Origin of the sequence: Asticcacaulis sp. (genome assembly GCF_035497195.1) — a bacterium.
Classification (GTDB): Bacteria; Pseudomonadota; Alphaproteobacteria; order Caulobacterales; family Caulobacteraceae; genus Asticcacaulis.
In genome coordinates this window covers 57,672-115,342 of sequence record NZ_DATJDZ010000004.1, presented here as the reverse complement: position 1 = coordinate 115,342, position 57,671 = coordinate 57,672, and the positions used below count along the sequence as shown (strand labels likewise).

Below are 57,671 nucleotides of genomic sequence, written 5' to 3'. Positions count from 1 at the left end.
TTGGTCGGTTCGTCGAGGAACAACAGGTCGGGTTCTTCGGCGAAGGCCTTGGCCAGCGCGGCGCGGCGCTTTTCCCCGCCGGACATCGAGGTGGTCGGGCCGTTCGGGTCGATCTCGAAGGCGTAAAGTTCGGCCTCGGCGGTATAGTGTTCGGCGCCGCCGGAACAGGCCCAGTCGAGGATGGTGTCGCCGGTCGGTTCCGGTTCCTGCAGGACGAAGGCGTAGCGGACGCCGGAATTGACGACGCGCTCGCCTGAGTCAGCCTCGATCAGGCCGCACATCAGGCGCATCAGGGTGGACTTGCCGGCGCCGTTCTTGCCGACGAGACAGGCGCGCACGCCGCGCTCCAGCGCGATATCGACGCCGTCGAACAGGGGGTTCATGCCGTCCATCAGGCGGACGTCTTTGAGCGCGAGCAGCGGCGCCTTGGGGGAGGGGTTTTTGGCCATGACGGGGATGTAGTGCGTGACGGCCTATTTTACAAAGGAAATTTGGAGGATTGTCGTATTTGAATGCGATCGAGGTAATATGCCGAAAAACCGCTTTTGTCTCTTTTGGATATATATACCCGTAAGCCGATTTGTGTTTTAAATTTGAAAATCATAAAGACGTTGATGGCTTGCTCTGTTCTCAACATACTTCAACAATTGGCGTAAGTTTAAAATTTACAGCGCAAAAGGGGTGAGCATTGTCAGCTAATCCGAAATATTTTATTCGCAGTTTCGGAATTGAACAGACTGAATTGTGGAGACGCAATGCTTTAAGTTGGGAGAAACCTTTCACAACTGCGTCTGACGTAACGAATTACGGTAAGAAGGCCATTTGGACAATCAATGGAAATGCAGGATGGTCGAAGAAGGAGTTCAAGGAGATAAGCGTCCCTCCAGGTAAATATTATCCTCGAATGTGGCGTCCAAATTACGCGCCGTTCGGCGGCCCCTATGAAAGAGCATTGACCAAAGCAGAAAAAATCTATGTCGCAGATGCAAAAGCACAGCTCGCAGTATTTTGCCGGGAATTAGATCACATTTGCAGGTCGGTGCATCCAGATAAATCTACCTTAAGTGTGTACGGACATAATGTGCGGAACCTTCTGATTTCGGCTTGCACTGAGGCGGAAATGCATTGGACGGGGGTTTTGAGAGCAAATAATCGATCTAAGACCAGCAGTACCACTGATTATGTACTTTTAGCTGCGCCACTCAAATTGAAAGATTTTCAGGTTCATTTTTGGAAGTATCCTCAGCTTGGTCTTTTCAAACCATTTGCACGCTGGCGAGTTGGGGGGAAGCCTACTCAGGATTTACCGTGGTATCAGGCATACAACCTCACAAAGCATGATCGAGAAATCAATTTTGCTAAGGCCACTCTTGCACATGCTTTTCAAGCAGTTGCGGCATGTGCAGTAATGCTTGTGGCACAGTTTGGTCTGCAAAATGCGATTGGGATAGCGACTGAACTCAGTGGCCACTTTTATTTCGAGGTGGTGCCTGAATGGGGTCCGCAAGATCAATATGTCGCCTTGTTCGAGCACCCTCAGACCGATTGGGAGCCGTTGAATTTTCCTTGGTGATTTCTAATGAGCATAAAGGCCATTTAGCGACTGGTTGGTGGAATTCAATAGGACTTGCGCTTTTCGTTGTTAGCGCTATCAATTGTCATATAAAAACAATTGAAGGGAAGAGATCATGGGTCACGAGATGTCGCGCCGGTCGCTGTCGGCACTGATGTTGCTGGGGATGGCGGCGCCGTCGGCGGGGTTCGCCAAAAGTAGCAAAACCCGTCAGGTGGCGCTCGATGTGGCGCAGGCATTGCTGCCGCTGGACCGGTTCTTTGACCTATCGGTCGGGTCGGATTTTCCCGGTACGCTGATCCGTGATGACAGTCAGGCGCAGTTGAAAACCACGGTCAATGAACTGGGTTTTCGCTATATCCGTTTCCACGACATTTTCCATGATGTGCTGGGCACGGTGAAAAGTGTCGACGGCAAGATCGTCTATGACTGGACGAAGATCGACTATCTCTACGACGCCCTGCTGGCCAAGAAGATCAAGCCGTTTGTCGAACTGGGCTTCACGCCGGAGGCGTTAAAGACCTCCGACCAGACCATCTTCTACTGGAAGGGCAATACCTCGCATCCGCGCTTCGATCTGTGGGCGCATCTGATCGACGCCTTCGCCCGCCATATCATCGCGCGTTACGGCATTGACGAGGTGCGGACCTGGTTCTTCGAGGTGTGGAACGAGCCGAACCTCGACGGTTTCTTCCAGTATGCCGACCAGCAGGCCTATTTCGCGCTCTATGGCCTGACGGCGCGGACCCTGAAAGCGGTCGATGCCGGTTTGCGCGTCGGCGGGCCTTCGACGGCCGGCGCGGCGTGGGTGCCGGAATTCCTGGCCTTCACCAAGGCGACCAATGCGCCGGTCGATTTCGTCACCACCCATACCTATGGCGTGCAGGGCGGTTTCCTCGATGAGCAGGGCAAACAGGACACCAAGCTTGATCCGTCACCGGACGCGATTGTCGGCGATGTGAAGCGTGTGCGCGCCGAGATCGAGGCCTCCGCCTATCCCGGCCTGCCGCTCTATTTCACCGAATGGAGCACCAGCTATACGCCGCGCGACCTGGTCCACGATTCCTATATTTCGGCGCCCTATATCCTCAGCAAGCTCAAGGCCAGTCAGGGGTTGCTGCAAGGGATGAGTTACTGGGTCTATACTGATCTCTTTGAGGAGCCCGGTCCGCCGCCGACGCCTTTCCACGGTGGTTTCGGTTTGCAGACCCGCGAGGGCATCCGCAAACCGGCCTGGTTCGCCTATAAGTACCTCAACGCTTTGCAGGGTAAGGCCCTGCCGTCATCCGATGCGCAGGTTTGGGCGGCGGCCGATGGGAATAGCGTGGCGGCCATGGTCTGGGATTTCCAGCAGCCGGTGCAAACCGTCAGCAACAAGCCGTTTTACAGCCGGATCGTGGCCAATGCGCCGTCAGCGCCGGTGGATATGCGCGTGGCCGGGCTGAAACCGGGCGTCTATGCGCTGGAAATCCGCCGCACCGGTTTCCGCAAAAATGACGCCTATTCGGCCTATATCGACATGAAGGCGCCAGAGTCGCTTAACCCCGCTCAACTGGCGCAGTTGCAGGCCCTGACGACGGATAAGCCAGAGGTGCGCAAGGTGACGGTCGGGGTCAATGGCAAGGCGTCTGTCAGCCTGCCGATGTCGAGCAATGATATCGTTCTGGTGACGCTTAAGCCGGTTTAGGCAATATCATGGGTGCAAAATCGGGCGCGGGGGATTATAAGCCCGCAAATGACCGATAATGCTGTACAAAACCGTTTCTGGGAAACCAAGACTCTCGCCGAAATGAACCCGCAGGAATGGGAATCCCTGTGCGATGGCTGCGGGCTGTGCTGCCTGGTGCGGTTCGAGGACGAGGACACGCTGGAGGTCGTCCCGACGCGGGTGCACTGCAAGCTGTTCGATCCGGGTAAGTGTACGTGCTCGGATTACGCCAACCGCAAGAAGCATGTGCCGGACTGTATCAAGCTGACGCCGGGCAATATCCAGGCGCTGGAATGGATGCCGCTGAGTTGCGCCTATCGCCGGCTGAATGAGGGCAAGACCTTGCCGGAATGGCATCATCTGATCACCGGCGACCGCGAGACGGTGCATCGCGCCGGCGTATCTATCCGCGGCCAGACGATTTCGGAACTGTCGTTGGGATATCCGGAAGAGGCGCTCGATTTCGCCGCCTGGGACCTGAATGAAGACCGCTCGGATTGGCCGGCGGAGGATATTGATGCAGTGGAGGACCGGTGAGCGAGGGGTTGACGCAGGTCGAGGCCGGTTTGATCGCCGCGTGCCTGGCGCCCTACTGGCAGACGGCCTGGGGCAGTCTGGCGCCGCAGGTTCTGTCACGCGAATATACGCCCGGTGGCGGCTATCTGCACTTCATCCTCAGCGATGACGAGGCCTTGCAAAACCTGCTCGATGTCCTGACCGATCACAAGGCGGATTATCCTTTTGGCGTCAACTTCTCGATGGCCGATTATCAACTGGGCGGCGGCGCTTTGCTGTGGTTTCCCAATGCGGCGGAAGACTTCTTTTCGCTGGAGGTCTATGGCTACGAAGACCACGACTGGCCGGCGGTGATGGCCGGCCGCTTCGACGATTTTGAAATTCACGAGGACTGATGATGAGCCATTTGATGGAAATGCCGGAAGAATTCGTGAAACTGGTCAGCGATATGGCTGATCCGGCAGTGGACAAGGTGGCCAGTAACCTTGGCATGGATGTTGGCGACTATTTTCTCGATTACGGCCTGACCGATGTGAAGGCGCAGAAGCGGCTTGGCGCCTATCTCGACTATATCCTGGCGCACAAGGACAGCAAGGACAGGACGAGCGCTCTGTGGGTCGAACTGGACAAGGCCGGGACATTCGGCGGCGTGACGCGCGAACTGAAGTTCTTCGCCCGGATGCGTGATGCAATCCGCAAACGGCAGACGGCGAAGCCGCAGAAGCCGCAGAGACGGTAAAGCGCTTACAATATCCTTGCGATATGGCGGTCATTCCGGCTTTCGCGCTTAGCGGATAAGATGCGTAAATCGGACGGCGGGGGCTGTCAGAAAGGCATCGCTATGACGCATCCTGTTTCCAGACGATCCTTGTTATTCGCGGCTGTTTCCGGTGCGGCGGTGGGCCTTAGCGCCTGTGCCGATTATTATGGCGCCGGTGTCGGCTATGGCAATAACGATTACGACGACCTCTATTATGACAACTATTACGGTCCGGTGAGCGAAGGCTACTGGGATGCCGACGGCTGGTACTATTACCGCGATCGCACGACCCGCCGCTACCGCCGTGACGAAGGCCGTCATTTCCGCCGGGAGGCTTCGGACGGTTATCAGTCTTCACGGATGCGCCGCGGACGTGACAACAATCATGGCAACCGGCGGAATGACCGGCATGACCATGATCGGGGGCGCAATCACGACTGACAATTTGAGAGCGCTTTCAATTTGAGTGCGATGAAGACTTGTGTCATTCGCCGACAGGCCGCATAAAGCGGTCATAATTCATGGCGAGTGAGACTTCCTTTTGAGTGCCGGTAAACTGAAGACCACAAGTAAACCGACGATTGATGACGTAGCGGCGCTGTCAGGCGTGGCGCGGGCCACTGTGTCGCGTGTGCTTAATGGCGGACCAAATGTGCGCGAGGAAGTGCGCCAGCGCGTGCTCAAGGCCGTCGACAAGCTGCAATACAAGGTCAATATGCAGGCGCGGTTCCTGGCCGGCGGCAAGACGCAGGTGCTGGGCCTGGTCTATGCCTCCGATCTCGATTCGGAACCCAATTCCTTCTATCATTCGGGCCTGGAGCTGGGGGCCTTGCGGGCCTGCGCCGAGGCTGGTTTCCAGTTGCTGATGCACACGGTCAACCAGCATTCGCTCGGCAAGACGACGAAGATCATCGAACTGGTCGATTCGCGCCGCTGCGACGGGCTGATTTTGACGCCGCCCTTTTCCGACGACTGCGACCTGCTGCGCGAACTGGAAAAGCGCAACTGCCCGGTGGTGTGCATTTCACCGGGACTGGAAGCGCAGAAGGTGGCCTCCGGCGTCGGGATCGACGACGAGGTGGCGGGCTATGAAATGACCCGCTACATGCTGTCGCTCGGTCATAAAAAGTTCGGCTTTATCAAAGGCCTGGAAGGGCACTTGTCGGCCGAGGAACGCTATTCAGGCTTCCGCCGGGCCATCGCCGAAGCGGGGGTCGAGGAACGCGATGTCATGGTCATGCGCGGCAATTTCACCTTCCGGTCGGGGGTCGAAACAACGGCGGCGATCCTGAATAATGGGCATCGGCCGAGCGCGCTGATCTGCGCCAATGATGACATGGCCGTCGGCGCGCTGTTTTCGGCGCACAAGATCGGCCTGAATATTCCGCAGGATCTGTCGATCGTCGGGTTCGATGATACGCCGGTGTCGGAGATCATCTGGCCGCCGCTGACAACCGTCAATCAGCCGCTGAAAACCATCGGTTACCGCGCCGTGGAAATGATTGTCGAGCGGATCAAGGCCGGCAAGACGGCCAGCGGCCCCCTGCCGGTGCGCTTCGATGTGGTGGCGCATAAGGTGGTCATGCGCGAAAGCGCCAGCGCGCCGCAGGCGTAGTAGGAATAAGAAAGCCAGATACCCCACCCCCACGCCTCAAGAGAGGCGGGGTCCCCCTCCCTGACAGGCGGGGAGGCGCAGGTTTATGGGAGCGCTCCCATGCGGCGATGTATCTTCGTTTCAAGGTTAACTTTGTGTCATATTGAACACATTTCGCTTCTGATCTGGCAAAATATGGCGGGAAACAGGCTCCTGCGTGGTCTAGTGCTTGACAGAAGCGTATCGTGCGGAGCAGAAATTGAGAGCGCTTCCAATGGCGGGGTCAACCCGCCGCTAAACAGCACATAACCCGATCTGGGGAGGAACATGATGAAATCTGTCACGCGACGCGGCCATTCTGCGTCCATTAAAGCGGTTCTGATGGGGACGGCCGCCTGCGCGGTCGCGCTCGGTGGCCTGGTGACCGCCGCCTATGCACAGGATACAGCCGCCGCTGCTGCCCCGGCCGAAGATACAACCACCATTGTGGTGACCGGTATCCGCAAGGGTTTGCAGGATTCGCTGGCCATCAAGAAACGGAACACCTCGATCGTCGAAGCGGTTTCGGCCGAAGATATCGGCAAGCTGCCGGATGCCTCGATCGCCGAATCGCTGGCGCGCCTGCCGGGCCTGGCGGCGCAGCGCGTCGGGGGCCGCTCGCAGACCATCTCCATTCGCGGCCTCTCCGGCGATTTCTCGACCACGCTGCTGAATGGCCGGATGCAGGTCTCTTCCGGTGACAACCGCGCCGCCGAATTCGACCAGTATCCGTCGGAAATGGTCTCCTCGGCTATTGTTTACAAGACGCCGGACGCCGGCATTACCGGCCAGGGGCTTTCCGGTACGGTGGTGCTGAATACGGTGCGTCCGCTCGATTATAACAAGCGCGTCATCTCGGTGAACCTGCGCGGTTCGGTCAATACCAATGGCGAGGTCGTTCCCGGTTACAGCCCCAATGGTAACCGTATCAGCCTGGCCTATATCGACCAGTTCTTCGATGGCAAGCTGGGCGTCGCGCTCTCCTATGCGCACCTCGATGATCCGTCGGAACTGGAACATTCTAAGAGCTGGTGGTGGGACAAGCAAGGCAATCTGCCGAAAGCTAATCCAACCGATCCGGATGTGCCGCGCCTGGGCGCTGGCAATGCGGACGTGTTCGGCCTGCACGGCGTTGAAATCTGGTCGACGGCCCGCCGGCAGACGCGCGACGGCTATATGGCCGTGTTCGATTTCAAACCGAGCGAAAATTTCCGCAGCGTGAATGATTTCTACTATTCGGTCTTCGACCAGAATGAAGTGACGCACGGGGCGCAGTGGTATCAGACGCAATGGACGGATGATATCCGTTTCTCGAACGTCGTGGTGTCCGATCACGGCGGCACGCCGGTGGTGCAGAAGGCGACGATCAGCGGCATCGCGCCGATCATCCGCAATGATAACAACCTGCGCCGCGACGAGATGTTCGCTTTCGGCTCGAACAACCGATTCAACATCGGCGCCTGGCGGTCGGTGATTGATTTCGGCTATTCGCGCTCGGTCCGTAAGGAAAGCATCGCCGAAACCTATGCCGGCTATGGCACCAATCCGACGCCGGTCAGCCGGACCTTCGATACGATTGACGAGAATATCGCCTTTGGTGATTTCCCGCAGCTTCATCCGGGTTTCGATTATGCCGATGCCGATAATGTCTATCTCGGCGATGCGGCGCCCTGGGGCGGTTGGGGTCATGACGGCGCCATCCGCACGCCGAAAGTCACCGACCAGTTGGCGACGGCGCGCTTTAGCGGCGTGCACGATATCGACTGGGCTGGTTTCAAGAGCGTTGAACTGGGCGTCGATTATTCGCATCGCACCAAGAACAAGGGCGTACAGGAATGGGATCTGTGCCTCAAGGGCTGGGACCAGGCCGCCAATAACTGCCACGGTACCCGTGTGGCGGTTGACGCCGCCGACTTGCAGGCGCCGACCAATCTCGATTTCGCCGGTTTTGGCGGGGTGCTTTCGTATGATCTGGGCGATGTGATCAACAAGTATTACGACAAGAAGCCGCTGCTCAACGACGACAACCTCAACAAATACTGGCAGGTTGATGAGGAACTGGTGACCCTGTTCGCCAAGTTCAATATCGATACGACCATGGGCGGACATGGCCTGCGTGGTAACCTGGGCCTGCAATATGTCAGCGCCAAGCAGACCGCCGGTGGTTATGACATCTATCAGCACTCGACTGCCACCACGCCTTCGCTGGGAAACTGGGTTGAAGGCACTGAAAAATACGGTGATTTCCTTCCTAGCCTGAACCTGATCTACGATATCGACGACAGCTCGGTCTTCCGCTTTGCGCTGAGCCGCGCCATGGCCCGTCCGCGCATGGACGACATGCGTGGCACCCGCAACGCCAGCGTGCCGCTTCCCGGCAGCGGCGGCACCTATGAGCCGCACTGGAGCGGTTCCGGCGGCAATCCGAACCTCAAGCCGTGGATCGCCGATGGCGTCGATTTCTCGTATGAACGCTACTTCAACAAGACCAGCTATATCGGCGTCGCCACCTTCCAGAAGGTTCTGCGTACCTATATCCGCAATGTCACTGACGACTATTTCGACTTCGACGCCAATGGTTTTGTCAACTACACCGGCGCTACGCCGATCGCCTGGCCCAAAAGCCTGACCTATGAGAATGGCGCACCGGCCAATATTGGTCCGTTCACCCAGCCGCAAAATGGCCATGGCGGCAATGTCAGTGGTCTGGAACTGAGCGGCGCGATCGATGGTCAGTTGATCTGGGACAAGCTGGATGGTTTCGGCCTGATCGGCAGTGTGTCGCGCGGCTGGACGAATATCCAGTCGGGCAGTGATGTTGATCCGAGCAAGCTGCCGGGCTTCTCCGGCGACGTGGCCAATGTCACCGGCTATTACGAGCATGGCGGCTTCTCGGCGCGCCTGAGCTATCGCTATCGTTCGGCCTTCCTGGGTGAAGCCTATGCGCTTTACGCCAACCGAGCGGTGACGCGTATCCTGGCGGACAAGCAGGTCGATGCACAGGTCAGTTACCAGATGCAGGATGGCCCGCTCAAGGGCGTCACCTTCCTGTTGCAGGGCTATAACCTGGCCAATTCGAACTACCAGACGCAGTTGAAGGTAGGCGAAAACCGGGCGGCGGACGGCTCGTCCTATCCCGAAAACTACGAGGAATATGGCCAGACGATCCTCTTCGGCGTCAGCTACAAGTTCCAGTAGGCCCTGAGACGTCTTCCGCTGTAGTGGCGGAAGGCGACGGTTATCCGGGGAGGGCTCCTCCCGGTCTTCCCCGGATACTTTTTTTGAATTTGATTGAAGTAAGAAACCCCACCACCAAAGCGCAAGCGCGCTTCGGTCCCCCTCCCCACCGGAGGTGGGGAGGTATAGGAAATTCCCATGTCCAAGTTGTCTTTCCGCCGGGCGCTGCTCGGATCGATCTCGCTGTGTCTGCTGTTTGCGCCGATGGGTTATGCGCAGGCACTGACCGACTGGCCGCATATTGAATCGGCCATCAAGCCGGATGCGGCGATGGAAGCGAAGATCGCGCAGATTGTGGCTGGCATGACGTTGCGGCAGAAGATCGGCCAGATGACTCAGGCCGAGATCAAGGCGGTGACGCCGGAGGATATCCGCAAGTCCTATATCGGTTCGGTGCTCAATGGTGGCGGCTCATGGCCCTATATGATGAAGCACGCCACGCTGAAGGGCTGGGTGGATATGTCGGACGGCTTCTATGACGCGTCGATGAAAACCGACATGAAGACGAAGATTCCGCTGCTGTGGGGTACGGATGCGGTGCATGGCCACGGCAATGTCATCGGGGCGACGCTCTTTCCGCACAATATCGGTCTGGGCGCGGCGCATGATCCGGAACTGATCGGCGAGATCGGTGCGGCGACAGCGAAGGCGGTGCGCGCCACCGGCATCAACTGGGTCTTCGCGCCGACGCTTGCCGTGGTTGAGGACCAGCGCTGGGGCCGGACCTATGAGGGCTTTTCGTCCGATCCACTGGAGGTGAAGGCCTATGCTTCGGCCTATGTCACCGGGATGCAGGGCGATTTCTCGAAAGCCGGCAATGTGGTGGCGACCGCCAAGCATTATATCGGCGATGGTGGCACGCTGAACGGCAAGGACCAGGGCGTCAATATGTCGTCGGAATCGGATCTGATGAATATTCATGGCCAGGGCTATTATGGCGCGCTGGGCGCCGGCGTGCAGACGGTGATGGCCTCCTATTCATCATGGACCGATGGGGCGACAGGTAAAGACTACGGCAAGATGCACGGCGACGAATACTTGCTGACCGACGTGCTGAAAAACAAGATGGGCTTTGACGGATTTGTCGTCTCCGACTGGAACGCTGTGGGGCAGTTGCCGGGGTGCCTGAATTATCATTGCCCGCAGGCGATCAATGCCGGAATCGACATGATGATGGTGCCGCTGGAGTGGGACAAATTCATTGAGGCGACCGTGGCCGATGTCGAGAGCGGGGCCATTCCGGTGGCGCGCATTGATGACGCCGTGACGCGGATTTTACGCGTGAAGATGCGCGCGGGGATTTTTGGTCAGCGGCCTTCGGGCAATCCCTATGCCGGCAAGATGTCGGCGATCCAGGCGCCTGATCTGGCGCGGCGGGCGGTATCCGAGTCGCTGGTGCTGCTGAAGAATGAGAGGAGCGCGCTGCCATTGAAAAAGGGCGCGAAAATCCTGGTGGTCGGCAAGAGCGCCGACAGTCTCGGCAACCAGACCGGCGGCTGGAGCGTCACCTGGCAGGGCACGGACAATGCCAATACGGACTTCCCGAATGCGGACAGCATTTTGGTGGGGGTAAAGGCCGAGGCGGGGGATGTGACCTATAGCGCGGATGCGTCGGGCATAGATGTCAGCCAGTATGATGCGGTGATCGCGGTGGTGGGTGAGACGCCCTATGCCGAGACGGCGGGGGATATCAGCAACCTGTCGCATTCGGCGCGCTATCCGGAAGATGTGAAGGTGTTGCAGGCGGTATCCGGCAAGGGCAAACCGGTGATCACCGTGTTTGAATCGGGCCGGACGGCCTATGCCAACGACCTGATCAATCTGTCGGATGCCTTTGTGGCGGCGTGGCTGCCGGGGACCGAAGGCAAGGGCGTGACGGATGTGCTGTTCGGGACGAAAGACTTCCGAGGCACCCTGTCGTTTGACTGGCCGTCGGCGGGTTGTCCGGCAGGGGCGGCGCCGCTGTTCGCCTTGGGATACGGGCTGAGCTATGCTAAAACCGGAGAGGTGGGCGCATTGCCTGTGGCCGCACCGGTGGAATGTAAATGACGCTGAACGATCCCGCTTTTTCTTGTACCTCCCCATCTCTGATGGAGTTTGGCGCTGGCGAAAATATAGCTTTCGCAAGCCATGCGACCGCGCCTCTCTTGAGGCGTGGTGGTGGGGTATCTTGCTTACTTCACTTAATGGACGGAAGAGAAAAAGAAAGCAAGAAACCCCACCACCACGCGCCATTCCTTGCGTGTCTTCTGAATAGCCGGCGCGCGGTCCCCCTCACCGGCGGAGCCGGGAAGGTACGGATAAATGCCGTGGGTATCCGGGCATGACTCCTCTGAAGAAAGTGGTGATTGTTGGTGGCGGGACGGCGGGCTGGATGGCCGCCGCCTTGCTGGCGAAACTGGCGCGAAAAGGGCTTGAGATCGAGCTGGTGGAGTCGGAAGACATCGGCACCATTGGCGTCGGCGAGGCGACGATTCCGGCGATCAAGCGCTTCAATCATCTGCTGGAGCTGGACGAGACCGACTTCATCAAATCGACGAAAGCGACCTTCAAGCTGGGGGTCGAATTCACCGACTGGGGCCATGTCGGGAATACCTATATCCACGGCTTCGGCAAGATCGGCCAGGACCTCGGCTGGCTCAGGATGCACCAGTACTGGCTTAAATATCGCGGCACCGGTCAGGTGTCGGATGTGTTTGCCGACTACTCGATCAATACGGCGGCGGCCTATCAAAACCGCTTCATGCGGGCGCGGCCGGACATGAAGGCGTCGCCGCTCAATGATATCGCCTATGCCTATCATTTTGACGCCGGACTCTATGCGCAATACCTGCGAAAATATTCTGAAGCATTGGGGGTAAAGCGGACGGAAGGGAAGATCGTCACCGTCAACCAGCGGGCGGCGGATGGTTTTATCGAAGGCGTGGTGCTGGAGAACGGCGCGGTGATCGCAGGCGAACTGTTTATCGATTGTTCGGGGATGCGGGCGCTGCTGATCGAGCAGACCCTGGGTGCCGGCTTCGAGGACTGGGCGCACTGGCTGCCGTGTGATCGCGCGGTGGCGGTGGGGTGTGTATCGACGGGGGAACCGTTGCCCTATACGCGCTCGATCGCGCGGACGGCGGGCTGGCAATGGCGGATACCGTTGCAGCATCGGATGGGCAATGGCCATGTGTTTTCATCGCGCTTTATGAGCGAGGATGAGGCAACGGCCGTGCTGATGGCGAACCTGCCGGGTGAGGCGCTGGCGGAGCCGCGGGTGATCCGCTTCAAGACGGGCAAGCGGCGCAAGGTATGGCTGAAGAATGTCGTGGCGATGGGGCTGGCCGGCGGGTTCATGGAGCCGCTGGAATCGACCTCGATCCAGATGGTGCAGAGCGCGATTTTGCGGTTGGTGGCGCTGTTTCCCGACAGCGGTTTCGATCCGGTGCAGCGCGACGCCTTCAATGATCAGTCGGATTTTGAATATAGCCGCATCCGCGATTTCCTGATCGCGCACTATAAGCTGACCACGCGCGACGATACGGCGATGTGGCGGTATTGCCGGGATATGGAGATACCGGAAGGGCTGGCCGAACGGCTGAAACTGTGGTCGGCGGCGGGACGTTTCTTCAAGGACGGCGAGGAGCTTTTCGCCGATGAGAGCTGGATACAGGTGCTGATCGGACAGGGCGCGATTCCGGCCGGTTACGATCCGTTCGTTGATCTGCGACCGGAGGCGGAGGTTCTCAAATATCTCAACGATATCAGCCGGGTGATCGGCAAATGCGTGGCCGCCATGCCGAGCCATGCGCAATATATAGAGGCCAATTGCCAAGCAAATTAGGCAAGGCCCAATAGGAGGACAGGATGCGGATTTTCCAGGTGGCGGTATTGGCCGCGTTGGTCGCTTTGCCGGTGGTGGCGCAGGCCGGACCGGTAAAGGTATGGGAGACGGATGCCGATCAGTCGAAGTTGCTGGCGCCGCAGGCGGATGTCAGCTTTGGCAAGGCGTCGGGTACGGTGATCACGGTCGATCCGGCGCAGACCTATCAGAGTATGGTTGGGTTTGGCGCTGCCATGACGGACGCTTCGGCGTATTTGATCCGCAATAAAATGACGGATGACCAGCGCAATGCCCTGATGAGTGATTTGTTTGGCGAGGGCGGTCTGGGGTTCAGTTTTACGCGCCTGACCATTGGGGCGTCGGATTTTTCGCGCGCGCATTACAGCTACGACGACATGCCGAAGGGGCTGAGCGATCCGGGCCTGGCGCATTTCTCGATTGAGGCCGCGAAGACGGATGTCATTCCGGCGGTGAAGCAGGCCTTGTTGATTAATCCGAAGCTGACGGTCATGGCCTCGCCGTGGTCGGCGCCGGGCTGGATGAAGACGACGGACAGTCTTATTCAGGGTTCGCTGAAGCCGGAAGCTTATCCGTATTTTGCCGATTATCTGTCGCGGTATCTCAAGGACATGCGGGCGGAGGGCGTCGATATCACGCTGCTGACCTTGCAGAATGAGCCGGGGTTTGAACCGGATTCCTATCCGGGGATGCGGGTGGAGCCGGCGTCACGCGCGGCCTTTATCGGCGGGTTTCTGGGGCCGAAACTGGCAGCCGATGGCGGCACGACAAAGATTCTTGATTACGATCATAACTGGGATCTGCCGTCTTCGCCTTTGGCGGTTCTGGGGGATGCAAAGGCCAGCCCTTATGTGGCCGGTGTAGCCTGGCATTGCTATGCCGGCGATGTGGCGGCGCAAGGGCCGGTGCATGACGCCTATCCGGACAAGGACGCCTATTTCACCGAATGTTCGGGCGGTGAATGGGCGCCAAAATTCGACGAGACCTTCGGCTGGACGGTGAAGAATTTGATCATCGGGTCTACGCGCAACTGGGCGAAGGGCGTGCTGATGTGGAACCTGGCGCTCGATGAGAACTTTGGTCCGCATAAAGGCGGTTGCGGCGATTGCCGCGGTATCGTGACCATCAATTCAGGCACGGGCGCGGTGACGAAAAACATCGAATATTATGCCTTCGGTCATGCGTCGAAATTCGTGAAGGCGGGGGCGGTGCGGGTGGCTTCTAACGAGGCTGGCGGGATATCGAATGTGGCGTTTCGCAATCCGGATGGCTCGCTGGTGCTGATCGCTTTGAATGGCAATAAGGCGGCGACGGCGTTTACGGTGGAGGCAGACGGGAAGGCGTTTGGGTACACGCTGCCGGCCGGGGCGGTGGCGACGTTTGTGTGGCGGCCTTAGGCAAGTTACCCCCTCCGTCGCGGACTGCGCCGCGACACCTCCCCCGCTTTGCAGGGGAGGAGAAATTAGAGCCGTTCCATGAAAGTGGAGCGGCTTTTTTGTGCAAAAAATCCCCGCTCATTTGGGATGCGGTAGATTTGGGTCATGGAAAGAGACCTGAACGATCTGGCATTGTTGAAGCAGTCATTGAAGCTGAGGCTGGCGGCGCAGGCCGAAAAGCTGGTGGGCTATATCGAGGGGCTGGATGAGCCGAAAACGCCGCTGGAAGCGGAGCGGATGGCCAAGGCGCTGAAGGCGGCTGATGCTGCCATAGAGCAGATTTTCAAAGGCGATGATGAGACGCCGGACGATATTGAGGAAGAAGACATGAATGATGACTGGGCCGGCCGGGATTGGCGCGCAGAACTGGAACATAAACTCAATCGCCTCGTGGCCGCCCGAAGAGAGACAGGCCTGGCTGGACAACCTGCCGAGGGGGCCGAAACCGCCGGACCGGTTAAAGGAATGGGGGTTTTGGATCAACAAGGCGCAGACGCCGCCGGCGGGGGACTGGCATAGCTGGCTCTTTCTCGGCGGGCGTGGTGCGGGCAAGACGCGGGCGGGCGCCGAATGGCTGTCGGCGCTGGCGCAGCGCGGGGTGCGGTGCGCCCTGATCGGGGCCAGCCTGCATGATGTGCGTGAGGTGATGATCGAAGGGCCTTCGGGGCTGAAAAGTACGGCGTCAAAAGGCAATCGGCCGAGTTATGAGGTGTCGCGGAAGCGGCTGCGCTGGCCCAATGGCGGGGTGGCCTATGCTTATTCCGCGGAAGACCCGGAGAGCTTACGCGGGCCGCAATTTCACTATGCCTGGGCGGATGAATTCTGCGCCTGGCGGCATCCGGCTGAGACGCTCGCCATGTTGCGCATGGGCTTGCGGCTGGGGGAAAAGCCCCGGCTGTGCCTGACGACGACGCCCAAGCCGATCACGGCCTTGCGCACCCTGATGATGGAGGGCGGGTTGGCCATTACGCGGGCAGCGACAAAGGACAATGCCGAAAACCTGGCGCCAGCCTTCCTGGAAGGTTTGCGCGGGCTTTATGGCGGCACACGGCTGGCGGCGCAGGAACTGGAAGGGCTGGTGGTCGATGACGATAACCGCGCCTTGTGGCGAGCCGATGATCTCGGCCGTTGTTATGGCGCACGGCCAGACCATTTTGAAGAGGTGGTGGTGGCCGTTGATCCATCGGCTACGGCCGGCGGCGATGCCTGCGGGATCGTGGTGGCGGGGCGGCTTGGCCAGCGCGGCTATGTGCTGGAGGACGCCACGGTCAGCGGATTTTCGCCGCTTGGCTGGGCGCAGAAGGTGGCGTCTGTTGTGGCGGAATATGAGGCGCACAGGCTTATCGCCGAAGCCAATCAGGGCGGCGAAATGGTCCGGTCGCTGCTGGCCATGTCGGGCTGCGATGTGCCGATCGAACTGGTCCATGCGCGATCCGGCAAGCGGACGCGGGCCGAGCCTGTGGCGGCTTTGTATGAGCAGGGGCGGGTGAGCCATTGCCCGATCGGCCGGGGGCGGTTTGCCGAACTGGATGAGGAATTGATGGCGCTGGGGAGCGGAGAACTGGGGAAGAGTCCAGACAGGGCGGATGCGCTGGTTTGGGCGCTTGGGGCCTTGCTGGTGAACGCGAAGGCAGAGCCGAGATTGCGGCGGGTTTAGGGAAAGTGGCCCCCTCCGGCGCGACTGCGCGCGCCACCTCCCCCGCTTCGCAGGGGAGGAGAAGAAAGGATTTTTTATGTTTGAGAAACTGAGTGGCCTTTTTGGGCGAGCGCAGAAGCAATCGGCGGCGGGGTCGGTGATCGCCATGAATGTGGTCGGAAAACCGGTATGGACACCGCGCAATTATCAGGCCCTGGCCAGTGAAGGTTTCGCCAAGAACGCTATCGCCTATCGCTGCGTGCGGATGATGGCTGAAGCCTGCGCGTCGGTGCCGCTACGCGTGGAATATGAGGGCCGGCGAGCGCCGGATCATCCGCTGCAAAAACTGATCGACCGGCCCAATCCGGAACAGGGCGGGGCCGACCTGCGCGAGGCGGTTTATGGCGGTTTACAGACGGCGGGCAATGCCTATGTCGAGGCGGCGTTTCTCGATGAGGATTTGCCGGCAGAACTGTGGAGCCTGCGGCCCGACCGGATGAAGGTGGTGCCGGGACGCTCAGGCTGGCCGGAAGCCTATGAGTACAGCACCGGCAGCGCGAAGACCGTGATCGGCCGCGACGGCGAGGGCTGGCTGAAGGTGCTGCACCTGAAGCTGTGGCATCCGCTCGATGACTGGTACGGGCTGTCTCCGCTCGAAGCGGCGGCGTTTTCGATCGACGTGCATAATGCCTCGGGGGCGTGGAACAAGGCGCTGCTCGATAATGCGGCGCGGCCTTCCGGGGCGCTGGTCTATGGCTCGAAAGCCTCCGAGCGTCTGACCGAGGACCAGTTTGCGCGGCTGAAGGATCAACTGGCTGACACCTATTCGGGCCAGGACAATGCCGGTCGGCCGCTATTGCTGGAAGGCGGTCTGGACTGGAAGCCGATGTCGCTGACACCGGCCGATATGGACTTCATTCAGGGCAAGAATGCCGCGGCGCGCGAGATCGCCCTGGCCTTCGGGGTGCCGGCGCAATTGCTGGGCATTCCGGGTGACAATTCCTACGCCAATTACAAGGAGGCCAATGCCGCCTTCTGGCGCAATGCGGTGCTGCCTCTGGCTGAGAAGACAACGCGATCCCTGAGCGCCTGGCTGGAGGTGAAGTTTCCGGGGACACGGATCGTCAATGATATCGAGGCGCTGCCGGCGCTTTCGGCCGAGCGTGATGCGTTGTGGACCAGGCTGGAGGCGGCGAGCTTCCTGACCGATGCGGAGCGGCGGCATCTGGCTGGCTTAAGCGAGGTGGAACGATGAATTTCTGGCAAGCGGTGCCGGTCGCGGCGGTTATCACGATCGTTATACAGACGGCGTTCGTCCTGCTGTGGGTCGGGCGGGCCGGGGCGCGGCTTGACATGATGGAACAACGGCTTGAGCAGCAGGCGGGTGTCAATGAACGCTTGGCGCGTCTGGAAGAACAGGCGTTCGCCCAGCGCGCCACGCTCGACCGGATCGAGACCAAATTGGCCAATCTTTAACTCAAAAGGCGAGTATTCATGACGCTCTTTATTGAAGGCTATGCCTCGCGCTTTGGCCTGCGTGATCTGAATGACGATGTGGTGGTGGCCGGCGCCTTCCGTGACACACTTGTAAGTACGGGGCCGAAGGGCGTGCGGATGCTTTATCAGCATCAGGTGAAGTCGCCGGTTGGGGTGTGGGATGAGATCCGCGAAGACGCCATCGGGCTTTATGTGCGCGGCCGGATTCTGGATTTGAATCCGGAGGCGCGGATGGTCGGATCGCTGGTCAAGACCGGGGTGATCGATGGGTTGTCGATTGGCTTTCGCGCGGTGAAAAGCCGGCGCGACAGCGGCAGTTTGCGGGTGCTGACGGCGGTCGAGCTTTGGGAAATTTCCATCGTGACGTTTCCAATGCTGCCGAGTGCGCGGATTACGTCGATGCGGGAGGAGAGCGTGGCGGCTTAAAGGGGTAAGTCCTGCCGTCTTTTGTTACCCCTCCGTCAGCGACACCGGCCCTAAAGGGCCTCGCGCTGCCACCTCCCCTCCAAGAGGGGAGGAGCGGAGGGCTGTGTTTTCAACTGGAGAAAATGGATGAAAGAAGTGAAACAGGCCGCGACCTCGCCGGAGGTCCGTGCGGCTTTGCATGAAGTGCTGGCCAATTTTGAAGCCTTCAAGGCGGCCAATGATCATCGGCTCGACGCCATCGAACACAAGCGCGGTGACGGCCTGCTGGAAGACAAGCTGGAGCGCATCGAAACGTCGTTGCAGGCCGCTGAGAGCCGTCTGCAGCGCCTGATGAGCCAGAAGTCGCGTCCGGCGATTGAAGAGGGTTCGCGTCTGGCGCAGCCGGATGAAGCCAAGGCGGCGTGGAATGGCTATCTGCGGTCTGGCCGTCTGGGGATCGAACTGAAGGCCGGTATTTCATCGGCCAGCGGTTCGGGCGTATTGGCGCCGACCGAGACGGAAACCTTTATCGATCGCCGCCTGGCTTTGGTGTCGCCGTTCCGGTCTCTGGCCAGCGTGCGCCAGATCGGTGCGGCGACCTTCAGGAAGCCGGTGACGACGGCTTCGGTGACCTCCGGCTGGGTGGCGGAAACCGCCGCGCGCCCGGAAACCAATCCGGCGACGCTCGACCTGATCACCTTCTCGGCCGGTGATCTCTATGCCTCGCCTTCTGCCACGCAGGATATTCTCGACGACGCCTATATCAATCTTGATGAATGGCTGGCGTCGGAGATCGAAGACAGCTTCGCCGCCCAGGAAACCACGGCTTTTGTCAGCGGTGACGGCTCGGCCAAGCCGAAGGGTTTCCTGAGCTACACCATCGCTGCCGAGGGTACAGCGACCTGGGGTCAGATCGGCTATGTCGCTTCGGGCGCCGCGGCGGACTTCGCCACGACCAACCCGACCGACGCGCTGATCAGCCTGATCTATGCGCCGAAATCGCAGTATCGCCCCGGCGCCAGCTTCGTCATGAACCGCCGCACGGCCGCGAAAATTCGTAAGTTCAAGGACGTCGACGGCAACTATATCTGGCAGCCGGCGATGACGGCGGGGCAACTGCCGCTGCTGCTCGGCTATCCGGTGAGCGAGATCGAGGACATGCCGGATGTGGCCGCCAATGCCTATGCGATTGCATTTGGTGACTTCGCCAAGGGGTATCTGATTGTCGATCGTGCCGGCATTTCGGTGCTGCGTGATCCGTATTCGGCCAAGCCCTATGTGCTGTTCTATACCACCAAGCGTGTGGGTGGTGGCGTGCAGAATTTTGATGCCATTAAACTTCTAAAAATCGCCGCGTCGTAGCCGGTCTCGCTGGGGTGGGCTGCAAACGCGTCATCTTCCTGCGCGCCCTTGCTCGTGTACGTTAGTACACGCCGCGGCGGGTGCTCGAAAGCTAACGGTTTTCGCCTCACCCCAGCGGCCCGGCTCTCGACGCTCGGCCTCCTGAGCCGGAAATAATCCCCGGTGTTTCGGGCCGATTTAGATTGGTCTCCGGATCAATATTTTCAAGGAAAATCAAATGGCTGAACCTGTCTCGCTTGATGAGGCCAAGCTCTTTTTGCGCGTGTCTCATGACGCCGAGGACACGCTGATTACGACTCTCATCGCCGCGGCGAAAACGCGGCTGGAGGGTGTGGTGAGTCTGACGCTCGATGATGCCTCGCCGGCGCCGCTGCGCTTGTGCCTGCTCTACCTGGTGGCGCAGGCCTATGCCAATCGCGGTGAGACGGCGACGGACCTGGAGGCGCTGGAGGCCTGGCTTTCGCCCTATCGTGAGGTGCGACTGTGAGAATTGTCGATTTGCAGACGCCGGCGCGGCTTTATGCCGTGACCGAAACCGAGAGTGTCTATGGCGGGCGGAGCTTTTCTTTTGCCGGCACGGACATCACCTGGGGCGATTTCAAACCGGACGCGCCGGTGGCGGAAACGACCACCGAGGGGGACGCTTTCGTGGTGCAGGCGGCCGATTTCATCTGCCGGTCTGCGGCGGGCATGGCGCGCGGCGGCCGGCTCAATCTCAAGGGTTTCGACTGGACGATCATCAGCCTTGATGAAGGCGCGGATGGCGCGGTGCGTGTGCGGTTGGAAAGGATTCACTTATGAGCGATCCGGTTCTCGATTTGCAGGCGGCGCTGCTGGTTTACCTGCGCGGGCAGGCGTCGCTGGCCGTCTGGCTGGGGACGCCGGCACGGGTTTACGATCAGCCGCCGGTGGAGGTGGTGTACCCGTATGTCACCTTCGGGCGGGTATCGACGCAATCGATCGGCGGTGTCGGCACGGAGGTGACTGAGCAGGTGTTGAACCTGATGTGCGTGTCGCGTTTCGGCGGGTCGGAAGAGGCCAAGGCCATCGCGGCGGAACTGCGGGTGCTGCTCGATGGCGCGGCGCTTGACCTGGCCGGGCTGGTCAGTCTGCGGGTCAGCTATGTCGATGTGTTTCGATCGGCGGACCAGCGGACGACTTATGCGCTGGTCAGGTTACGGGCCGTGTCTGAGCCGTTGTGAGCGGCTGCAAATGGCCGTCTCCCTGCGCGTCCTTGCTCGTGTACCAAAGTACACGTCGCAGCGGATGCTCGTGAGCCAATCATTTTCGCCGGCTCAAAACGGCTCAGTTTTTTAAATGAAGGAGGCCGTGATGGCTGTGCAAAAGGGCAGGGACATGCTGCTCAAGATTTCCGATGGCGAGGCGTTTGTGACCGTGGCGGGGCTGCGGGCGCGGACGGTATCGCTCAATGCCAAGACGGTGGATGTCACCGATTCCGGCTCCGGCGGCTGGCGTGAATTGATGGCAGGGGCCGGGGTGCGCTCGCTGTCGGTTTCGGGGGGCGGCGTCTTTCGGGATGCGGCATCGGATGCGCTGATGCGTGAGGCGTTTTTCGCGCAAAGCCAGGTCGATTGGCAGGTGATCGTGCCGGATTTCGGCGTGTTCGAGGGGCCGTTCCTGATCGTCGCGCTGGAATATGCCGGCCAGCATGATGGCGAGGCCAGTTTCGCCCTGACCCTGGCCTCGGCGGGGGAGGTCAGCTTTGCCGCTTTGTAATGTGGCCAGGGGCGAGGTGTCGGTGCCGGTGGGTGGAACTGACGTGCGTCTGTGCGTGACGCTGGGCGCGCTGGCCGCGCTGGAAGGCCATTTCGGCGTGGCCGGATTTGAGGCGTTGGGCGAGCGGCTGAAGGTTCTTGGGGCGGCGGATCTCATGGTCGTTTTAAAGGCGCTGGCGATGGATGAGGTGCCGGAGGGGGTTGGTTTTTCTGAGGCGATCCGAGCGGTGGTGAAGGCGTTCGAGGCGATGAATGGATAGAGCAGGGCGTGCGGCCTTTAACCCCACCCGGCGCTTCGCGCCACCCTCCCCTGAAATCAGGGGAGGGTCTCAAAAGGTCGACTGGGCGGCGTTGTTTCGGCATGGGGTGCTGGTGCTGGGTCTGGCGCCTGAGGCCTTTTGGCGACTGAGTTGGCGCGAATGGCAGATGCTGACTGCGGCGCCGGAAGTGGCGGTTATGAGCCGGCAGGCTATGGAGGATTTGATGCGGGAGTATCCGGATGAGTGATCCGTTTTCAGGCGGAGGATTGACAGGTCAGGCGAGCGAGAGCGCGGCGGCGCTCAAGGCGCTGGACGCCGCCGCGGCCGATAGCGCCGAGGCGATTGACCAGGCGTTTTCAAAAGCCGGCGACAGCCTGTCACGATCACTGGCGCGGGCCGCCTCCGATGGCAAGGTCAGTCTGAAGGAACTGGCCTCGGCGGTATTGGCCGCGGTCAATTCGGCGACGGGCGTGTCGTCATCTTCGGGCGGGCTATCGGATGTGCTTTCGCAGGCGTTTTCTGCGGCGACGTCATCTTTTTCGGGGGCGCGGGCGGAGGGTGGATTTGTCGGGGCCGGCGGCAGTTATCTCGTCGGGGAGCGCGGACCGGAGATGTTTCGGCCGGCGGTTTCGGGGAATGTTGAGCCGGGTGGTTCGTCGCCCAATGTCAATGTGACGGTGATGGTTTCGGGCGGGGCGCAGGCGCTGGTGCGATCGGAGGCCCAGGTGGCGACGGCCTTGCAGCGGGCCGCGCGGATGGGGGGTCGGTGATGGTGGTGAAGAGGCCCCCTCCGGCACGGACTTCGCCGTGCCACCTCCCCCGCTTTGCCAAGAGGCTCGCAAGGGAGGAGAGTATTCGATGATCAGTTTTCATGAGGTGCGGTTTCCGGCGCGGCTGGCCTTCGGGTCGGGATCGGGGATCGAGCGCAAGACCGAAATTGTGTCGCTGGCGTCGGGCTATGAGCGGCGGATCAGTCCGTGGGCGCTGGGGCGAAGGCGATATCTGATCGGGGCGGGCGTCAAGTCGCTGGTCGATTGCGGCGGAGTTGCTGAGCTTTTTCGAGGCGCGGGAAGGGCGGCTGTATGGCTTCCGTTTCAAGGATTTTGCCGACTTCAAAAGCTGCGCGCTGAATGTGGCGCCGGGGCCGGCGGATCAGGCGATCGGCACGGGCGATGGCGTGAACAAGGTGTTTTCGTTGTGCAAGGTCTATGGCGCGGTCGTTCGGCCGATTACCAAGCCGGTCAGCGGGACGGTGCGCGTGGCGGTCGGCGGTGTCGAGGTGAGCGGGTTTGCGGTTGATACGGCGACGGGTGAAGTGAGCCTGGCGACGGCCCCGGCGGCGGGTGTGGTTGTGAGCGCCGGCTTTGAATTCGATGCGCCGGTGCGGTTCGATTCCGAACGGATCGATCTGACGCTTGAAGGCGTAGATGCCGGTCGGCTGACGGCGGTGTCAATGGTCGAGATACGGGTTTGAGGAAGTAAGAAACTCCACCACCACTCCCCGGCAGAGCCGGGGAGGTACAAGATAAAGAGAATAACGTGCGGACAATTTCTGAGACTATGGCCTCTGCGCTGGCGCAGGGGGCGGCGAAGTTTTGCCATATCTGGCTGATCGAACGGCGCGATGGCGTGACACTTGGTTTTACCGATCATGACGAGGCGCTGGCCTTTTTAGGTGTGGCCTGTCAGGCGCAATCGGGCCTGACGGCTGGCGCAGCGGGACAGGATATCGGCGAGGTCGGAAACGCGGCCGTTTCCGGCGTGATTTCATCCGAGGCGATCCGTGCGGAAGATATTGCGGCAGGGCTATATGATGCAGCGACGGTGCAAACCTACATGGTCGATTGGACGGGGGCCTCGGACTATGTGCTGACCGGTGCAGGCACACTGGCGCGGCTGGAAAGTCGCGGCGGGGTGGCGGAAGGCGGGGCGTTTATCGCCCATGTCGAAGGACCGGCGGCGAAGCTCGATCGGGTGATCGGGCGGCGCTTCGGCTTTCTGTGTGACGCAGCATTGGGGGATGCGCGCTGCGGGCTGACCGGTCACTTGGCGGCGGGAACTTGCGACAAGCGGTTTAACACCTGTTTGAACACCTTCGGCAATGTGCTGAATTTTCGCGGCTTTCCCGATCTGCCGGGTGAGGATTTTCTGACGGTTTATCCGCGCAGTGGCGATGTGATGGACGGCGCCTCGCGGCGGCAGGGCGCCGGGCGATGATTATAGAGGAGGCGCGGATATGGATCGGCACGCCCTATCAGCATCAGGCCAGCCTCAAAGGCGTGGGCTGTGACTGCATCGGCCTGGTGCGCGGGGTGTGGCGGGCTTTGTATGGCGCGGAACCGTGCCACTTGCCGGCCTATAGTCCGGACTGGGCGGAGGTGGGCGGGGAGGATCGGTTGATCGCGGGGTTGGGTGCGCATTTTGAGCCGGTGGATGAGGCGCGGGCGGGGGATGTGTTGGTCTTTCGGATGAAGCCGGGCGCGGTGGCCAAGCATGTGGCCATTTTGAGCGCCGGCGAGGGGCTTGGTGATCCGGCGGCGAAGATCATCCACGCCTATTGGGGCCATGCGGTGGTCGAGAGTTGGTTGGGGCCGTTTTGGCGGAAGTGTGTGGTGGCGGGGTATCGGTTTCCTGAAATGCCCCCCTCCGTCGCCGACAAGCGGCGACACCTCCCCCGCTTCACAGGGGAGGAGAAAAAGTAAAGAAACCCCACCACCAACGCGCAAGGGCGCGTCGGTCCCATGGCTGGCGAACGACATGCGTTCGCCGACGCCAAACCCCGACAAGTTGGGGAGGTACAAGGAAAGGTAATTTATGGCGCAGGTGGTTTTGAGTGCGGTGGGGCAGGTTCTGGGTGGGCCGATCGGCGGGTGGATCGGGTCGCAGATCGGATCGGCGATCGACCGGACGGCGATTAATTCCTTGTCGCCCACGCGGCAGGTGGGAAGCCGGTTGACCGGCCTGCAACTGAGCGGGAGCGCCCAGGGTGATCCGGTCAAGCAGGTGTTTGGTAAGGCGCGGGTGGCCGGTACGATCATCTGGGCGGCGCGGCTGAAAGAGAACCGTTCGACGACCCGCGCCAGCAAGACATCGGGCAAGACGGAGAGCTTCAGCTATAGTCTGTCGTTCGCCGTCGGACTTTGCGAAGGGCCGATAGACGGCATCGGCCGCATCTGGGCCGACGGGCAATTGCTCGATCAGTCGGCGGTGGCCTATCGGCTTTATCGCGGCCAGGAAACGCAGGTTCCCGATGCGCTGATCGAAGCGGTGGAGGGCACCGCCCCGGCCTATCGTGGTCTGGCCTATCTGGTCTTTTAAGACCTGGATATCACCCAATTCGGCAATCGCCCGCCCAATCTGTCGGTCGAGGTGTTTCGCCGTCCGGCGGGGGATTACGCCGATCTGGAAACCCTGGTCGAGGGCGTGTGCCTGATCCCCGGCGCGGGGGAATTTATCTATGCGACGGAACCGAATGCGGTGCTGAGCGGCATGACGCGGGCCAGCTATGAAACGCAGCATTCAGGCGACGGACGGACGGATTTCGTCGTCTCGCTCGATCAGTTGCAGGCGCAATTACCCAATGTGACAACGGTCAATCTGGTGGTGAGTTGGTTCGGTTCCAGCCTGGATGCGGCGACCTGCACCATACGGCCCGGTGTCGAGGTGGCGGACAAGGTGACGACGCCGCTGGTCTGGCAAGTCGATGGCGTGGCGCGTGAGGATGCCTATGTCGTGTCACAGATTGAGGGACGTCCGGCCTATGGCGGCACGCCTTCGGATGCCGTGGTGATCGAGGCTGTTCAGGAACTGAAGATGCGCGGTTATTCGGTAACCCTGATCCCGTTTATCCTGATGGACTGCGCCGGCTATCCGTGGCGCGGGCGGATCACTTCGGCGGCGGATATGACGGCGGGGGCGGCCACGGCGGTCGGTGCGTTCATGGATGGGGCGTGGGGTTTTCGGCGGTTTGTCAGGCATGTGGCGGCGCTGGGTGCGGTGGCGGGCGGGGTTGATGGGATCGTGCTCGGCTCTGAACTGCGTGGACTGACGACGCTGAGAAGCGCTGCCAACACCTATCCGATGGTGACAGCCCTGCGCGGCCTGGCGGCGGAGGTGCGGGCGATTTTGCCAGCTGCGCAGATCGGTTATGGCGCCGATTGGAGCGAATATTTCGGTCATCAGCCGGCGGATGGCACCGGTCATGTCAGTTTCCATCTCGATCCGTTATGGGCCGACAGCAACATCGATTTTATCGGCATCGACTGGTACGCGCCGTTGACCGACTGGCGCGACGGGGAGGACCATCTCGACCGGGCGCTGGCGGAATCGATCTATGATGACGCCTATCTGCAAGGGCGAATTATAGCCGGCGAGGGTTACGACTGGTACTATGCCAGCCCGTCCGATCGTGATGCGCAGGTGCGTTCACCTATCAGTGACGGCGCCTATGGCGAGCCGTGGATTTACCGACCAAAGGATATCGTGTCGTGGTGGTCGAATGCGCACCATGACCGGCCGGATGGTGTGCGCTCGGCAGGGGCGACGGCGTGGGTGCCGCAATCAAAGCCGGTGCGGTTTATCGAAATCGGCTGCGGGGCGGTCGACAAGGGGCCAAATGCACCAAACCTGTTCCTCGATCCGAAAAGCTCGGAAAGCGCTGTGCCGCCGTATTCGAGCGGCGCGCGGGATGACCGGGCGCAGCGGGCCTATCTTGAGGCCTTCGCGCACTATTATGCGGCGCATAATCCGGTCTCGACCGTCTATGGTGGGCCGATGCTGGCCGATATGGCGGTGTGGGCTTACGATGCGCGGCCATACCCCTATTTTCCGCAGCGGTCGGACGTCTGGGGCGATACACTCAACTGGCGGACCGGCCACTGGCTGAATGGCCGGGTGGGGAGCGGAGATGCTCGCAACCTGATCGCCGATATCGCCGGCCAGGCGGGCGTGGATCAGCTCGATCTCGATGAGGTGACGGGCGCGATCGATGGTTATGTCATCGAGCAGCCAATGGCGGTGGCCGATGCCTTGTCGCCGGTGCTGTCTTATCTCGGTTTGAGCGTGGCGGAGCGCGGCGAGGGATTGCGACTGATCGGTTCGGCGCACGGCGTCGATACGGCGCTGGTGCGCGATGACCTGGCCTATGGCGAGCAAAGCCCGGTGATGGCGCGGCGCGACCTAGTGATGCCGCCGGCCAGCCTGACTCTGCGCTGCTATGATGTGGATCGGGATTATCAGTTGCTGGCGGTCAGTGTGCGCGGTGATGAGGGCGGTGCGTCGCAGGTGTCAGTCGATATGCCGCTGGTTTTGAGCGCCGCGCAGGCGATGGACTATGCCGGCTATGTGCTGCGGGCGGCGCAAGGGGTGAACCAGACCCTGACCTTGGATGTCGATCCGTTGCGCCTGCTCGAACTGGAGATCGGTGACGGGCTGAGTTTTGAGGGTGCGGACTGGCGGCTGGCCAGTATCGACCAGTCGGAAACACCGACGATTTCACTGAGTGCCGCGCCCGAAACGCGGGTGTTTGTCAGTGCTGATCCGTCGGCGGCGGGATCGGTGAGCGCGGTAGTGGCGGGCACGATTGTCACCGGCTTCCGTCTGCTGGAGTTACCATGTTTTGGAGCGGATGCACAGAATGTGCGGCCTGTTCTTGTACCATCGGCCGATCCGTGGGCGGGGGCGGATGTCTATGCCGGGGCGAGTGCGGCCAGTCTGCGTCAGCGCGGACGGGTCATCGAGGCGGCATCGGTGGGACGGGTGTTGACGGCGCTGCCGGTGCAGCGGAGGCATTATCTGCATCAAGAGGCGTCGCTGGATATCTATCTCGAAGGCGCGGCGCCGGTCAGCCGGTCAGAGGAAGAGGTTCTGACGGGTGAGAACTATATCTGCGTGCAGGCGGGGAACGGCGAGTGGGAGATCATCCAGTTTCTGACCGTGACGGCTTTGGGCGTCGATCAGTATCGTCTGAGTGGATTGATCCGGGGGCAGTGGGGATCGGAGCAGGCTTTGCTGGCGGGGATGAGCGTAGGCGCGGAAGTGGTGATGCTGCCGGGCGGTTTCGTGCGGGCGGATATGGCGCTTGATGAACTGGGACTGGCGCGGCTGTGGCGGACGGGACGGACCGGTTTTGGCGGTATGGCCGGTCAGGCGCTGGATGTGACGGCGACCTGGACGGGGCTGGCCTTGCGGCCGAGGACGCCGGTTTACGGGCGTGTATTGGGGGATACGGTCAGTTGGCTGAGGTCGCCCAGATACGGCGGCGATAGCTGGGAGGCTGAGCCGCCTTTGTGCGAAGACTATGAACTGTACCGTGTGCAGGTGTTTGATGGGGAGGCAGTGGTGCGTACGGTTGAGGTGAGCGCGACGGAGTGGGTTTATGCCGAGCGCGCGGCGGATTTTCCGGGTGGGTTCGGCGCGGATGCGCGGGTGGAGATTGCGCAGAAGTCGCAGGTCTATGGGTATGGGCCGGTGTTGAGTTTGGCATTGGCGTAGCGCCCCTCCGTCGGCTTCGCCGCCACCTCCCCATTTTAGAAATGGGGAGGAGAAGAAGTTTCCAAAATTCATTCATTGAATTTTGGCAAGCGCGACTGCGCGCCCGAGCCGTTGCGAGGCTCTTCGCGGCGCTTGCGCCGCCACTAAAGACTCAAGAGGCAAGCGTGGCCTAAGCCACGCTTGCCTCTTGAAACGATAGGGGCTAGGACACACCTCTTGGTTTTGGAGGTATGTGTTACAGTGACAGGTGATCCCTATTCTGAATTGGGCCTGAAAAAAGGCGCCAGCGATACGGAGATTCAGAAGGCCTTTCGCAAACTGGCCAAGCAACTGCATCCCGATACCAACCGCGACAACAAGGTGGCCGAGGAGCGTTTCAAGCGCGTGACGGCCGCCTATGATTTCCTGAAAGACGCCGACAAGCGCAAGAAATTCGACCGGGGTGAAATCGACGCCGATGGCCGTGAGATTTTCCGGGGCTTCGGCGGCGCCAATGGACCCGGCGGTCGCGCCGGCGGTTCGCCGTTTGGCGCCGGCGGCGGGCGCAGCACGCAGTTCGAGGGCATGGATATCGACGACATCATGGGCATGTTCGGCGGTGGTGGCCGGGGTGGCAGCCCCTTCGGGGGTTTTGGCGGGCAGCGCGAACAGGCGCCGGTCAAGGGCAATGACATCAAGATCAGGCTCGATATCGACCTGCTCGATACCATCGTCGGCAATACGCGGCGGGTGCTGCTTTCCGATGGCCGCACGGTCGATGTCAATATCCCCAAGGGCAGCCGCGACGGCCAGACCCTGCGTCTGAAAGGCCAGGGGGCGGCTTCGCCGACCGGGCGTGGTCCTCACGGCGATGCGCTGGTGGAACTGCGGCTCAAGGCGCATCCGATCTTCCGTATGGACGGCAACGACCTGCATATGGACCTGTTCGTTTCGCTGCCGGACGCGCTCCTGGGCGGCAAGGTGCAGGCGCCGACGCCCGACGGGCCGGTCAGCGTCAATCTCGCCAAAGGGTCGAATTCGGGGGCGATTCTGCGCCTGAAAGGGCGTGGGGCATTCGATTCCAAAGACGGAACGCGCGGGGATCTGTTCGCGCATGTCGTCCTGGCCATGCCTGACAAGGGGCTGGACGGAATGCCGGAAGACCTGCGCGGTGCGTTCGTCAGCCTGCTTGAGCAGTGGCGCGAAAAGGCCGGTTATACACCAAATGTTACCGCCAGGCGCAAATAGGCGTTAAAATAAAATCTCTTCCCTGACGGGCCTGTTCAGATAAGGTTCAGGTCTGCTTGTCTATAAACGATGTCATGAAACAGATTTGGCCCCTTCTTAGTCTTGTGCTGATCGCCGCACCCCTGGCCGCGCCTGGGGTTGCGGCGGCGGAAGCTCCGACTCTGCGTGGCGGGCTGGGCGAAGCCGTGATGGTCCTGGCGGCCAACAAGGATCGTGATGACCGCCGGAACAGTGGCGGTAATCGCCAGCGCGGCAATGACGACCGCCGGAACGAGGACCGCCAGAATAACGATCGCCAATCCAGGGATCGCCAGCCGGATGCGCAACGCTTCGATCGCGGCAATGGCGGGCAGCTTCAGAATCGTGACGACCGCATCAATCGCGCCATGTCAGTGGCCGGGCGGCGCGGACGGGTGCTTGACGCCGGCCCGCAAGGCGGTTCAGTCTTCTGGGTGCGCGTGGCGACCGACCACGGGCGAGTCGACCTGCTGGTCGACGCCGATACCGGCCGTATCATTGGAGAACGTTAGTTGAGAATTTTACTTGCCGAAGACGATCCCGATCTGTCGCGCCAGTTGAAGGCTTCGCTTTCGGATGCCGGCTATGTGGTCGATCACGCGCCCGACGGCGAAGAGGCGCATTTCCTTGGCGATACCGAACCCTATGATGCGGTTATTCTCGATCTCGGCCTGCCGAAGATCGACGGTGTATCCGTGCTGGAAAAATGGCGGCGCGCCGGCAAGAGCACGCCGGTACTGATCCTGACGGCGCGCGGCGCCTGGAACGACAAGGTTGCAGGCTTTGATGCCGGCGCCGATGATTATCTGACCAAGCCCTTTCATACTGAGGAACTGCTGGCCCGTTTGCGCGCCCTGGTGCGCCGCGCCGCCGGTCATGCCCAGCCGATGCTGGTGTGCGGCGGGGTGCGGCTTGATCCCAGGGCGGCGCGGGCATCGGTCAATGGCGAACCCTTGCGCCTGACCTCGCTGGAATATCGCCTGCTGCATTATCTGATGATGCACCAGGCGCGGGTCATTTCGCGCACCGAACTGGTCGAGCATCTCTACGATCAGGATTTCGACCGCGATTCCAATACGATTGAGGTTTTCATGGGCCGTCTGCGCAAGAAGATCGGCACCGACCGGATCGAAACCGTGCGCGGGCTGGGCTATCGCCTCAAGCCGCTGCATGACGAGATCAGCGATCTGTGAGCGACTTGGCCGTGCATTTGACGGAAAGCGTCTTACGCTATTGTACGGAAGTAAGACAGAAACCCCACCCCCACATCTCAGCCGCTTCGCGCCTTCGTGCGGTCCCATGGCTTGGAGCCTTCCGATGACCGATGATGGCGCGGTCCCGATTGTTCGCGCCGTTGCCAGGCTTTGGCGGCGTATGACGCGTAAGAATTCGCTGGTGGGTCGGTTGATCCGGCTGGCGAGCGTGTGGTTTATCTGCTCGCTGGTCATCACCGGCGTCGCCTTGACGGCTTATTTCCATCAGACGGCCCTGCATCGCTTCCAACTCAATGTCGGGCAGATCGCCGATAATCTCTACGCCGATACTGATATCGGCAGCGACGGCAAGATCGTCACGCCGGCCTTTTCTGATACCCGCACCATTCGTGTGTATTCCGGTCTTTACTGGCAGATCAGCGAGATCGACAGCAAGGGCGCGATAATCGACCAGGCGCGGTCGCGCTCATTGTGGAGTGAACGGATTGCCGTGCCGTCTAAAAGTCTGGCGGAGGCTAAAAGCCGCTCAGGCGAGGTCGTCTTTTACGACAGTATGGGGCCGAACAAGGCGCCGTTGCGCGTAGCGGCGATCTATTCGATGATCGATGGCCGCGCCTTCGTCTTTTTGTCGGCGGAGGATCGCGCCTCAATGGACAAGGACGTGCGGCGGTTTGCGCTGATTACGGCGGCCGCGCTGTTCGTACTGGCGTTGGGGTCGCTGGTCGCTATCTTTATTCAGGTCCGGGTGGGCTTGCGGCCGCTGTTCGACCTGACCGGCGAGATCGCCAATGTGCAGGGCGGCAAGCAGCAGCGCCTGACCAAGACCTATCCGGCGGAAATCACCCCGGTGGCGACGCAGCTCAATGCCTTTCTCGACTATTCGCAGGAGGTGGTGGAGCGCCAGCGGATGCACGTCGGCAATCTGGCCCATGCGCTCAAGACGCCGCTTTCGGTGCTGATGGCGACGGCCGGCGAGGCGGAGGGCGTATTGCCGGAAACCATGCGCAAACAGGCCGAAACCATGCGGGCGCAGGTCGATCACCATCTGCGCCGGGCGCGGGCGGCGGCGCGGTCGCAGGCCATGGGCGAACGGACCCCGGTTGAGCCGGTATTCGATGAACTGGCGGTGATGCTGGAGCAGGTGTTTCACGACAAGGGCGTAGTGATAGACTGGCGGGCGCCGGAAGACCTGGCGTTTCGCGGGGAAAAGCAGGATTTGCAGGAGATTGCCGGCAATCTGCTGGAAAACGCCTGCATCTGGTGCAAACGCAAGGTACGGATCACCGCCGAATTCGTAACCGCCGATCAGACCATGAACCTGGCCATAGAGGACGACGGGCCAGGGCTGGATGCGGCGCGGTTCGATGAGGTGCTGAAACGCGGCGCCCGGCTGGATGAAAGCGTACCGGGGTCAGGCCTCGGCCTGTCCATTGTCGATGAACTGGTGCGCGCCTATGGCGGACAGTTGCAGTTTGAGCGCTCGCTTTGGGGTGGTTTGAAGGTGGTGACGAAACTGCCGGCGAACCTGGCGGAATAGCAGGGTGCAGAAATACCCGTCAGACAAAATTAACCGGATCGTCACTATGATGCGCCTTTCCGAAAGCGTTGCAGCGTAAGGATTTTCCTGGTTTGATGAGCGTGATAGCCGAAAAGCGTATGAATATGCTCAAAGGTCTGGTTCGCACCCTGCCGCCGGCCTCTTTGCGTTCGCTTGAAATGGCGCTCGGCCTGACCAGTGACACGAAGATGGTCGAGGTCCGCGACCTGATCACCGCCGAGATCGAATTTCGCCATGTGCGTGAGGCGGTGTTCGCGCCATACATGCCGCTTTTTCAGCCGCGTGCTGATGGCCTGGCCGGTGTGACATTCGCACCGTGGATCATCAATGCGCTGTGGTCGGCGCTGGAAACAAGCGAACCCGATCTTCATGCCCAGGCGCAGTTCGCCTTGCGCAGCCTGCGCACGGAAGACCCGACGCCGGTGGTCTTTTTCCGGCTGGTGACGGCCGCCGCGCATATCTGCAATGCCGCGCCCGAAGTGATTTTGCCCCCTCATGCCAGCGCGGCTGACCGCGCGGCGGTGGCCGAGTTCGGGCGCTATCTCGATCTGCACCGGCTGGCGCGGCAGGTTCTGGTGCGGCTCAGTGATTTCATGGGGCGGATCGACGCCGACAAGGCCGCCGCCCTGCGGGTTCTTTTCAACGATGCCAGCGACCTCGATATAAAAGGTGGCACACGCCTTTTGGAGATTGTTTTCGCCAACCTGGATGACGGATCGCAGATCATCAAATTCGTCGCCATTGTTTCCGACCGGCCCAATGATCGCTTCCTGGCGATGTCGGAACTGGCGGATTTCGGTACGCGCATCCTTGATCGGATCGAAGCGGGCCTGAGGGAACTCAAGGCTCTCATGGGCGGCAAGGGCCAGGTTTGTGACGATCTGGATACGGCCGGGGATCGGGTCGCGCAGTGCCTCAGCCAGTTGCAGGCCTTCGGTCAATATATCGAACTGGCGCGCGAAGGACCTTGGGCCAGGCGGGTCAGTGAGGCGCAGCAGGCGATCGCCAGTCTGGTCGAACACCAGTTCAACACCGTGGAAAAAGCGCTGGAAGGCGTTATGCCGATGCGCGTCGAGCGTGTGTATGGCCGGGTGAAGAAGGAAGTGCCGGATTACGCCCGCGTACCTTCGGAGGACATCCTGGCCAGGGCGGGGGGCGCACTGCTGTTTATCCGCAAGGTGCGGCCTATCGCCATGTCGGGCGGATTCGCCGCTCTGCACGCCAGGACCGCCGAGGCCTGCGAACTGATGCTCGATGCCTATTTCAGCGAATTGCTGGCCCTGGCCAATGGGGAGGAACCGTTTGACGCCGGGCAATTGCTGGGCGGCTTCGAGCGGATCACCGACCTGATGGAAGCTTTGTGCGGTGAGGAGAAGGGGCAACTGGCGCGCCGCCGTGTCGCATCGTCGGATTTGATGAACCCGTCGAAATCCGTGGCGTGATGTGCGGGAAACTTTGAGAGGGATTTTACCACGAACCGCACGAACTGCGTTTCCGTCTTCTTCCGTGGCTTTCCGTGATATCGGAATACAGAGTTCGTGTCCGTTCGTGGGGTTCGTGGGTGAATCTTAAGATGCCAACATCGGTGCCTGCCCTGCGACAACAAACCCCCTTCCTTTTGGCCTGAAATCGGCTATTGAGACCGTATGTTTCTGCTCATCCTGACCTGTGTTTTGATCTGCGCCGCATTGATCGCCCTGGTGGTGGTCTGGCAGCGGACGCGCCGGGCGCAGCCCGGATTGGCGCAGGAAAAGGCACTTTATGCCGGCTTTATCGCCGATCTCGACCGGCGGCTCACCAAGGGTGACATCGACGATGCCCAGGCTCAGGAAGAGCGTACCCAGGCGGCGCGGGCGCTGTTGAAGGTCAGCGAAGCCACGACGGAAAGCGGGCAGGCAAAGCCGCTGCATGGCTATATCGCGCTGGGCCTGATCGTGGTTTTGAGCGCCACGCTTTATCTGTTCGTCGGTCATCCTGCGCAGGAAGATCAGCCCTATAAAAAGCGCCTGCAAGCCTGGACGAGCCTGGCGCAAAAGACTCCCGATGTCCTGCCGCCGCAAGCGATGGCGGCGGTGCTGCGGCAAGGTCACCAGGCACACGCCAAAGAGGTCGGTTACTGGCTGTTCCTTGGCCGGATCGACATGCTGGCCGGTAATAATTACGACGGGGCGCAAGATTATGAAAAGGCGCGGGCGCTGGCTCCGGACACTTTCACCGCCTGGTCGGAACTGGGTGAGGCCCTGACCTTTGTCGGCGGCGGCACGAGCGGTCCGGAAGCGAAGCAGGCGTTTGAAAAGGCGCTGAAACTGAATCCAAACGATGCGCGGGCGCACTATTATCTCGGTCAGCAGGCCCTGGCGGACGGCCAGTACGAAGTGGCGCGCGGTCATTATAATGCAGCGCTGAATACCATGGCGCCGAATGATGTCAGCCGGCCGCAGGTGCTGGAGGCGTTGAAGAGTATCGATCCGGCGGAGACGGCGGCCAGGGCGATGAGCGGACGGATTTCCGGCATGGTGGCGAGTCTGGAAGCGCAGCTTAAAGCCGATCCGGAAAATGCCGACGGCTGGGCGCGGTTGTTGCGGTCGTACGATGTGCTGGGTAACACGGCGGCGCGGGCGAAGGCGCGGGCGGCGATGCAGGCGCATTACGTCAACCGGCCGGAGGTGATCGCCGATATCCTGACGAAGGCGCAGACGCGCGTCGGGTCGGAAGGGGCGGCGAAATGAGTTTTTGGCCCAGGTCAGTGAAAGCGCGTCGTCGCTTGACTATCTTTCTGATCGCCGCACCGGTGTTCGCCGGAGCGGTAGCGCTGAGTCTCTATGCGCTCAAGGGGACGGTCGTCTATTTCTATACGCCGGCGCAGTGGATCGAGGCCAAGGTGCCGGCTGGCAAGACGGTGCGGCTGGGCGGTCTGGTCAAGCCGGGCAGCGTAGTGAAGACGCCCGATGGCACGACGCGGTTCATCGTGCAGGACAAGTTGAAAGAGATCACCGTGGCCTATAGAGGGGAACTGCCGGACCTGTTCCGCGAAGGGCAGGGGGTAGTCTGCGAGGGTGAAGTGACCGGCGCGACTTCGCTCAGGGCCGTGCAGGTTCTGGCCAAGCACGACGAGAAATATATCCCGAAGAACGTCCAGAAAGAGCTGGAAAAGCAGGGTGAATGGCGTCCGGAAGCGGGCATGGATAAGCCGAAGCCGGTCCAGAGGCCGTTTCAATGAGGGATGATTTTGCACAATTGATCTCCCCCTCTTGGAGGGGGAGCTTCTCTTCGGCGCTTGCGACGAAGGGAAGAGGGGGTAAAGTTACAGGCACCAGCGGACGGGGCTTTACCCCCTCTGTCTTTTTGGCGGGGCGAAAAATCCAGCTCCCCCTCCAAGAGGGGGAGATTTGATAGGCATGACCCATATCAACGAAATAGGTAACTATTGTCTTGTCCTCGCCTTCTGCCTGTCACTGGCGCAGGCGGGGTTGGTCATCGCCGGAAAGGGCCGCGGCATCGCCCGCTATGCTGAAGGTGTCTCGCTGGCGGGTGCGGTCAGTATTCTGATCGCGTTTGGGGTTCTCATCTTCGCCTTTATCCGCTCCGACTTTTCGGTGGTGAACGTCTACGAACATTCGCATACCGACAAGCCGCTGCTCTATAAAATCTCAGGCGCTTGGGGATCGCACGAAGGCTCGATGCTGCTGTGGTGCACCATTCTGCTCGTCTACGGCGCGATGATCACCCTGAAGGGCCGCGGCCTGCCGGAGGGCCTGAAACTCAAGGCGCTCGGCGTGCAGGGACTGCTTGGCGCGGCCTTTGTCGGCTTTACCCTGTTCTCATCCAATCCGCTGGCGCGGCTGGCTGAGGCGCCGCTGCAAGGGCAATCGCTCAATCCGGCCCTGCAGGACCCGGCGCTCGCCTTCCATCCGCCCATGCTCTACATGGGTTATGTCGGCATGTCGGTGGTGTTTTCGTTTGCCGTCGCCGCCCTGATCGAAGGGCGGCTCGATCGCGCCTGGGCGCGCTGGATCAGGCCGTGGGTGCTGCTGGCGTGGAGCTTCCTGACCATCGGCATCACGCTTGGCGCCTTCTGGGCCTATTACGAACTCGGCTGGGGCGGCTGGTGGGCCTGGGATCCGGTGGAGAACGCCTCCTTCATGCCGTGGCTGGCGGCGACCGCCCTGCTGCATTCGGCCATCGTCATGGAAAAGCGCGATAGCCTGAAAGCCTGGACGGTATTTTTGGGGCTGCTGGCCTTTACCTTCTCGATGATGGGGGCGTTTTTGGTGCGCTCCGGCCTGCTGACCAGCGTGCATTCCTTCGCCGTCGATCCGCAGCGCGGCATATTGCTGGCGGCGATCCTGCTGGTGACGGCGGGCGGTGGTTTTACCCTGTTCGCCCTGCGCGCACCAACGCTGGCGCCCGGCGGACTGTTCGCCACGGTCAGCCGCGAAACGACCCTGGTGCTCAATAATTTGCTGATTTCGGCGGCTTTGTGCTCGGTGTTTCTCGGCACGCTTTACCCGATCCTGATGCAGGCCCTGTTCGACAAAACCATGTCGGTGGGGGCGCCCTATTACCTGCTGGTCTTCTGCCCGATAATGGTGGCCGCGTTGTTGCTGGTGCCGATCGCCGGCCTGATGTCGTGGAAACGCGCCGATCTGAAAGGCGTGCTGCAAAGGCTTATGGCCGCCTTCGCCGTGGCGGTATTGGCGGCGGCGATCGGCTCACTGTTTTATCGCGGTCCGACGCTTCTCAGTGAAGCCGAATATCTCATCGGGTTGCTGGTCGGTTTCTGGCTGATCTTTGGTTCTGTCCGCACCCTGATGCAGGCGCTTGATTTCCGCATGAATGCTATCGGCGTGGCGCTCAAGCGGCTGCCGGGCGTGCCGCTGGCGACCTGGGGGATGATCCTGGCGCATGTGGGGCTGGGTGTCTTCGTGCTGGGGGCGGTGGTGGAGAGCCACCAGAAGCTCAGCGTCATGCAGGGCATGGCTCTTGGAGACAATGTGAAACTTGGGCAATATGAACTGAGTTTCCAGTCGCTTTATCAGAAAACGGGCGCCAATTACGATGCGCAGGGCGGGGTGTTCGAGATAAAGGATGGGCGAGGAGAGGTCATCTGTCAGCCGAAGCCGCAGCGGCGGTTCTATCCGGCGTCGAACCAGGTGCAGAGCAAGGTGGCGCTGTGTTTCACGCCGCTCGATGATCTTTACGTCGTCATGGCTGAGCCGCAGGTGGGCGCGGATGGCGCGATGACCTGGCAGGTGCGTTTCTTCTATAATCCGTGGGTGCGGCTGATCTTCTTTGGGCCTCTTCTGATGGCGCTGGGCGGTGTATTGTCTTTGTGTGATCGGCGGTTGCGTCTGGGGATCGTACAGAAGGCAGCAAAGGTATGAAGCTTGAACCACGAATGCACACGAATAGACACGAATATTTAGGTCTTCCTGCTGGTTGGATTCATGTGCTCCGGTCCATTGAAAAGACTATTCGTGTTTATTCGTGTTTATTCGCGGTTCTCCTCCTTCCCCTTCACGCTTTCGCCGCCACGCCGCAAGACGAAGCCCGTGCGCGGCAACTTTTTACCGAGGTGCGCTGTGTCCAGTGCCAGAGCGAAAGCATCGCCGATTCGGACGCCCAGATCGCCGGTGACATGCGCCGCGAAATCCGTGCCGATATCGCCGGTGGCAAGACCGATGCGCAGATCCGCAAGGAACTCTTTGCTCACTATGGCGATTATGTTCTTTTTCGGCCGAGATTTTCACTGGGCAACCTGCTTTTGTGGCTGCTGCCGCCCTTGATTGCCTTGATTGGCGGCGTAATCCTCTGGCGGTCGCGCCGAAAGCCAGCGGAATCAACAGATTACGTCCTCAGCGACGACGAGGAAAAAAAGCTTCGCGTTCTCCTGAAGAAACGTGATTGATGTCACGATTTTGCCTCACCGCTTTGATTAGGTAAGCGGGAAACAAAGATTCTTCGCGGGTCTTTGCGGGTTTGTAGTTGTAATCGCCCCGCTTAACGCTCAGATATCTGACTAAACGCGGCTTATTCGTACGGATAAAGGTAAGACTATGGGGAATTGGAATTTCAAGGCGCTGCTGAAAAATCGTTCGGCAGTGGGTGGCGCTGTTGCCGGTCTGGTTTTGGGCGCGGGCGTCGCCGGCGCCGCCATTACCGGTTTCGGCGCGCACGGTATTGTTGCCGGCTATGATGGCGCTTCGCTGATCAAGGCCGCCGACCTGACCCCGGTCAAGCCGCCGGCGGGCGCCCCCATGTCGTTCGCCGACCTGATCGAGCGCGTTTCCCCGGCCGTCGTCTCGATCGAGACCAAGGGCAAGATGAAGATCGACACCGGCATCCCCTCGCTGCCCGGTTTCAGCTTCCCCGGTCAGGATGATGGCTCGGGTCAGAAGGAACAGGAAGTCCGCGGCGCCGGTTCCGGCTTCTTCATCTCGGCCGATGGTTATGTCGTCACAAATAATCACGTCATCGAAGGCGCCGACGAAATCACCGTCAAGCTGACCAATGACAAGGAACTGAAGGCCACGATCGTCGGCCGTGACGTCGGCACCGACCTGGCCGTGCTCAAGGTCGAGGGCACGGATTTCCCGTTCGTGCGCTGGGAACTGGAAAAGCAGCCGCGCGTCGGTGACTGGGTGATCGCCGTCGGCAACCCGTTCAATTTTTCCAACACCGCCACCGCCGGCATCGTTTCGGCCTTTGGCCGCGACCTGAAAGATACCTCATCCGGTCCGGATTATACCGACTATCTCCAGATCGACGCCGCCATCAACCGGGGCAATTCGGGCGGCCCGACCTTCGACCTTTACGGCAAGGTGATCGGCGTCAATACCGCCATCGTCACGCCTTCGGGCGCCAATGCCGGCGTCGGTTTCGCCATCCCGGCCGATGTCGCCGCCAAGATCACCGGCCAGTTGATGAAGGGCGTCAAGATCGAGCGCGGCTATATCGGCGTCACCATCCAGTCGGTGACGCAGGAAAACGCCGAGGCGCTTGGCATCACCGATGTGACCGGCGCCTATATCGCCGAAACGACGCGCGGCGGCCCGGCCGATAAGGCCGGTGTCCAGCTTGGCGACATCATCAAGTCCGTCGATGGCAACCCGGTCAAGAGTCCGACCGAACTGACCCGCCGTATTGCCGATATCAAGGTCGGTGAAAAGGTGGTTCTGGGCGTGCTGCGCAATGGCAAGATGGTCAACCTGACCCTGACGGCGGCCCTGCGGCCTTCGGAAGAAGACCTGCTCAAGAGCCTCAATGGCCCGCAAACCGACGACAGTTCGTCAAGCGGTTCGGCCAGTGGCGCGGCGCCGGTCATCGGCCTGTCGGTCAAGGCGATCACGCCGGACGTCCGCAAGGCGTTTGGCCTGGACGACACCAGCAATGGCCTGGTGATCACCGATGTGGCGGGCAATTCGGATGGGGCGCAAAAGGGCCTCAAGCCGGGTGACGTTATTGTGCTGGCCAATAATCAGCCGGTGACCACGCAGGCGCAGTTCAGCGGCATTGTTTCTGATCTGAAGAAGCAGAACCGTCCGAGCATCCTGCTCCTGGTGCGCCGCGACGGCCGCAATATCGCCCTGCCTCTGGCGCTCAAGGAAGAGGCCGCAAAGAAGTAACTAAGGCTTAATTGCCAATATTTAACAAGAAAAGGGTCGTAACGCATGTTATGACCCTTTTTCGTATTTGAATTGAGCGAGAGCCGATAATGAACGTCCTGATCGTCGAAGATGATGTCGAAGCCGCGCAAAACATGCAGAAGGGCCTGAAAGAGGCCGGTATCGAGGCCCGCCTGGCCGGTGACGGGGTGCAGGGGCTGGACGCCATCAAGGCGGAGGTGCCCGATGTCATCATCCTCGACCGCATGATGCCGGTGATGGACGGCGTGACCATGCTGCAAACCCTGCGGGCCGATGGCGTTGATGTGCCGGTGCTGTTTCTCTCAGCGCTTGGCGAACTGGAAGACCGCGTTTCGGGCCTGCGTGCCGGCGCCGATGATTACCTGGTCAAGCCCTACGCGCTGTCCGAGCTGGTGGCGCGGGTCGAGGCGCTTAGCCGCCGCAAGGACAAGGATCAGGTCGAGACCATCCTGCGCGTCGGTGATCTGGAAATGAACCTGATTTCACGCGTGGTGAAGCGCCAGACCAAGGTGATCGATTTGCAGCCGCGTGAGTTCCAGTTGCTGGAGTTTTTGATGCGCCATGTCGGCCAGAGCGTGACGCGCACCATGTTGTTGGAAAAGGTCTGGGCCTATCATTTCGACCCGCAGACCAATGTCATCGATGTCCATATCTCGCGCCTGCGCTCGAAGCTGGATAAGGATTTCGACCGTCCGATGCTGCATACGGTACGTGGTGAGGGTTATCAGCTTAAGGCTTAGCTTTTTCTCCTCCCTGCGAAGCGGGGAGGTGGTGCGCCCCTCCGTCAGCGACGCCAGCCCCGCGGGCTGGGCGCTGACACCTCCCCATTTGAGAAATGGGGAGGAGAGAATCGTACCTGCTCTGGCAGGTACAAGGATGGATTATGACTGACTCTGCCTCCGATACCCGCAAACATATGATCGACGCCGTTTGGCAGCGGGTCGATGCGCTCACCATTCTGCGGCCGAATTTTTTCAGGCAGACGCCCTTCCGGCTGACGCTGGTTTTCCTGTGCGTCTATGTCTTCGTGGCGGCGCTGGTTTTCGGTTACATCTATCTCGCTACCTCGACGGAATCGCGCGCCTGGGGCAATGTGTCGATCGACGCCCGCATCAAAAGCTTGCGGGACATAGATGCGCGGGAAGGCCATGCGGCGGTGGTGGCGAAAATCCTCGGTGACGACGCCGTTGAATGGGTCTTCGCCAAGGGTGCCTTCGATAATTCCGGCCAGGTGCTGGCGCAGAACGGCCGCGCCCGCATGGAAGGCAAGGGGCTGCCCGATACGGTGATCCGCGAAGGACTGAAACAGGTCAGTTCGGGCAATCCGGTGGCCTCGGTCAACTTCTTTTCCGTCTCGCCGAATGACCCGAACTGCTGCCGGTTCCAGGGCCGCGTCGTGCGGCTGGACGACAACTTCTACATCTATGTCGCTATGGATATGTCGTGGGCCGATCATGGTTTTCAGCAGGAAATCAAGGCCGTGGCCGGTGGCGGTTTGCTGGTGGTGATCCTCGGCCTGTTCGCCGGCACCCTGATCAACCAGGAAGTGACGCGCTCGGTTGCGCGGGTGACAACGGTGCTCGAACGCGTGCAGGAAGGCGACCTCAAGGCGCGGATTTCCGTGCGCGATTCCGGCGATGAATTCGATGCCCTCTCCCTGCGCATCAATCAGACGCTCGACCGCATGGAAAAGACGATGGGCAATCTCAAATATGCCGGCGACGCCATCGCGCATGACCTGAGATCACCCTTGTCACGCCTGCGCACCAAACTGGAGGTTTCGCTGCTGGAGGTGGAAAAAGACCCATCGCAAGCCCATGACGCGCTGGCGAGCGCACTGGAGGAAACGGGCCAGTTGCTGCGCACCTTCCAGACGGTCTTTTCGATGTCGCGTTTGCAGGCGCAGGGACAGGCGCCGGATCAGGGGCTGTTTTCCGCCACCGAACTGGCCGACGATATGGCCGAACTGTTCGAGGCGGTGGCGACGGACAAGGGGCTGGATTTCGATTCCGAGATTGAAAAAGGCGTCCGCGCCTATGGAAACCGCGATTTCCTGGCGCAGGCCCTGGCCAACCTGCTCGATAACGCCATCAAATATACGCCGGTGCCGGGCGGGGTGACCTTCCGGATGCGCCATACGTCGCAGCGCGAAATCGAATTTTCCATCACCGATACCGGGCCGGGCGTGCCGGAAAAGGACCGCAAGCGCATTGCCGAACGCTTCGTGCGGCTGGAAAACTCGCGCACGCTTCCGGGCGTGGGCCTGGGGCTTTCGATGGTCGAGGCCGTGGCGGTGGCGCACAAGGGACGGCTGGAAGTGGCCGAAGGGCCGGGTGTTTTTGACGGTCAGGGACCGGGCTTGCGGACGGCGCTGGTATTACCGCCGGTGCAGGGGTAGCCTTTCGGAAACGATAACGCCAATCAGGGGGATGCGATGGGTAGGCTTAGCTTTATTATCTTTGCGGCCGTTTTGATGGTCGCTCAATCAGGCTTTGTTCAGGCGCAGACAAGGGATGTCTCGGCCGAATTAACGGCCCATGTTGAAGCGATAAAGATCGGGCAATCTGTAGAAGGGCGGCGCATGGCTGCCGAAGCGCTGGCCGATAGCCTGCGTGACTTTCACACAGGCACCGTCAACAACGATGCCGTCATGTCGCTGGCCAGCCTATTGGCCGATCTGGACGATGAGGTCAGATTTTCTGCCGTCGAAGCACTGAGCTATATTGGTCCGGATGCGAGGCAAGCCGCACCAGCGATTGAGAGAGCTATCCGAGACAAGCATTATCTGGTCGGACAGCCTCGGACGGGTCCGAGCAAAATGGGGTTTTACTGCAAGACGCTCACCATAATCGGGCAATGGTCCCAGCCGGAAGACTGCAATTATTGGCTTCATTAGCGGGCCAGTAAAATGGAACGTATCTACTGGCGAAAGGTTTATGGCCGGAATCAAGTTGCCGGAATGTACGTCGTCTTCGTCAAGGGCTAACCACGAAACTCAGCGTTCGTGTCCGTTCGTGGTCAAATTTGCCCCAATTCGCTGCCAATCCCAAAAACATGTTGGAAAGGTTGGTATTTCGGCGATTCAGGGTTACACATAGAGGACAAAAGACGCAGGGACCTGTACCGCTTACCTCATGGCAGATGTTTTATTCTCTTCTCTGGTTGACCGGCTGCATCCGTGCGGGCCGATCCTGAACGCCGGCGCGGCGGATTATGTCTTCGAGACCCTGTATGAGGTCGCCACGGCCGAGGGCTGGCGCGATGTGCTGCAACAGGCGGAAAACGCCCTGCGGCCGGTGGCCGCCGCCTCGCCTTATCTGGGCGGCATCATGCGGCGCGATCCGCAGCGTCTGCGCGAAACCCTGATCAGCGCGCCCGAAGCCCGCCTGAAAGCGATCCTGCTGGCCACCGAAGCGCTGAAAGACCAGGCGGCGACCGTCGAGACGCTTGATATCCCCGCCGCCAAGAAGATTCTGCGCCACCTCAAGGCCGATACCCACCTGCTGACCGCCCTGGCCGATCTCGGCGGCGTGTGGAGCCTCGATCATGTTACCGCCGCCCTGACGCGTTTCGCCGACGCGGTGACCGAGGCAGCCCTGGCGCTGGTGGTGCGCGAGGAGCGCGACAAGGGCCGGCTAGCCGAATATGTGCAGGACGAGCGCGGCATCCTGCCCGGCCTGTTCGTACTGGCTATGGGCAAGCATGGCGCCGGTGAACTGAACTATTCCTCGGATATCGACATCACCTTCTTCTGCGATCTGGAACGCCTGCCGGTCAATGGCCAGGTCGATCCACAGACTTTTGCTGACAGAGTGGCGCGCGGTGTTTCGACGATTCTTTCCGAACGCACCGGCGACGGTTATGTCTTCCGCGTCGACCTGCGCCTGCGGCCCGATCCGTCGTCAACGCCGACCGTGGTGAGCGTGCCCTTCGCGTTGCACTATTACGAATCCGTTGGTCAGAACTGGGAACGCGCCGCCTTCATCAAGGCGCGGGCCGTGGCCGGCGATATGGTCGAGGCAAAGGCGTTCATGAACGATCTGTCGCCCTTCATCTGGCGGCGCAGTCTCGACTATCCGGCCATCGCCGACGTCCATTCGATCAAGCGCCAGATCCACGTCTACAAGGTCGATGAACGGCTGGAGGCGGCCGGCGCCAATCTCAAGCTCGGCGCCGGCGGTATCCGCGAGATCGAGTTCTTCGCCCAGACGCAGCAGCTTATCCTCGGCGGACGCGATCCAAGCTTGCGCTCCAAGCGAACGCTCGATGCGCTCGATGCCTTGCGTCGCGCCGGGCATCTGGCCCCCGCCGTCGCCAAGGAGCTGAAGCAGGCCTATATCCGCCTGCGTGACTGGGAGCACCGCGTCCAGATGATCCAGGACGAGCAGAGCCACGAACTGCCGGAAAATGACGACGAACGGATGCGGGTGGCGGTGCTCAGCGGCTTCTCCAATCTGTCGCGCTTCGACCTGGCGGTTTCGCGCACCCTGCGGCTGGTCAATTCGCACTATGGCGAGCTGTTTTCCGAATCGGAATCGCTGTCGTCCTCCTTCGGTTCGCTGGTCTTTACCGGCATCGAGGACGATCCGGAAACGATCAAAACCCTGGCGCGCATGGGGTTCGATCAGCCGGAGCAGGTGGCGGCCACCATCCGTTCCTGGCACCACGGGCGCATCCCGGCGACGCGCTCCGAACGCGGCCGCGAACTGTTCACGCGGCTGGTGCCGCGCCTGCTGGAGGCGCTGAACGAGACCGGCACGCCATCTATCGCCTTTACGCGTTTCGCCTCCTTCTTCGTGACGCTCAATGCCGGGGTGCAGATACAATCGCTGTTCCTCGCCAATCCGAAGCTGTTCCACACCATCGTCGAGATCATGGGCTTCTCGCCGCGCCTGGCGCAGATGCTGGCGCGCCATCCGACCTCATTCGACGCCATGCTCGACGCCGGTTTCTTCGATCCGCTCGGCGAGGAACTCGATCAACTGGTGACGCGCGAGGTCGAGCGCGTGCCGCCGGATCTCGAAGCGGTGATGAACGCCCTGCGCCGGATCGGCCGCGAGCAGCAGTTCCGCATCGGGATGCAAATCCTCAGCGGCCGTCTCAGCACCGAAGCGGCTGGCGCGGCCTATGCCCGGCTGGCCGACGCCTGCATCCATCACCTGGCGCCGCTGGCGCTGGAGGATATCGTGCGGCAGGCGGGCCGGCTCGATGGCCATGTGGCCATACTGGCGCTCGGCAAGCTCGGCTCACAGGAAATGACGGCGACCTCCGATCTCGACCTGATGGCGGTCTATCTGCCGGATGATCCGTCGTCGGTGTCCGGCATCAAGAATTGGGCGCCGGAGACCTGGTTCGGACGGTTTACCCAGCGGCTGATTTCGGCGCTGTCGGCCCCGACGCACGAAGGTCAGCTCTACGAAATCGACATGAAGCTGCGGCCCACGGGCGCCAAGGGACCGGTGGCGGTGTCGCTGGCGGCGTTTGAGAACTATTACACCCGGGACGCCGATACCTGGGAATTCCAGGCCCTGACGCGGGCGCGGATTGTCTGGTCGACCTCGGCTGATTTCGCCGATCTGGTGCGGCTAAAGGTGGAAACCGTCCTGCGCCGCCAACGCTCGACGGCGCAGACCGCGCTCGATGTGCTGGCCATGCGCGCCCTGATGGAGAAGGAGCGCCCGGCCAAAGGTTTCTGGGATTTCAAGCTGTCGGTCGGCGGACAGGTCGATTGCGAGTTCGCTGCGCAATACCTGCAACTGGTCCATGCCGAGGCTGGCGGCCCCTTGCGCGTCGGTACACTGGCGGCGCTTTCGGCCATGTCGCGCGCCGGTCTGGCCCCGGCCGCCGAGATCGAGACGCTCAGCGTGGCGTGGCGGGTGCAGCAATCCCTGGCGCAGGTCATGCGGGTGTCGCTGACGGCGCAGGACGATCCGCGCAACGAACCGGAAGCCTTCCAGAGGAAGCTGGCGCGCGCCGTCCATACCCGCCGCCTGGATACCTTGGAGAAGAAACTGCGTGATATCCGCAAGCGAGCGAGGGTTGCTTTTGAAAAGATTGTCCGGCCAAACGACGGATAAAACGAATTTCAGCGTGAAACGAGAGTGCATCCCAAAAAGTGTGCAGTACTTTTCGGGATGCACTCTCGTTGAGACAAGCGGCGGATTATAAGCTTTGACTATTCATATATCTCGCTGAAGGACCTTGATTTATGGCGCAGACGCCTTTCCTCAACCGGCCCGGAACGAACCGGGCAGGGGTGACGGAAAATCTGCAACAGAAGCGGATACATCTTGTATCGGACCGCCTTGACAGTCTGCCGGGGACACAAGTGACGACAGATCCTGACGAGGTTCTGCTGGAGCGGATCGCGCGCGGCGACATGGCGGCGGTGTCGGCGCTTGTCTCGCGCAAGCTGCCGAAGCTGTTGTCGCTGGGGCGGCGGATGCTGAATGATCCGGTCGAGGCCGAGGATGTGGCGCAGGAAACCCTGGTGCGGACCTGGAAACAGGCGGCGACCTGGGCGCCCGGCAAGGCGCGCATCGATACCTGGATGCACCGGGTCGCGCTCAACCTGTGTTATGATCGTTTGCGCCGGCGCAGGGATAGCGTCAGTTCGGACGATATCGAGATTATCGATGACGCGGCGGGGCCTTCGGCACAGCTTGAGCAGGCGCAGACGGCGCAGGCGCTGCAAAACGCCCTGGCGCAGTTGCCCGAAAGACAGCGGACGGCCATCACCCTGAACTACTATCAGGAGATGTCCAATATCGAGGCGGCGGCGGTGATGGACGTGAGCATCGAGGCGCTGGAAAGTTTGCTGGCGCGGGCGCGGCGCACCTTGCGCGGCCTGATGAGTGAGACATTTGCAATCCCGGGGAGCACGGGAGGTAAAAGATGAGTGACATGCGTTTGGAACGACTGAAAGCGATTATCGAGGCCTATGGCGCCCATGCGGCGCGCTGGCCGGAGGCGGAGCGCGAAGCGGCGCTGGCCTGCCTGGACGCGCATCCGGAAGCCCAGGCCTGGCTCGCCGAAGCGCGCGGGCTGGATGACATGATGGAGGCCGTAAAGGTGGTCGATCAGGCGCGCGCCGAAGACGATCAGCCGCTGTTTGAGGTCGCCGTGGAACGGTTCGCGGCGGACTTTGCGCCGGCGCGTAATGTGATCAGCTTCCCGGTGCGGCCACGTCCGGCGCCGGTGTCGCGGTCGATTTTCTGGAGCGCGGGCATCGCCGCCGCCGCCTGTCTGGCCGGGGCTGTGCTTGGGGTTAATCTCAGCCTGATGGGTCTGAGCGATCTGCGCGTGACAAGCGTGCTGGAGCAGGTGGCGATGATCGACGGGGGGAACTGACTATGGGATCGTGGTTGACGGAGACCCGGCTGAAATGGATTGTGGCGGTCTCGCTGATCGTCAATATCTTCCTGATCGGGGCGGCCATTGGCGCCGGCTTCGTGGTCAAGCATCACCTGCGTGATTTACAGCGCCCTATGGCCATGCAGAAGGCCTGGCGCGCCGCGACCGAGGGGACCACCAAGGCGGAGCGCCATCACATCTACCTGCTGACCAAGGCGGCGGCCCTGACCGGTGAGGCCGACATGGCCAAGGCGCGGGATCTGCGCGCCCAGGCGCGTGTTCTGGTGTCGCAGGAACCGTATGACGCGGCGCAGATCGCCATGCTGTCCGAACAGGCCCGCAGCGCCGAGAATGATGCGCGCGGCAAGATCGAGAACGCCCTGATCCTCAATATGAAGGACCTGCCGGTGCGCGAGCGCGCCTTCATGCTGACGACCTTGTTACGCGCCAGCGGACGGTTCGATCGCTTTATCGAAAAGGACGACAAGCCGCCGGTGGCGGTGGGGGCAACGGCGAAGTAATCCGCCGGTCAGCTTATCGCGATGATTTCCACGCTGGCGCCGGCCAGTTGCACCTCGTCGCCGGTTTCCTTGCCGAGCAGGGCACGGGCGAGCGGCGAGACGTAGGACACGCTGCCCTTGTTCGGATCGGCTTCATCCTCTCCCACAATCCGGAAGGTCTGTATCCGGCCGTCGTCGCGTTCGATGGTGACCGTGCAGCCGAAAACGACGCGATCGGGGGCGGTGACCGGATCTATGCGCTGTGCCGAACCGAGGCGGGCGGTGTAATAGCGCAGATCGCGGGTGGCGCGCGCCATAGCCGTGCGGTCCTCGTTGATCAGGCCTGAAGTCTGGGCGGCGGTATAGGCGGCCTTGGCCTCGGCGAAGGCGGTTTCAAGTTGGCTCAGGCCTTCCGGCGTGACGAGATTAGGATGTGGCGAGACCGGGCGGTCGGGCAGGTTGGCCGCCGCCGCTTCATGGTCTTCGTCTCTGGTGAAGGCTACGCTCATGGGGTGTTGTAGCACTTGGGGGAATAAGGACGCAAGGAAAGGGAGGACACCCCTCCGTCAGCGACACCGGGCCTAAAGGGCCTCGCGCTGCCACCTCCCCATTTGAGAAATGGGAAGGAGAAGTTGCGGCCGCCCGCCGCGCAGGTTTGCGCGTATCTCTTACGAAAAAAAGCTTAATCGCTATTTGTTTCGCAAATAACGATTAAGCCGCCCGGTCGGCGCTGAGATTGGCGGCGCTCTGGACGATCGGCAGGACCACGGTGCAGGTCGTGCCTTCGCCGAGGAGGCTGTCGACCTCGAAGCGGCCGTTGTGCATCTCGATCAGCGACTTGGTGAGCGCCAGGCCGAGGCCGGTGCCTTCCTTGGTCTTGGAGAACTGGTTCTCGATCTGCTCAAACGGCCTGGCCAGCCGCTCCATGTCCTTGCGGGCGATGCCGATGCCGGTATCGGCCACCGTGATATGGACATTGGTTTCGGTGGCGATAGCCGAGACCGTCAGGGTGCCGCCGGTGGGGGTGAATTTCACCGCATTGGTCAGCAAATTGAGCAGAATCTGTTTCAGGGCGCGGAAATCAGCGGTGATTTCAGGCAGTTGCGGCAGGTGGACGCGGACCTTGAGGCCGGCCTTTTCAGCCCTTTGCCGCACCAGGCGCAGGGTATCCTCGACCACCTCATCGACGACCACCGGCTCGAAGCGCAGGTTTAGTTTGCCGGCCTCGATCTTCGACATGTCGAGGATATCGTTGATCAGCGACAGCAGGTGCTGGCCGGAACTGAGGATATCGCCGGCATATTCCTTGTAGCGCGGATGACCGAGCGGACCGAACATTTCCGACGACATGATTTCGGAGAAGCCGTTGATGGCGTTGAGCGGGGTGCGCAGTTCGTGCGACATGTTGGCGAGGAATTCGCTCTTGGCGTGGTTGGCGGCCTCGGCGCGAAGTTTGGCGATCTCGTACTTGCGCGCCAGAACCGTCTGCTGCTGGCGGCTCTGTTCCAGCTTGTCGACCAGGCCTTGCAGGGCTTCTTCGTTTTCGCGGCTCTTTTCTTCCTGTATCTTGACGGCGGTGATATCGGCGCCGCTGACGACATAGCCGCCTTCCGCCGTGCGGCTTTCCGACACCTGAATCCACCGGCCGTTGTTCAGTTCGGCCTCGAAGACGCCTTCGCGTTCATCCTGCGTCGGCTGCTGGCGGCGGATGGCGATCTGCATCACCTGGTCGATCAGGTCGCGCGGCGTGCCGGCCTTGAGGAAGCGCTCATCGATATTGAAGGTTTCACCGAAGGTGGCGTTCCACATCAGGAGGCGGTTGCGGCGGTCCCACAGCACGAAGGCGTCCGACACCGAATTGATGGCGTCGCGCAGGCGGGTTTCGGCGCGCTGGGCGCGGATCTGGGCGATGCGCTCCTGGCTGACATCGAGCGCCACGCCGGACAGGCGCGTGAAGCCGCCGTCCGTCCGTTCGCCGACCGACTGGCCGCGCGCATCGACCCACAGGGCCTGGCCAGTGGCCGAAGGGACACGGAAGGAAACATCGAGCGCACCGGTGGAGCGCGCCGTTTCCAGCGCCTTGACGACATCGGCGCGCTGTTCGGGCGCGATGCGGTCGAGAACCTCGGCCGTCGAGGCGACGCCGCCGCCGCCCCAGCCGAGCATGACGCCGGTGACATCGGACATGTAGATCAGGTCCTGGTCGAGATCCCAGTCGAAGATGCCGCAGCGCGCCGATTCGACCGCCAGGCGGTAGCGCTGCTCGCTGGCCTGGAACAGCCGGGTGTCATCACGGTTCTTGCGCGCCTGGAAAAACAGCAGGAGGCCGAAAAGCGCACCGATCAGCAGGGGGCCGCCGACGAAGAGCACGGCTTTCAGCAGGCTTTGCGAGGCCGAGAAAAAGCGCGGCGTGGCGGCGGCCCGGAGCAGGATCAGCGGACTTTTGCCACTGCCGCGCAATTCGGCGCCGGTGGTCAGGTCGGCCTGCGCCACGGACGCGATCTTGACGAAGCCGCCTTCGGTCAGGGCGCCCTGGATGAGATCGCCGGAATCGGCACGCGCCCGGAGCTGGCCGTAGGAAACGGCGAAGGCGGCCTTGAGGTCCTGGCCGATGAGCGCCTCATCCGATGCGGCGACGATCAGGCCATCCGGGGTGACAAGCGCGCTCAGGGCACCTTTGCTGTTATCCAGGGCGGGCAGCAGGCCGTCTTCAAGCCGGGCCACCAGGTCGGGTGTGTCGCCAGCGCCTTTCAGCACGGCAAAGGTGTGGTTCGTCCGGCTGAGGCGCGAACCGGCGGTGACGATGGCGAAGGGATCGCTGGCTTTATGGGCGGCCTCGATCATCAGGTCGGCGTCTTCGCTGCCGGACTGGGCGACGATCTCGCCTTTGGTGGTGTTGACGAGCGCCACGCTGCTGAGGCTGTCGCGCCCCAGTTTCAGGCCCTGTTCGGCGGCGGTCAGGGAGGCGTCCGGCGTGCGGCTCCATTGCGCCTGTGCCGCTTCGAGCGCCAGCCTGGCATTGCCGAGGCGGCCATCGAGGCGGGCGGAATCGAGCCGCGCGGTGGTCAGCAGCGTCTGGCCCTCGGCGTCCTTGCCGGCGGACAGGCTGTTGCCGAGTTGCAGGGTGGACAGGGCCATGAAGATGAAGAGGCCGAGCGTGAGGATAAGGGCGCCGAGCCTGATCCACACCGGCATGGTGGGGGAGACGGGGGTGGTCATCAGGCGCGAGAAGGCGGATTTGCCTTGAGACGCCTGGCCTTTTTGGGCGTCGCCGGAAGTCGTCTGCGCCGCAGCCGGGTTACCCACCAGGCTCCGGGTGCGCAAATTTTGACGCGTCTCCGCCACGGACAGTCCTGTACAATTGGGCCGCGATTTCGGCCAGCCAGATTCGATTGCGCCTGATTCGGCGAACACGATCAGGGTAAACGCCCCGTTAACCTATTGTCGAGAGTCTTAAGGTTTTATAAACTTAATTAATTACCGGCCGGCAGGCGGCTTAAAACAGGCAGTTAGCCGGCCTCGTCGTGATCATAGGCGCTATTGCCGGCGGTGGCGCTGCGTTTGCGGCCAGTGGGCGGGTAATGGTCTTCGCTCCAGCCTTCACGACGCTCATCGCCGTGGTATTTCGGATCCTGTTTGCGGCGGCGATCGGGGCCGAAATAATGGCCCGTCTTGATGTAGGGGCGCGGATAATCGACGATGGCGACCACCTTGCGGCGCAATTCGGTGGCGGTGACCGGCTTGCAGCAGAATTCATTGGCGCCGGCGTCACGCGCGGCGATGACCTTGGAGCGTTCCGAATGGGCCGTCAGCATGATGATGGGGACATAGCGATTGGGGCTGTCGGAGGAATTGCGCACAAGCTTGACGAACTCGACGCCATCAAGCACCTCCATCTGGTAATCGCTGATGCAGATATCGATGGCGTCATGTTTGAGCTTATGAAAGGCCTCGGTGGCGTCGCGCGCCTCGAATATCTGCGTCACGCCAAACCCGCGCAGCAGGGTTTTGACGATATTGATCATGTGGGCGTTGTCGTCCACAACCAGGAACCGGACACGTTCGAGGCTTGCCAATCGTCTCTCCCACATTTGCGAAAACCGGGACGCGGCGGCCCCCTGCGCCCTAGTTTACGGTAGGCAATGCTTAAGAGTAGTTAATAACAATTAGCTATGTTCACTTGATTTTTCGGCAGCCAGCGCTTTTGTCGCCAGTTCGAGCACATTTTTTGACAGCTTCGGCGCAGCGGTAATCATTTGCAGGGCCTGGCGCATGTTTTCCTGGTAGGGCTGGGCATAGAAGCGGTAACGGCTGAGGGGTTCGACCAGCCGCGCCGCCGTCATCGGATTGAAGGCGTCGACAGCCAGAATCTGCTCGACCAGGAAGGCGTAGCCACCGCCATCGGGCGCATGAAAAACGCTCTGATTATTGGCGAAACCCTGCACCAGGGCGCGCCAGCGATTGGGCGTTTTTGCGTCGAAATCGGGGTGCTGGCTGAGTTTCCGCACCCGCGCCAAAGTGTCGGGATGGGGGCACCCGGCTTGCAGGGCGAACCATTTGTCGATGACCAGCGGTTCGTTCTTGAAGCGCGCGTAAAAGGCGTCGAGCGCATCCTTGTAGGGGCGGTCCTGAACGTGCATCAGGGCCACCAGGCCGCCGACCATATCGGTCATGTTGGTGGCGGTTTCAAAATGACGGAAGGCCAGGTTGACCGAGGCGGCGTTTTCGGCGCCGCGGTTATGGCCCGCCAGCATCAGGTCGAGCAGGGCGTTGCGCAAGGCGCGCTGGCCGGCGGAAGCCGCGTCAGGCGAGAAGGTTTCGGCTGTGGCGAGACTTTTGTAGAGGCCGGTGAGCGTATCATGCAGGCGCAATGAGAGCGCCGCCTTGAAGCGCTTGCGGTTACTATGCAGGAAGGCCGGATCGATCGGTGACTGGCTCTGCGCCAGATCGGCCTCGGTCGGCAGGCCCATGATCAGGGCCTTGAAGGCGTTATCGAGCGAGGCGTCAAGCAAGGTGGCTTCCAACGCTTGGGCGAAGGCGTCGATCAGGTTGTCGTCGGGTATCTCGTCCAGCATGATCGCCCTGGCAAGCCCTTGCGCCGCTTCCCAGCGGTTGAACGGATCGCTGTCGCCTTTGAAGCGGGCGAAGGCGTGGGATTGCGGTTCGTCGAGATGCAGGGTGACGGGGGCGGAGAAATGGCGCAGGGCGGAAAGCACCGGCGGCTTTTCGATATTGCGGATCACCATCTCTTCCTGGACGCCGCGCAGCGTGAACAGCCACGAGTCCTGATCCGCATCGAAGGGCGATTGCGGCGCGCCGTTTTCATCGAGCACGGCGAGGCGGATCGGGATCGGCAGGGGTTTCTTCTCAGGCTGGCCGGGGGTGGGCGCCGTGGCCTGGGCGAAATTCAGGGTCAGGGTTTTGGCGGCGGCGTCGTAATGCTGCGATATCCGGACCTGCGGGGTGCCGGCCTGGGTGTACCAGTCCATCATGCCGGTCAGGTCGGCGCGCAGTTGCGGATTGCCGGCGGTGACGGCGTGGAAACTGGCGAGGAAATCTTCCAGCGTGGCGGCGGTGCCGTCGTTGGTGGCGAAGTAATGATCGAGCGCCTGGCGATAGACTGCCGGGCCGACGATGGTCTTCAACATGCCGACGATTTCCGCGCCCTTTTCGTAGATGGTGGCGGTGTAGAAATTGTCGATCTTGACGTAGGACGACGGCCGGACCGGATGGGCCAGCGGACCGGAATCTTCCGGAAACTGGCGGGCGCGCAATGCTCTGACGTCCTTGATGCGCGCGACGGCATGGCCGCGTTGGTCGGCGCTGAATCCCTGGTCGCGGAAGACGGTCAGGCCTTCTTTCAGGCAAAGCTGGAACCAGTCGCGGCAGGTGACGCGATTGCCCGACCAGTTGTGGAAATATTCGTGGGCGATCACGCTTTCGATGCGCTCGTAATCCTGATCGGTGGCGGTGGTCGGGTCGGCCAGCAGCAGCGAGGCGTTGAAGACGTTCAGGCCCTTGTTTTCCATGGCGCCGAAATTGAAATCACGCACGGCGACGATCATGAACAGGTCGAGATCGTATTCGCGGCCATAGACCTCTTCGTCCCATTTCATCGAGCGCTTGAGGGCGTCCATCGCGTAGGCGGCGCGGTCGCGCATCCCGGTATCGACATAGATTTTCAGTTCGACCGTGCGGCCGGACGCGGTGGCGGTGCTGTCTTCGAGCACGTCGAGTTCGCCGGCGACGAGGGCGAACAGGTAGCACGGCTTGAAGAAGGGATCTTCCCACAGGGCGTAGTGTTTATCCTCTGGCAGGTCGCCCTTTTCCAGCAGGTTGCCGTTGGACAGGAGGTGCGGGAAACCGGCCTTGGGCGCTTCGATGCGGACACGGTATTTCGACAGGCTGTCCGGACGGTCGAGATAATAGGTGATCTTGCGGAAGCCTTCCGCCTCGCACTGGGTGCAGTAGCGGCCGGAGGACATGTAAAGCCCTTCCAGCGTCTTGTTGTTCAGCGGATTGATCTCGACCTCAGTTTCGAGGGTGAAACTATCGGGGACATTGGCGATGGTCAGGGTTTCGTCGGTGGTGGTGTATTCGACCGGCTGGCCATTGATGGCGACGCTGATCAGTTTCAGGCGTTCGCCCATCAGGACCAGAGGCGCATTGGCCGCACCCAAAGACGCGGGATTGCGGGTGATCGTCAGCCGCGCCCTGACGCGCGTCGCTTCGGGCGCGAGATCGACATCGAGTTCCGTGGCCGGAATCAGGAAATCGGGGGCCTTGTAATCGCTGAGCTGGATCGGCTGGGGCGTATCGGTGCGCATATTGGTTTTGTCTCGCTTGGGGTCTCAGTCCACATGGGACTCTTTTCAGAGAACCTCAAGCGATACAATGTGGATTCGGGCGGATTTGGTCAGATTTATAAAAGGTTAAAGGGGGGACACGGATAAAGGAACGGACATCCGTGCCTTTATCCGTGTCCCCCCTTTAACCTTATCCCGGCTGGCGGGCGGCTTTCGGCACATCGGTGGTATCGGTTTCGACGTGCTGGCGCAACTGGTCGGCGCGTTTGGCCAGGGCGATCAGGTCGTCGTCGATCTCGCTGTTGTTGCGGGCATAGTCGCGCAGGTCTTTGACCAGCTTGAGCAGGTGCGGCGCGGAAGCGATCAGGCGGGCCTGCATTTCGATCAGGGCCGGGTCGCGTTCGTACTCGGCGCCGGGCACACGCCAGCCGCCCCAGTCGTTTTCATCGGTGACGACGATCGGGTAGGTGCCGGGAAAGGGGTGGTTGCGGCTTTCTTCCGGTGTCTGCCACTTGTTACGGGCGCGCATCAGGCGCCAGTGATCGAGGTTTTGATCGCCATTGTTTTTCTCGGCGGCGCTTTCCGGAGTCAGTTCCTCGGCGGCGAAATCACGGCCAAGGCCGCAATCATAGGTGACGCGGACCGGCTCGTCGAAGCCCTTGACCCAGACCGGATTCACCTTGTCGATCACCGCCCAGGTGCCGACAGGTTCGACATAGACGCGCTGATGGCGATGGTAGGTCGCTTTGGCCATGAAACACCCTCTTGCTTATTCTTAAGCTTGTTATGAACGCCTGTTTTACCGCAAAAGTCTTAATAAATGACGGGCGGTGCTATGATGCCGTGCGGGGGTGGCCGGCGTGCGAGCAAGGCTTTGTTTCCAATGAAACTTTATTGGCGAAAGGTTCAGCCAGGAAAAAATATTAAATCAGACAATAATATTCAAGGCTTTGGATTCATTCGTACTATCAATATGACCTGAAAACAGGCCCAATTTGTTATCTTGCGATGCACAAAAATCGCGCCTAATCAGGAGCGCATAAAATAAAACCGGCTTGACATCTGATCATGCGTCGTCGGAACAAACCTGACTGCAAGTCTATGTTTTTGTGACGTAAAGTGTGACCTGTGCAAGCCTAACGGGCACCCTGGAACACTAAAACATGACCGATACCGTCCTCAATCACGTCAAACAACATATCGGCCTGCTCGATGGTTATCTCAGCGAAGCCGTGCACGAATTCGGCAAGGCCGAGGTCATGGACAAGGTTGAGGCGCTTAAGGACAAGACTTTCGATTTCAGCGCCCTGAGTGAATCCGAAGCGGCGCATATCGCCCGCATCATGACCTGCCTGTCGATGCTGTCGGTCCTTTCGGAGGATGTCGGGCAATTGGGGCAGAGCGACAGTTTCGAGAGCGCCGATGGCTCCATGCAGCCGATCAGCCTGGCCAACGCCGTGGCGTCCGCCCGCCAGTCGGGGGTAGACAAGGCCGAGATCGACGCCACGCTCAGCAGCATACTGGCTTCGCCGGTCTTTACCGCCCACCCCACCGAAATGCGCCGTGCCTCGATCGTCGAGCGCGAAACCGAGATTGCCACCCTGTTGCAGGCCTATGAGCGGGCCGCCAATCCGGGAGAGAAGAAACAACTCGGCGACGACCTGTACCGCGCCGTGGCCCTGCTGTGGAATACCCGCCTGAACCGGCCGGAGCGCATCACGGTGCGCGACGAGATCAACAACCTGATCGGTGCGGTCAAGCGTTCGGTCCTGCCGGCGCTGGTGACCCTCTATACCGAGTGGGGCCGCGATATCCAGCACGAGGGGCCGCTGCCGGACGTGCTCAAGCTGGGATCATGGATCGGCGGCGACCGCGACGGCCACCCGCATGTCGATGAAGTGACCCTGACCTACGCCTTCCGCGAGCAGGCGCGGGTCGCCTTCGATTTCTATCTCGTTCATCTCGACAAGCTCGATGCCGAACTCACTATGTCGGACGAGGTGACGCCGGTCAGTGACGCGCTCCACGACCTGGCGCGCAAGTCGCTCAATACCGATATCCACCGCGTCGATGAGCCTTATCGCCGCGCCATCGCCTACATCAGGCAGCGCCTGGCGCGCACGCGGGCGGAAACGCTCGGCGAGGCGACAAGCAGCCGTGCCGGCGATACCGCTGCACCCGCCTATGAAAGCTGCGCCGCCTTCCTGAAAGACCTGCGGGTGATGCGCGATTCCCTAGTGACCAATGGCGGCCGAAGGATGGTGGGCGCCACGCTCAAGACCCTGATCCGTATTGCGCGCTCATGCGGGTTCCATCTTCTGGCGCTTGACCTGCGGCAGAATTCCGATGTGCATGAGCGCGTCATCGCCGAACTGTTCACCCAGTCGTCGGAACTGGTCGATTATCTTGGCATGTCGGAAAGCGAGCGCTGTTCGCTGCTCTTTGCCGAACTGGCCAATGACCGGATTTTGCGCTGGGAATTCGGCAAATATTCCGACGAAACCCGCCGCGAACTGCGCATTGTCGATGCGGCGGCGGAGATCGTGAAGACCTTCGGGCCGGACGCCTTCGGCGCCTATGTCATTTCCAAGGCGTCGTCGGTATCGGATATCCTCGAACCGCTGGTGCTGCTGAAACAGGCCGGCCTGGTGCGCGGCGGACCGCAGCCGCACTGTATGCTGAAGATCTCGCCGCTGTTCGAGACGATCGGTGACCTGGAGGCGGCGCCGGAGATCATGAAGAAGTGGCTCGGCAATTTCGCCGTGCGCTCGCTGATGGGCCGCCCGGCCTTGCAGGAAGTGATGCTCGGCTATTCCGACTCGAACAAGGACGGCGGCTATACGTCTTCCAGATGGTCGCTGCATAAGGCGTCGAAGGCGATCAAGGCGGTATGCGACAAGGCCGGCGTGCAACTTCGCCTGTTCCATGGGCGTGGCGGTTCGGTCGGCCGTGGTGGCGGTCCCGCTTTTGCCGCCATCCTGGCCCAGCCGGAAGGCACGGTCGGCGGGCAGATCCGCGTCACCGAACAGGGCGAAATGATCGCGCGCAAGTTCGGCAATGTCGTCACCGCCCACAAGACGCTTGACAGTTTCGCGGCGGCGACCTTCCTGGCGACAGTGCCGAAGCGCGGTTCGAAAACCGCCGCGCTGTCAGCCGATGCGGTGCTGGAGGAGAAATTCACGCCGGTGATGGACAAGATCCATGCGGTGTCGTTCGAGGCCTATCGCGGCCTGGTCTATGACGACCCGCACTTC

52 protein-coding genes and 1 pseudogene (2 of these 53 cut by a window edge) are annotated in these 57,671 nt (G+C 61.1%); 47 read left to right on the top strand and 6 right to left on the bottom strand.

All coding sequences use genetic code 11. The annotated features are described in order from the left end of the window. On the bottom strand, positions 1-449 hold the beginning of the coding sequence (locus tag VL130_RS01275) for an ABC-F family ATP-binding cassette domain-containing protein (protein WP_325360284.1). It extends 1,393 nt beyond the left edge of the window; 449 of the gene's 1,842 nt are visible here — the first part of the coding sequence; the start codon lies at positions 447-449; the stop codon falls past the left edge of the window. 239 nt (positions 450-688) lie between these two features. Here VL130_RS01275 and VL130_RS01270 point away from each other — a divergent pair, with 239 nt between their 5' ends. The 46 genes and pseudogenes from VL130_RS01270 (at position 689) to VL130_RS01045 (ending at position 47,632) form a co-directional block, all read left to right on the top strand. Further along, a complete protein-coding gene (locus VL130_RS01270) occupies positions 689-1,573 on the top strand; it encodes a hypothetical protein (RefSeq protein ID WP_325360282.1) in 885 nt (294 codons plus the stop codon). A gap of 115 nt (positions 1,574-1,688) precedes the next feature. Beyond that, positions 1,689-3,260 (top strand): GH39 family glycosyl hydrolase, encoded by a 1,572-nt coding sequence (locus VL130_RS01265; protein WP_325360280.1) that lies wholly within the window; start codon positions 1,689-1,691, stop codon positions 3,258-3,260. Between the two features lie 48 nt (positions 3,261-3,308). After that, positions 3,309-3,818: a YcgN family cysteine cluster protein gene (locus VL130_RS01260; protein ID WP_325360278.1), complete on the top strand. Its 510-nt coding sequence runs from the start codon at positions 3,309-3,311 to the stop codon at positions 3,816-3,818. Next, complete coding sequence (locus VL130_RS01255; RefSeq protein WP_325360276.1) at positions 3,815-4,192, top strand: hypothetical protein; 378 nt, start codon at positions 3,815-3,817, stop codon at positions 4,190-4,192. The genes VL130_RS01260 and VL130_RS01255 overlap by 4 nt, the downstream gene beginning before the upstream one ends. After that, a complete protein-coding gene (locus VL130_RS01250) occupies positions 4,192-4,536 on the top strand; it encodes a hypothetical protein (protein WP_325360273.1) in 345 nt (114 codons plus the stop codon). Before VL130_RS01255 ends, VL130_RS01250 begins: the two co-directional genes overlap by 1 nt. Before the next feature lie 102 nt (positions 4,537-4,638). Continuing rightward, on the top strand, positions 4,639-4,998 hold the full coding sequence (locus tag VL130_RS01245) for a hypothetical protein (protein ID WP_325360270.1): 360 nt from the start codon (positions 4,639-4,641) through the stop codon (positions 4,996-4,998). Positions 4,999-5,098: 100 nt separating this feature from the next. Next, complete coding sequence (locus tag VL130_RS01240) at positions 5,099-6,172, top strand: LacI family DNA-binding transcriptional regulator (protein ID WP_325360267.1); 1,074 nt, start codon at positions 5,099-5,101, stop codon at positions 6,170-6,172. 306 nt (positions 6,173-6,478) lie between these two features. After that, positions 6,479-9,388, top strand: coding sequence for a TonB-dependent receptor (locus VL130_RS01235; protein WP_325360265.1), 2,910 nt, complete (start codon positions 6,479-6,481; stop codon positions 9,386-9,388). 177 nt (positions 9,389-9,565) lie between these two features. Beyond that, on the top strand, positions 9,566-11,476 hold the full coding sequence (locus tag VL130_RS01230; RefSeq protein WP_325360263.1) for a glycoside hydrolase family 3 protein: 1,911 nt from the start codon (positions 9,566-9,568) through the stop codon (positions 11,474-11,476). A 274-nt stretch (positions 11,477-11,750) separates the two neighbouring features. After that, the gene (locus VL130_RS01225; protein ID WP_325360261.1) at positions 11,751-13,253 is read left to right on the top strand and encodes a tryptophan halogenase family protein; all 1,503 of its coding nucleotides are present in this window, start codon (positions 11,751-11,753) and stop codon (positions 13,251-13,253) included. A gap of 23 nt (positions 13,254-13,276) precedes the next feature. After that, positions 13,277-14,668, top strand: coding sequence for a glycoside hydrolase family 30 protein (locus VL130_RS01220; RefSeq protein WP_325360259.1), 1,392 nt, complete (start codon positions 13,277-13,279; stop codon positions 14,666-14,668). A gap of 370 nt (positions 14,669-15,038) precedes the next feature. Next, entirely contained in the window at positions 15,039-16,364 is a 1,326-nt protein-coding gene (locus VL130_RS01215; protein WP_325360257.1) for a DNA-packaging protein, read from the top strand. A gap of 76 nt (positions 16,365-16,440) precedes the next feature. Beyond that, positions 16,441-17,598: a phage portal protein gene (locus VL130_RS01210; protein WP_325360255.1), complete on the top strand. Its 1,158-nt coding sequence runs from the start codon at positions 16,441-16,443 to the stop codon at positions 17,596-17,598. Then, on the top strand, positions 17,595-17,819 hold the full coding sequence (locus VL130_RS01205) for a hypothetical protein (protein WP_325360253.1): 225 nt from the start codon (positions 17,595-17,597) through the stop codon (positions 17,817-17,819). The genes VL130_RS01210 and VL130_RS01205 overlap by 4 nt, the downstream gene beginning before the upstream one ends. A gap of 18 nt (positions 17,820-17,837) precedes the next feature. Next, positions 17,838-18,266: an HK97 family phage prohead protease gene (locus VL130_RS01200; RefSeq protein ID WP_325360251.1), complete on the top strand. Its 429-nt coding sequence runs from the start codon at positions 17,838-17,840 to the stop codon at positions 18,264-18,266. A gap of 126 nt (positions 18,267-18,392) precedes the next feature. Then, positions 18,393-19,607, top strand: coding sequence for a phage major capsid protein (locus tag VL130_RS01195; protein WP_325360249.1), 1,215 nt, complete (start codon positions 18,393-18,395; stop codon positions 19,605-19,607). Positions 19,608-19,824: 217 nt separating this feature from the next. After that, positions 19,825-20,094, top strand: a complete 270-nt coding sequence (locus VL130_RS01190) for a head-tail connector protein (RefSeq protein WP_325360247.1) — start codon at positions 19,825-19,827, stop codon at positions 20,092-20,094. Continuing rightward, on the top strand, positions 20,091-20,408 hold the full coding sequence (locus VL130_RS01185; protein WP_325360245.1) for a hypothetical protein: 318 nt from the start codon (positions 20,091-20,093) through the stop codon (positions 20,406-20,408). Before VL130_RS01190 ends, VL130_RS01185 begins: the two co-directional genes overlap by 4 nt. Continuing rightward, the gene (locus tag VL130_RS01180) at positions 20,405-20,809 is read left to right on the top strand and encodes a DUF3168 domain-containing protein (protein WP_325360243.1); all 405 of its coding nucleotides are present in this window, start codon (positions 20,405-20,407) and stop codon (positions 20,807-20,809) included. The genes VL130_RS01185 and VL130_RS01180 overlap by 4 nt, the downstream gene beginning before the upstream one ends. Before the next feature lie 130 nt (positions 20,810-20,939). Next, the gene (locus VL130_RS01175; RefSeq protein WP_325360241.1) at positions 20,940-21,344 is read left to right on the top strand and encodes a phage major tail protein, TP901-1 family; all 405 of its coding nucleotides are present in this window, start codon (positions 20,940-20,942) and stop codon (positions 21,342-21,344) included. Then, entirely contained in the window at positions 21,331-21,603 is a 273-nt protein-coding gene (locus VL130_RS01170) for a GTA-gp10 family protein (protein WP_325360238.1), read from the top strand. The genes VL130_RS01175 and VL130_RS01170 overlap by 14 nt, the downstream gene beginning before the upstream one ends. Further along, positions 21,596-21,850: a rcc01693 family protein gene (locus VL130_RS01165; protein WP_325360235.1), complete on the top strand. Its 255-nt coding sequence runs from the start codon at positions 21,596-21,598 to the stop codon at positions 21,848-21,850. The genes VL130_RS01170 and VL130_RS01165 overlap by 8 nt, the downstream gene beginning before the upstream one ends. Further along, positions 21,843-22,373, top strand: coding sequence for a phage tail tape measure C-terminal domain-containing protein (locus tag VL130_RS01160; RefSeq protein WP_325360233.1), 531 nt, complete (start codon positions 21,843-21,845; stop codon positions 22,371-22,373). Before VL130_RS01165 ends, VL130_RS01160 begins: the two co-directional genes overlap by 8 nt. An 88-nt stretch (positions 22,374-22,461) precedes the next feature. Then, a pseudogene (locus VL130_RS01155) lies at positions 22,462-22,605 on the top strand (DUF2460 domain-containing protein); the annotation flags it as partial. 43 nt (positions 22,606-22,648) lie between these two features. Further along, a complete protein-coding gene (locus VL130_RS01150; protein ID WP_325360231.1) occupies positions 22,649-23,077 on the top strand; it encodes a DUF2460 domain-containing protein in 429 nt (142 codons plus the stop codon). Between the two features lie 65 nt (positions 23,078-23,142). After that, positions 23,143-23,820 (top strand): DUF2163 domain-containing protein, encoded by a 678-nt coding sequence (locus tag VL130_RS01145; protein WP_325360229.1) that lies wholly within the window; start codon positions 23,143-23,145, stop codon positions 23,818-23,820. Continuing rightward, positions 23,817-24,305, top strand: a complete 489-nt coding sequence (locus VL130_RS01140) for an NlpC/P60 family protein (RefSeq protein WP_325360227.1) — start codon at positions 23,817-23,819, stop codon at positions 24,303-24,305. Before VL130_RS01145 ends, VL130_RS01140 begins: the two co-directional genes overlap by 4 nt. Before the next feature lie 112 nt (positions 24,306-24,417). Beyond that, positions 24,418-24,921 carry a hypothetical protein gene (locus VL130_RS01135; protein ID WP_325360225.1) on the top strand — a complete coding sequence of 168 codons (504 nt, stop codon included), beginning with the start codon at positions 24,418-24,420 and terminating at the stop codon, positions 24,919-24,921. A 3-nt stretch (positions 24,922-24,924) separates the two neighbouring features. Continuing rightward, complete coding sequence (locus VL130_RS01130) at positions 24,925-28,095, top strand: baseplate multidomain protein megatron (protein WP_414636194.1); 3,171 nt, start codon at positions 24,925-24,927, stop codon at positions 28,093-28,095. 240 nt (positions 28,096-28,335) lie between these two features. Next, entirely contained in the window at positions 28,336-29,322 is a 987-nt protein-coding gene (locus VL130_RS01125) for a DnaJ C-terminal domain-containing protein (RefSeq protein WP_325360221.1), read from the top strand. 74 nt (positions 29,323-29,396) lie between these two features. Next, positions 29,397-29,852 (top strand): hypothetical protein, encoded by a 456-nt coding sequence (locus VL130_RS01120; RefSeq protein WP_325360218.1) that lies wholly within the window; start codon positions 29,397-29,399, stop codon positions 29,850-29,852. Beyond that, complete coding sequence (locus tag VL130_RS01115; RefSeq protein WP_325360216.1) at positions 29,853-30,533, top strand: response regulator transcription factor; 681 nt, start codon at positions 29,853-29,855, stop codon at positions 30,531-30,533. A 181-nt stretch (positions 30,534-30,714) separates the two neighbouring features. Further along, positions 30,715-32,091 carry a sensor histidine kinase gene (locus tag VL130_RS01110; protein ID WP_325360214.1) on the top strand — a complete coding sequence of 459 codons (1,377 nt, stop codon included), beginning with the start codon at positions 30,715-30,717 and terminating at the stop codon, positions 32,089-32,091. A 119-nt stretch (positions 32,092-32,210) separates the two neighbouring features. Next, positions 32,211-33,554 carry a hypothetical protein gene (locus tag VL130_RS01105; protein WP_325360212.1) on the top strand — a complete coding sequence of 448 codons (1,344 nt, stop codon included), beginning with the start codon at positions 32,211-32,213 and terminating at the stop codon, positions 33,552-33,554. A 204-nt stretch (positions 33,555-33,758) separates the two neighbouring features. Continuing rightward, complete coding sequence (gene ccmI / locus VL130_RS01100) at positions 33,759-34,841, top strand: c-type cytochrome biogenesis protein CcmI (RefSeq protein ID WP_325360210.1); 1,083 nt, start codon at positions 33,759-33,761, stop codon at positions 34,839-34,841. Beyond that, positions 34,838-35,332 carry a cytochrome c maturation protein CcmE gene (gene ccmE, locus VL130_RS01095; RefSeq protein ID WP_325360208.1) on the top strand — a complete coding sequence of 165 codons (495 nt, stop codon included), beginning with the start codon at positions 34,838-34,840 and terminating at the stop codon, positions 35,330-35,332. Before ccmI ends, ccmE begins: the two co-directional genes overlap by 4 nt. Before the next feature lie 178 nt (positions 35,333-35,510). Then, entirely contained in the window at positions 35,511-37,496 is a 1,986-nt protein-coding gene (locus VL130_RS01090; protein WP_325360205.1) for a heme lyase CcmF/NrfE family subunit, read from the top strand. Beyond that, positions 37,493-38,020: a cytochrome c-type biogenesis protein gene (locus tag VL130_RS01085; protein ID WP_325360203.1), complete on the top strand. Its 528-nt coding sequence runs from the start codon at positions 37,493-37,495 to the stop codon at positions 38,018-38,020. Before VL130_RS01090 ends, VL130_RS01085 begins: the two co-directional genes overlap by 4 nt. A gap of 148 nt (positions 38,021-38,168) precedes the next feature. After that, positions 38,169-39,737, top strand: a complete 1,569-nt coding sequence (locus VL130_RS01080; RefSeq protein WP_325360202.1) for a Do family serine endopeptidase — start codon at positions 38,169-38,171, stop codon at positions 39,735-39,737. 89 nt (positions 39,738-39,826) lie between these two features. Then, entirely contained in the window at positions 39,827-40,498 is a 672-nt protein-coding gene (locus tag VL130_RS01075; protein WP_325360200.1) for a response regulator transcription factor, read from the top strand. Between the two features lie 143 nt (positions 40,499-40,641). Continuing rightward, positions 40,642-42,156 (top strand): HAMP domain-containing sensor histidine kinase, encoded by a 1,515-nt coding sequence (locus VL130_RS01070; protein WP_325360198.1) that lies wholly within the window; start codon positions 40,642-40,644, stop codon positions 42,154-42,156. Between the two features lie 36 nt (positions 42,157-42,192). Further along, complete coding sequence (locus VL130_RS01065) at positions 42,193-42,654, top strand: HEAT repeat domain-containing protein (protein ID WP_325360196.1); 462 nt, start codon at positions 42,193-42,195, stop codon at positions 42,652-42,654. 238 nt (positions 42,655-42,892) lie between these two features. Next, positions 42,893-45,835 carry a bifunctional [glutamine synthetase] adenylyltransferase/[glutamine synthetase]-adenylyl-L-tyrosine phosphorylase gene (locus tag VL130_RS01060; RefSeq protein WP_325360194.1) on the top strand — a complete coding sequence of 981 codons (2,943 nt, stop codon included), beginning with the start codon at positions 42,893-42,895 and terminating at the stop codon, positions 45,833-45,835. A 251-nt stretch (positions 45,836-46,086) separates the two neighbouring features. Next, positions 46,087-46,656, top strand: coding sequence for an RNA polymerase sigma factor (locus VL130_RS01055; RefSeq protein ID WP_325360192.1), 570 nt, complete (start codon positions 46,087-46,089; stop codon positions 46,654-46,656). Further along, positions 46,653-47,108, top strand: a complete 456-nt coding sequence (locus VL130_RS01050) for a hypothetical protein (protein ID WP_325360190.1) — start codon at positions 46,653-46,655, stop codon at positions 47,106-47,108. The genes VL130_RS01055 and VL130_RS01050 overlap by 4 nt, the downstream gene beginning before the upstream one ends. Positions 47,109-47,110: 2 nt before the next feature. Then, entirely contained in the window at positions 47,111-47,632 is a 522-nt protein-coding gene (locus VL130_RS01045; RefSeq protein WP_325360188.1) for a periplasmic heavy metal sensor, read from the top strand. Positions 47,633-47,640: 8 nt separating this feature from the next. On the opposite strand, the gene greA is transcribed toward VL130_RS01045, so the two are convergent. The 5 genes from greA to VL130_RS01020 form a co-directional block, all read right to left on the bottom strand. Next, entirely contained in the window at positions 47,641-48,120 is a 480-nt protein-coding gene (gene greA / locus VL130_RS01040) for a transcription elongation factor GreA (RefSeq protein ID WP_325360185.1), read from the bottom strand. Between the two features lie 202 nt (positions 48,121-48,322). Next, positions 48,323-50,917 carry a sensor histidine kinase gene (locus tag VL130_RS01035; RefSeq protein ID WP_325360183.1) on the bottom strand — a complete coding sequence of 865 codons (2,595 nt, stop codon included), beginning with the start codon at positions 50,915-50,917 and terminating at the stop codon, positions 48,323-48,325. A 203-nt stretch (positions 50,918-51,120) separates the two neighbouring features. Then, positions 51,121-51,687, bottom strand: a complete 567-nt coding sequence (locus VL130_RS01030) for a response regulator (RefSeq protein ID WP_325360181.1) — start codon at positions 51,685-51,687, stop codon at positions 51,121-51,123. A gap of 90 nt (positions 51,688-51,777) precedes the next feature. After that, entirely contained in the window at positions 51,778-54,438 is a 2,661-nt protein-coding gene (gene pepN, locus VL130_RS01025) for an aminopeptidase N (RefSeq protein WP_325360179.1), read from the bottom strand. A 169-nt stretch (positions 54,439-54,607) separates the two neighbouring features. Next, a complete protein-coding gene (locus tag VL130_RS01020) occupies positions 54,608-55,171 on the bottom strand; it encodes a hypothetical protein (RefSeq protein ID WP_325360177.1) in 564 nt (187 codons plus the stop codon). 409 nt (positions 55,172-55,580) lie between these two features. Here VL130_RS01020 and ppc point away from each other — a divergent pair, with 409 nt between their 5' ends. Further along, positions 55,581-57,671: the 5' portion of a phosphoenolpyruvate carboxylase gene (gene ppc / locus VL130_RS01015; RefSeq protein WP_325360175.1), read on the top strand. It continues 597 nt past the right edge of the window; the window shows 2,091 of its 2,688 coding nt (coding positions 1-2,091); its start codon is at positions 55,581-55,583; its stop codon lies beyond the right edge, outside the window.

Bases quoted from the DNA above. Each gene is read 5' to 3' on its own strand.
- VL130_RS01265 (WP_325360280.1), top strand. From the start codon at position 1,689: ATGGGTCACGAGATGTCGCGCCGGTCGCTGTCGGCACTGATGTTGCTG.
- VL130_RS01260 (WP_325360278.1), top strand. From the start codon at position 3,309: ATGACCGATAATGCTGTACAAAACCGTTTCTGGGAAACCAAGACTCTC.
- VL130_RS01250 (WP_325360273.1), top strand. From the start codon at position 4,192: ATGATGAGCCATTTGATGGAAATGCCGGAAGAATTCGTGAAACTGGTC.
- VL130_RS01245 (WP_325360270.1), top strand. From the start codon at position 4,639: ATGACGCATCCTGTTTCCAGACGATCCTTGTTATTCGCGGCTGTTTCC.
- VL130_RS01235 (WP_325360265.1), top strand. From the start codon at position 6,479: ATGATGAAATCTGTCACGCGACGCGGCCATTCTGCGTCCATTAAAGCG.
- VL130_RS01230 (WP_325360263.1), top strand. From the start codon at position 9,566: ATGTCCAAGTTGTCTTTCCGCCGGGCGCTGCTCGGATCGATCTCGCTG.
- VL130_RS01225 (WP_325360261.1), top strand. From the start codon at position 11,751: ATGACTCCTCTGAAGAAAGTGGTGATTGTTGGTGGCGGGACGGCGGGC.
- VL130_RS01220 (WP_325360259.1), top strand. From the start codon at position 13,277: ATGCGGATTTTCCAGGTGGCGGTATTGGCCGCGTTGGTCGCTTTGCCG.
- VL130_RS01215 (WP_325360257.1), top strand. From the start codon at position 15,039: ATGATGACTGGGCCGGCCGGGATTGGCGCGCAGAACTGGAACATAAAC.
- VL130_RS01210 (WP_325360255.1), top strand. From the start codon at position 16,441: ATGTTTGAGAAACTGAGTGGCCTTTTTGGGCGAGCGCAGAAGCAATCG.
- VL130_RS01205 (WP_325360253.1), top strand. From the start codon at position 17,595: ATGAATTTCTGGCAAGCGGTGCCGGTCGCGGCGGTTATCACGATCGTT.
- VL130_RS01200 (WP_325360251.1), top strand. From the start codon at position 17,838: ATGACGCTCTTTATTGAAGGCTATGCCTCGCGCTTTGGCCTGCGTGAT.
- VL130_RS01195 (WP_325360249.1), top strand. From the start codon at position 18,393: ATGAAAGAAGTGAAACAGGCCGCGACCTCGCCGGAGGTCCGTGCGGCT.
- VL130_RS01190 (WP_325360247.1), top strand. From the start codon at position 19,825: ATGGCTGAACCTGTCTCGCTTGATGAGGCCAAGCTCTTTTTGCGCGTG.
- VL130_RS01180 (WP_325360243.1), top strand. From the start codon at position 20,405: ATGAGCGATCCGGTTCTCGATTTGCAGGCGGCGCTGCTGGTTTACCTG.
- VL130_RS01175 (WP_325360241.1), top strand. From the start codon at position 20,940: ATGGCTGTGCAAAAGGGCAGGGACATGCTGCTCAAGATTTCCGATGGC.
- VL130_RS01165 (WP_325360235.1), top strand. From the start codon at position 21,596: ATGGATAGAGCAGGGCGTGCGGCCTTTAACCCCACCCGGCGCTTCGCG.
- VL130_RS01160 (WP_325360233.1), top strand. From the start codon at position 21,843: ATGAGTGATCCGTTTTCAGGCGGAGGATTGACAGGTCAGGCGAGCGAG.
- VL130_RS01140 (WP_325360227.1), top strand. From the start codon at position 23,817: ATGATTATAGAGGAGGCGCGGATATGGATCGGCACGCCCTATCAGCAT.
- VL130_RS01135 (WP_325360225.1), top strand. From the start codon at position 24,418: ATGGCGCAGGTGGTTTTGAGTGCGGTGGGGCAGGTTCTGGGTGGGCCG.
- VL130_RS01120 (WP_325360218.1), top strand. From the start codon at position 29,397: ATGAAACAGATTTGGCCCCTTCTTAGTCTTGTGCTGATCGCCGCACCC.
- VL130_RS01110 (WP_325360214.1), top strand. From the start codon at position 30,715: ATGACGCGTAAGAATTCGCTGGTGGGTCGGTTGATCCGGCTGGCGAGC.
- VL130_RS01105 (WP_325360212.1), top strand. From the start codon at position 32,211: ATGAATATGCTCAAAGGTCTGGTTCGCACCCTGCCGCCGGCCTCTTTG.
- ccmI (WP_325360210.1), top strand. From the start codon at position 33,759: ATGTTTCTGCTCATCCTGACCTGTGTTTTGATCTGCGCCGCATTGATC.
- ccmE (WP_325360208.1), top strand. From the start codon at position 34,838: ATGAGTTTTTGGCCCAGGTCAGTGAAAGCGCGTCGTCGCTTGACTATC.
- VL130_RS01090 (WP_325360205.1), top strand. From the start codon at position 35,511: ATGACCCATATCAACGAAATAGGTAACTATTGTCTTGTCCTCGCCTTC.
- VL130_RS01085 (WP_325360203.1), top strand. From the start codon at position 37,493: ATGAAGCTTGAACCACGAATGCACACGAATAGACACGAATATTTAGGT.
- VL130_RS01080 (WP_325360202.1), top strand. From the start codon at position 38,169: ATGGGGAATTGGAATTTCAAGGCGCTGCTGAAAAATCGTTCGGCAGTG.
- VL130_RS01075 (WP_325360200.1), top strand. From the start codon at position 39,827: ATGAACGTCCTGATCGTCGAAGATGATGTCGAAGCCGCGCAAAACATG.
- VL130_RS01070 (WP_325360198.1), top strand. From the start codon at position 40,642: ATGACTGACTCTGCCTCCGATACCCGCAAACATATGATCGACGCCGTT.
- VL130_RS01065 (WP_325360196.1), top strand. From the start codon at position 42,193: ATGGGTAGGCTTAGCTTTATTATCTTTGCGGCCGTTTTGATGGTCGCT.
- VL130_RS01060 (WP_325360194.1), top strand. From the start codon at position 42,893: ATGGCAGATGTTTTATTCTCTTCTCTGGTTGACCGGCTGCATCCGTGC.
- VL130_RS01050 (WP_325360190.1), top strand. From the start codon at position 46,653: ATGAGTGACATGCGTTTGGAACGACTGAAAGCGATTATCGAGGCCTAT.
- VL130_RS01045 (WP_325360188.1), top strand. From the start codon at position 47,111: ATGGGATCGTGGTTGACGGAGACCCGGCTGAAATGGATTGTGGCGGTC.
- greA (WP_325360185.1), bottom strand. From the start codon at position 48,120: ATGAGCGTAGCCTTCACCAGAGACGAAGACCATGAAGCGGCGGCGGCC.
- pepN (WP_325360179.1), bottom strand. From the start codon at position 54,438: ATGCGCACCGATACGCCCCAGCCGATCCAGCTCAGCGATTACAAGGCC.
- VL130_RS01020 (WP_325360177.1), bottom strand. From the start codon at position 55,171: ATGGCCAAAGCGACCTACCATCGCCATCAGCGCGTCTATGTCGAACCT.